47 protein-coding genes (2 of these 47 only partly in view) are annotated in these 57,671 nt (G+C 69.0%); 19 read left to right on the plus strand and 28 right to left on the minus strand.

Going from position 1 to position 57,671, the window contains the following annotated elements; all coding sequences use genetic code 11:
- Positions 1-294 carry the end of an IclR family transcriptional regulator gene (locus tag ABN028_RS01525; RefSeq protein ID WP_349695324.1) on the plus strand. The gene continues 534 nt to the left of window position 1, outside the view, so 294 of the gene's 828 nt are visible here — the last part of the coding sequence; the start codon falls outside the window, past its left edge; it ends in the stop codon at positions 292-294.
- 84 nt (positions 295-378) lie between these two features.
- On the opposite strand, the gene ABN028_RS01530 is transcribed toward ABN028_RS01525, so the two are convergent.
- Positions 379-744 (minus strand): YciI family protein, encoded by a 366-nt coding sequence (locus ABN028_RS01530; RefSeq protein ID WP_349692276.1) that lies wholly within the window; start codon positions 742-744, stop codon positions 379-381.
- 90 nt (positions 745-834) lie between these two features.
- Complete coding sequence (locus ABN028_RS01535; protein ID WP_349328949.1) at positions 835-1,572, minus strand: DUF899 domain-containing protein; 738 nt, start codon at positions 1,570-1,572, stop codon at positions 835-837.
- Positions 1,573-1,975: 403 nt separating this feature from the next.
- Between ABN028_RS01535 and ligD the strand changes: the two genes are divergently transcribed.
- Positions 1,976-2,932, plus strand: a complete 957-nt coding sequence (gene ligD / locus ABN028_RS01540) for a non-homologous end-joining DNA ligase (protein WP_349695325.1) — start codon at positions 1,976-1,978, stop codon at positions 2,930-2,932.
- A 77-nt stretch (positions 2,933-3,009) separates the two neighbouring features.
- Here ligD and ABN028_RS01545 read toward each other — a convergent pair whose 3' ends face one another.
- The 4 genes from ABN028_RS01545 to ABN028_RS01560 all read right to left on the minus strand — a co-directional run bounded on the left by ABN028_RS01545 (position 3,010) and on the right by ABN028_RS01560 (position 11,747).
- Positions 3,010-6,633 (minus strand): alpha-glucuronidase family glycosyl hydrolase, encoded by a 3,624-nt coding sequence (locus ABN028_RS01545; RefSeq protein ID WP_349695326.1) that lies wholly within the window; start codon positions 6,631-6,633, stop codon positions 3,010-3,012.
- A gap of 108 nt (positions 6,634-6,741) precedes the next feature.
- Positions 6,742-8,217, minus strand: coding sequence for a sulfatase-like hydrolase/transferase (locus ABN028_RS01550; protein ID WP_349695327.1), 1,476 nt, complete (start codon positions 8,215-8,217; stop codon positions 6,742-6,744).
- Positions 8,218-8,302: 85 nt separating this feature from the next.
- Complete coding sequence (locus ABN028_RS01555) at positions 8,303-9,748, minus strand: sulfatase-like hydrolase/transferase (protein ID WP_349695328.1); 1,446 nt, start codon at positions 9,746-9,748, stop codon at positions 8,303-8,305.
- A 7-nt stretch (positions 9,749-9,755) separates the two neighbouring features.
- Positions 9,756-11,747: an ABC transporter substrate-binding protein gene (locus ABN028_RS01560; RefSeq protein WP_349328944.1), complete on the minus strand. Its 1,992-nt coding sequence runs from the start codon at positions 11,745-11,747 to the stop codon at positions 9,756-9,758.
- An 88-nt stretch (positions 11,748-11,835) separates the two neighbouring features.
- On the opposite strand from ABN028_RS01560, the gene ABN028_RS01565 reads away from it, so the two are divergent.
- Positions 11,836-12,945, plus strand: a complete 1,110-nt coding sequence (locus tag ABN028_RS01565) for a LacI family DNA-binding transcriptional regulator (protein WP_349695329.1) — start codon at positions 11,836-11,838, stop codon at positions 12,943-12,945.
- Between the two features lie 19 nt (positions 12,946-12,964).
- On the opposite strand, the gene ABN028_RS01570 is transcribed toward ABN028_RS01565, so the two are convergent.
- The 3 genes from ABN028_RS01570 to hutH form a co-directional block, all read right to left on the minus strand.
- Entirely contained in the window at positions 12,965-14,203 is a 1,239-nt protein-coding gene (locus ABN028_RS01570; protein ID WP_349695330.1) for an allantoate amidohydrolase, read from the minus strand.
- On the minus strand, positions 14,200-15,927 hold the full coding sequence (hutU, locus tag ABN028_RS01575) for a urocanate hydratase (protein WP_349695331.1): 1,728 nt from the start codon (positions 15,925-15,927) through the stop codon (positions 14,200-14,202). The genes ABN028_RS01570 and hutU overlap by 4 nt, the downstream gene beginning before the upstream one ends.
- Positions 15,928-16,054: 127 nt before the next feature.
- Positions 16,055-17,617 (minus strand): histidine ammonia-lyase, encoded by a 1,563-nt coding sequence (gene hutH / locus ABN028_RS01580; protein WP_349695332.1) that lies wholly within the window; start codon positions 17,615-17,617, stop codon positions 16,055-16,057.
- A 63-nt stretch (positions 17,618-17,680) separates the two neighbouring features.
- Here hutH and hutI point away from each other — a divergent pair, with 63 nt between their 5' ends.
- The 3 genes from hutI (at position 17,681) to ABN028_RS01595 (ending at position 20,801) form a co-directional block, all read left to right on the plus strand.
- On the plus strand, positions 17,681-18,880 hold the full coding sequence (gene hutI / locus ABN028_RS01585) for an imidazolonepropionase (protein WP_349695333.1): 1,200 nt from the start codon (positions 17,681-17,683) through the stop codon (positions 18,878-18,880).
- A 60-nt stretch (positions 18,881-18,940) separates the two neighbouring features.
- The gene (locus ABN028_RS01590) at positions 18,941-19,984 is read left to right on the plus strand and encodes an ArsR/SmtB family transcription factor (RefSeq protein WP_349328938.1); all 1,044 of its coding nucleotides are present in this window, start codon (positions 18,941-18,943) and stop codon (positions 19,982-19,984) included.
- 142 nt (positions 19,985-20,126) lie between these two features.
- Positions 20,127-20,801 carry a hypothetical protein gene (locus tag ABN028_RS01595; RefSeq protein ID WP_349695334.1) on the plus strand — a complete coding sequence of 225 codons (675 nt, stop codon included), beginning with the start codon at positions 20,127-20,129 and terminating at the stop codon, positions 20,799-20,801.
- A 103-nt stretch (positions 20,802-20,904) separates the two neighbouring features.
- Here the strand turns inward: ABN028_RS01595 and ABN028_RS01600 are convergent, their stop codons facing one another.
- From ABN028_RS01600 to pepN, 3 genes are all read right to left on the minus strand, one after another.
- Positions 20,905-22,155, minus strand: coding sequence for an MFS transporter (locus tag ABN028_RS01600; RefSeq protein WP_349328936.1), 1,251 nt, complete (start codon positions 22,153-22,155; stop codon positions 20,905-20,907).
- A complete protein-coding gene (locus tag ABN028_RS01605; RefSeq protein WP_349695335.1) occupies positions 22,106-22,957 on the minus strand; it encodes an alpha/beta hydrolase-fold protein in 852 nt (283 codons plus the stop codon). Before ABN028_RS01605 ends, ABN028_RS01600 begins: the two co-directional genes overlap by 50 nt.
- 82 nt (positions 22,958-23,039) lie before the next feature.
- Complete coding sequence (gene pepN / locus ABN028_RS01610; RefSeq protein WP_349695336.1) at positions 23,040-25,673, minus strand: aminopeptidase N; 2,634 nt, start codon at positions 25,671-25,673, stop codon at positions 23,040-23,042.
- A 254-nt stretch (positions 25,674-25,927) separates the two neighbouring features.
- On the opposite strand from pepN, the gene ABN028_RS01615 reads away from it, so the two are divergent.
- A complete protein-coding gene (locus ABN028_RS01615; RefSeq protein ID WP_349328933.1) occupies positions 25,928-26,803 on the plus strand; it encodes a sulfotransferase family protein in 876 nt (291 codons plus the stop codon).
- A gap of 119 nt (positions 26,804-26,922) precedes the next feature.
- Here ABN028_RS01615 and ABN028_RS01620 read toward each other — a convergent pair whose 3' ends face one another.
- The gene (locus ABN028_RS01620; RefSeq protein ID WP_349328932.1) at positions 26,923-28,308 is read right to left on the minus strand and encodes a class I SAM-dependent methyltransferase; all 1,386 of its coding nucleotides are present in this window, start codon (positions 28,306-28,308) and stop codon (positions 26,923-26,925) included.
- A 336-nt stretch (positions 28,309-28,644) separates the two neighbouring features.
- Between ABN028_RS01620 and ABN028_RS01625 the strand changes: the two genes are divergently transcribed.
- Positions 28,645-29,103 (plus strand): SRPBCC family protein, encoded by a 459-nt coding sequence (locus tag ABN028_RS01625; RefSeq protein ID WP_349695337.1) that lies wholly within the window; start codon positions 28,645-28,647, stop codon positions 29,101-29,103.
- Between the two features lie 28 nt (positions 29,104-29,131).
- Here ABN028_RS01625 and ABN028_RS01630 read toward each other — a convergent pair whose 3' ends face one another.
- Complete coding sequence (locus tag ABN028_RS01630) at positions 29,132-30,724, minus strand: phytoene desaturase family protein (RefSeq protein ID WP_349695338.1); 1,593 nt, start codon at positions 30,722-30,724, stop codon at positions 29,132-29,134.
- A 134-nt stretch (positions 30,725-30,858) separates the two neighbouring features.
- On the opposite strand from ABN028_RS01630, the gene ABN028_RS01635 reads away from it, so the two are divergent.
- On the plus strand, positions 30,859-32,037 hold the full coding sequence (locus ABN028_RS01635) for a zinc-dependent alcohol dehydrogenase (RefSeq protein ID WP_349695339.1): 1,179 nt from the start codon (positions 30,859-30,861) through the stop codon (positions 32,035-32,037).
- Between the two features lie 39 nt (positions 32,038-32,076).
- Here the strand turns inward: ABN028_RS01635 and ABN028_RS01640 are convergent, their stop codons facing one another.
- The 3 genes from ABN028_RS01640 to ABN028_RS01650 are packed head-to-tail and all read right to left on the minus strand — an operon-like array spanning position 32,077 to position 34,861.
- The gene (locus ABN028_RS01640; protein ID WP_349695340.1) at positions 32,077-32,916 is read right to left on the minus strand and encodes a DeoR/GlpR family DNA-binding transcription regulator; all 840 of its coding nucleotides are present in this window, start codon (positions 32,914-32,916) and stop codon (positions 32,077-32,079) included.
- Positions 32,913-33,824, minus strand: a complete 912-nt coding sequence (locus tag ABN028_RS01645; RefSeq protein ID WP_349695341.1) for a sugar phosphate isomerase/epimerase family protein — start codon at positions 33,822-33,824, stop codon at positions 32,913-32,915. Before ABN028_RS01645 ends, ABN028_RS01640 begins: the two co-directional genes overlap by 4 nt.
- Positions 33,821-34,861 carry a Gfo/Idh/MocA family protein gene (locus ABN028_RS01650; protein WP_349695342.1) on the minus strand — a complete coding sequence of 347 codons (1,041 nt, stop codon included), beginning with the start codon at positions 34,859-34,861 and terminating at the stop codon, positions 33,821-33,823. The genes ABN028_RS01645 and ABN028_RS01650 overlap by 4 nt, the downstream gene beginning before the upstream one ends.
- A gap of 80 nt (positions 34,862-34,941) precedes the next feature.
- Here ABN028_RS01650 and ABN028_RS01655 point away from each other — a divergent pair, with 80 nt between their 5' ends.
- Positions 34,942-35,586: a ribulose-phosphate 3-epimerase gene (locus ABN028_RS01655; RefSeq protein WP_349695343.1), complete on the plus strand. Its 645-nt coding sequence runs from the start codon at positions 34,942-34,944 to the stop codon at positions 35,584-35,586.
- A gap of 71 nt (positions 35,587-35,657) precedes the next feature.
- On the opposite strand, the gene ABN028_RS35235 is transcribed toward ABN028_RS01655, so the two are convergent.
- Positions 35,658-36,092, minus strand: a complete 435-nt coding sequence (locus ABN028_RS35235; RefSeq protein WP_502879156.1) for a zinc finger domain-containing protein — start codon at positions 36,090-36,092, stop codon at positions 35,658-35,660.
- A gap of 159 nt (positions 36,093-36,251) precedes the next feature.
- Here ABN028_RS35235 and ABN028_RS01660 point away from each other — a divergent pair, with 159 nt between their 5' ends.
- Genes ABN028_RS01660 through ABN028_RS01670 form a run of 3 tightly spaced genes read left to right on the plus strand, consistent with a single transcriptional unit; the run spans position 36,252 to position 38,963 of the window.
- Positions 36,252-37,541: a hypothetical protein gene (locus ABN028_RS01660; RefSeq protein WP_349695344.1), complete on the plus strand. Its 1,290-nt coding sequence runs from the start codon at positions 36,252-36,254 to the stop codon at positions 37,539-37,541.
- Entirely contained in the window at positions 37,538-38,206 is a 669-nt protein-coding gene (locus ABN028_RS01665; RefSeq protein ID WP_349695345.1) for a YdcF family protein, read from the plus strand. Before ABN028_RS01660 ends, ABN028_RS01665 begins: the two co-directional genes overlap by 4 nt.
- A 7-nt stretch (positions 38,207-38,213) precedes the next feature.
- A complete protein-coding gene (locus ABN028_RS01670; RefSeq protein WP_349328922.1) occupies positions 38,214-38,963 on the plus strand; it encodes a WbqC family protein in 750 nt (249 codons plus the stop codon).
- Here the strand turns inward: ABN028_RS01670 and ABN028_RS01675 are convergent.
- The 7 genes from ABN028_RS01675 to ABN028_RS01705 form a co-directional block, all read right to left on the minus strand.
- Entirely contained in the window at positions 38,926-39,600 is a 675-nt protein-coding gene (locus tag ABN028_RS01675; RefSeq protein WP_349329022.1) for a response regulator, read from the minus strand. The two genes, ABN028_RS01670 and ABN028_RS01675, sit on opposite strands and share 38 nt — an antisense overlap.
- A 77-nt stretch (positions 39,601-39,677) precedes the next feature.
- Positions 39,678-42,224 carry an ATP-binding protein gene (locus ABN028_RS01680; RefSeq protein WP_349695346.1) on the minus strand — a complete coding sequence of 849 codons (2,547 nt, stop codon included), beginning with the start codon at positions 42,222-42,224 and terminating at the stop codon, positions 39,678-39,680.
- Positions 42,225-42,264: 40 nt separating this feature from the next.
- Entirely contained in the window at positions 42,265-42,870 is a 606-nt protein-coding gene (gene kdpC / locus ABN028_RS01685) for a potassium-transporting ATPase subunit KdpC (RefSeq protein ID WP_502879157.1), read from the minus strand.
- Positions 42,867-45,005, minus strand: coding sequence for a potassium-transporting ATPase subunit KdpB (kdpB, locus tag ABN028_RS01690; RefSeq protein WP_349695347.1), 2,139 nt, complete (start codon positions 45,003-45,005; stop codon positions 42,867-42,869). Before kdpB ends, kdpC begins: the two co-directional genes overlap by 4 nt.
- Positions 45,002-46,663 (minus strand): potassium-transporting ATPase subunit KdpA, encoded by a 1,662-nt coding sequence (gene kdpA / locus ABN028_RS01695; protein WP_349695348.1) that lies wholly within the window; start codon positions 46,661-46,663, stop codon positions 45,002-45,004. Before kdpA ends, kdpB begins: the two co-directional genes overlap by 4 nt.
- Positions 46,664-46,753 (minus strand): K(+)-transporting ATPase subunit F, encoded by a 90-nt coding sequence (kdpF, locus tag ABN028_RS01700; RefSeq protein WP_349328917.1) that lies wholly within the window; start codon positions 46,751-46,753, stop codon positions 46,664-46,666. It lies immediately after the preceding gene.
- Positions 46,750-46,872, minus strand: coding sequence for a hypothetical protein (locus ABN028_RS01705; protein WP_349695349.1), 123 nt, complete (start codon positions 46,870-46,872; stop codon positions 46,750-46,752). Before ABN028_RS01705 ends, kdpF begins: the two co-directional genes overlap by 4 nt.
- Before the next feature lie 166 nt (positions 46,873-47,038).
- On the opposite strand from ABN028_RS01705, the gene ABN028_RS01710 reads away from it, so the two are divergent.
- A complete protein-coding gene (locus ABN028_RS01710; RefSeq protein ID WP_349695350.1) occupies positions 47,039-50,230 on the plus strand; it encodes an ATP-binding protein in 3,192 nt (1,063 codons plus the stop codon).
- A gap of 23 nt (positions 50,231-50,253) precedes the next feature.
- On the opposite strand, the gene ABN028_RS01715 is transcribed toward ABN028_RS01710, so the two are convergent.
- Positions 50,254-51,057 carry an ABC transporter permease gene (locus tag ABN028_RS01715; protein ID WP_349695351.1) on the minus strand — a complete coding sequence of 268 codons (804 nt, stop codon included), beginning with the start codon at positions 51,055-51,057 and terminating at the stop codon, positions 50,254-50,256.
- Positions 51,054-52,097: an ATP-binding cassette domain-containing protein gene (locus tag ABN028_RS01720; protein WP_349695352.1), complete on the minus strand. Its 1,044-nt coding sequence runs from the start codon at positions 52,095-52,097 to the stop codon at positions 51,054-51,056. Before ABN028_RS01720 ends, ABN028_RS01715 begins: the two co-directional genes overlap by 4 nt.
- A 142-nt stretch (positions 52,098-52,239) precedes the next feature.
- On the opposite strand from ABN028_RS01720, the gene ABN028_RS01725 reads away from it, so the two are divergent.
- A complete protein-coding gene (locus tag ABN028_RS01725) occupies positions 52,240-53,028 on the plus strand; it encodes an EI24 domain-containing protein (protein WP_349695353.1) in 789 nt (262 codons plus the stop codon).
- 157 nt (positions 53,029-53,185) lie between these two features.
- Positions 53,186-53,461, plus strand: a complete 276-nt coding sequence (locus tag ABN028_RS01730; RefSeq protein ID WP_349695354.1) for a hypothetical protein — start codon at positions 53,186-53,188, stop codon at positions 53,459-53,461.
- A 9-nt stretch (positions 53,462-53,470) separates the two neighbouring features.
- Here ABN028_RS01730 and ABN028_RS01735 read toward each other — a convergent pair whose 3' ends face one another.
- Positions 53,471-55,543, minus strand: a complete 2,073-nt coding sequence (locus ABN028_RS01735) for a glycosyltransferase (RefSeq protein ID WP_349695355.1) — start codon at positions 55,541-55,543, stop codon at positions 53,471-53,473.
- A 92-nt stretch (positions 55,544-55,635) separates the two neighbouring features.
- Between ABN028_RS01735 and ABN028_RS01740 the strand changes: the two genes are divergently transcribed.
- The 3 genes from ABN028_RS01740 to ABN028_RS01750 all read left to right on the plus strand — a co-directional run.
- A complete protein-coding gene (locus ABN028_RS01740) occupies positions 55,636-56,283 on the plus strand; it encodes a GNAT family N-acetyltransferase (RefSeq protein ID WP_349695356.1) in 648 nt (215 codons plus the stop codon).
- A 44-nt stretch (positions 56,284-56,327) separates the two neighbouring features.
- On the plus strand, positions 56,328-57,239 hold the full coding sequence (locus ABN028_RS01745) for an aminoglycoside phosphotransferase family protein (RefSeq protein ID WP_349695357.1): 912 nt from the start codon (positions 56,328-56,330) through the stop codon (positions 57,237-57,239).
- A 190-nt stretch (positions 57,240-57,429) separates the two neighbouring features.
- Positions 57,430-57,671 carry the 5' portion of an acyl-CoA-binding protein gene (locus ABN028_RS01750; protein WP_349328907.1) on the plus strand. 52 nt of this gene lie beyond the right edge of the window, so only the first 242 of its 294 coding nucleotides appear in the window; its start codon is at positions 57,430-57,432; its stop codon lies off the right edge, out of view.

Raw genomic sequence — 57,671 nt, forward strand, 5'->3', positions numbered from 1 at the left:
GGCGGACTGCCCCGGCGTACTCCGCACACTCTCACCGACCGCGAGGCGCTGCTGGCGCAGCTGAAGGAGATCCGCCGACTCGGGTACGCCGTCGACGACGAGGAGGACGCCGAAGGCATCTTCTGTGTGGGCAGCGGCGTCCGTGATGATTCAGGCGCATGCGTGGCGGGGATCAGCGTGACCGGAATGAAGGCGGGTTTCACCGCCGTACGCATGCGCGAGGTGGGTCGGGCGACCCGCGCGGCCGCCGACCGCGTTTCCGCCCAACTGGGCTTCAGCGGACAGGTGTCGTGAAGCCGGCCACGTAGTCGCCCAGAACGGAGACCATGGCGGCGGTGGGCCGCTCGGAACTGCTCCGCTCCACCGGAGTTGTGCGTTTCACTCGGTCCAGAACTGGCGCACCTCGATCATGGAGGTCCGGGCCGCGGGGTGCTTGGCGGCGACCTCGATCGCCTCGTCCAGGTTGGCGCACTCGATGACGTCGAAGCCGGCCATCCATTCCTTGGTCTCGGCGTACGGCCCGTCGGTGGTCAGCACGGCACCGTCGCGCACGCGCACGGTCGTGGCCTCTGCAGGCGGCCGGACCCGGCTGCCGAACAGCCGGACTCCCCGGCCGTCCATCTCCTCGACCCAGGGGCCGGCGCCGACGTCGACCGACTGGCCGTCCCGGACCTGGACGTCGGGAGCGTTCTCGGCCAGCTCCGCCGGGTCGGTTTCGCTGCAGATCAACAGCAGGTACTTCATCGTTCCTCCTCTTCTGTCGCGATCAAGCGACCCGGGTCGCAGCGCGTCCGCCACGGCCCGGCCGCGGTCAAGCAGAGCCGCTCGGCCCAGTCACGAAAACGTGGGGTCGGCCTTACGCGCGTTCTCGGCGCGACCCGCTGGCTCCTCCCAGTCTTCCTGGCGGCCCAGTGCGGTCAGGTCGAGCAGTGCGTAGGTGTCGTTGGCCACCTCGGTGCCACGCGCATAGGTGGAGTACGTGTGGAAGATGGCGTCGCCATCCCGCAGAAAGCAGCTGAAGCCGGGCATCTCGGTCGAACGTTCCGCGGCCCAGTCCGGGTCGATCGCGGCGAGTTCGGCCTGGCTCCGGTAGTTGTACTCGATCGGCGTCACCGCCGCGTCGAGGGTGACGTGGAAGTCGTAGTTGAAGTCACTGCCGTACGACGAATACCAGGGGAAGGTCCACCCACGCTCCGCCCGGAATGCCGCGATCTTCCCATAGGGAGCACGGGAAACCCGCACGTACGCGGTGTCACGTGTCTTCAGGTGCGCGAGCAGGCCGTCGGTGGACTCGTCCATGGTCGCGGTGCAGCCGGGGCAGGCCTTCTCCCACGACGGGTCGAACATCGCGTGGTAGATGATGAGCTGCCTGTTGTCCTCGAACAGCTCCGCCAGGCTGGCCTTGCCGGTCTCCCCCTCGAAGACGTACTCCTTGTCGATCCGCACCATCGGCAGCCGCCGTCGGTCGGCGTTCAGCGCATCGCGTTCGCGGGTCGACTCCTTCTCCCGCACCAGCAGGTGCCTGCGTGCGGCCAACCACTCCTCGCGGGACACAACCTCGGGAAGACTCATTCTCCTACCTCCGGGTGATCGATCGTTCGAGGCCGGTCCGGCCTCGTCAGGACCATGACGAACGGCCCGGACCACAATCGACAGGCCCCGGCGAGGAATTTCCCGCCGACGGGTCCTCTCCGGTTGGTGCGATGTCCGTTCTGGCGCGGACCTTCTTGACGAAGACCGCCGCGCCGGAGGCCAGGGCTCCGATGGTCGCGATACACAGTGGGCACATGGGGATCACCGACCCTCGGTGTCATCCGGCGGAGGGCCGCTCAGTGTGTCGGCCTTCGGCTGGCTTTGTGCGTCCGTCATGTGGTCTCCTCGTTCCAGGCAGTTAAGGCGCCGCACGTGAGTGGTGACTATTCGAGCCGGCCGAACTCATCGCTGGCGGGCAGAGAAACTGGGAAGGTGATCGGCGATGAGCGGCGGTGAGGAGCGCGACGGGGTTTCGCTGACCAACCTCGACCAGCCGTTGCTCGCTGGCGACAACGCGACGAAGCGGGACTTGGTGGACTATCTGGACACCATCGGCGACCGCCTCGTCCGGGTGCTGACCGACCGGCCGCTGTCCGTGGTGCGCATCCTGCGTGGTCAGGCGCCGTTCATGCAGAAGAACGTCCCGAAGTACACGCCGTCGTGGGTACGCACGGTCATGTTGTGGGCGGAATCGTCCCAACGCGAGGTGGCGTACGCACTGTGCAACGACCGGCGCACGCTGCTGTGGTTCGCCAATCAGCGGGCGGTCGAATACCACCCGACCCTGGCCCTTGCCGAAGGGCTGCACCACCCGACCCATCTCGTCCTCGACCTCGACCCGCCGGACGGTGACGCGTTCGCACCGGTCGTCGGCGCCGCGCGTCTGGTCCGCCAAGCGCTGGCCGACCTCGACCTGGTTGGCGCGGTGAAGACCAGCGGGGCGAAGGGCCTGCACGTCTTCGTACCGCTGGACGAGCAGGCGACCACGGAGGAGGCCGCCGCTGCCACGCGGGCCATCGCGGTCCGGGCCGAACGACTCGACCCGGCACTCGCCACGACGGCGTTCATCCGGGAGGATCGTGGCGGCAAGGTGTTCCTCGACTCGACCCGGGCCGGTGGGGCCACGGTGGTGGCGGCGTACAGTCCGCGCCTTCGGCCGGGCGTCCCGGTCTCGTTCCCGGTGGGTTGGGACGACCTCGACCGGATCACGCCGGGCGACTTCACCCTGCGTACGGCCCCGGGGTTGCTCGGCGACGACGACCCGTGGGCCGCCCACATGCCCGAGCCACAGCGCCTGAGCACCGAACTGGTCGAGGAGGGGCGTGCGATCCCCGTCGCCCGCGTCCAAGCGATGCATGAGGGCAAGCGCCGGGCCCGCGCCCGCCGCGAGGGCCGGTAGCGCGCAGCCTCGTGCGGGTCGTACCAGGATGCCTTACGGGCAAGGCCGCATTGCCGTCGTCACAGACGACGAACGACTCACCGGCTCATCATCACCAGCGAGTTGAGGCGCCAGTGTTCAGCTGGCACACCGGACAGCTCCAGATCCACCTCGCGTCCAGATGGCCCGCCGTCGAGCGTGAACCGTACCCACGCGAATTCCCCCACGCCCAGCGGCGCGCTCTCACCCACCAGCGCACCCCCGGATCGGACGTACGTCGGCTGCGATGGCTGCGTCCCGTCGCCCACGAGCAGGAAGACGTCGCACTCGCCTGTTGGTACCGAAAGCCGGAGCACCCGGGGGTTCACGTCGTTGACGAAATCCCGGCGGAGTGGATCGAGCACGGCACGGTCCCGCGACTGCGGCGCGGCACCGACCCAGCCATAACCTGCGGCACCATCCCACTCGTCGTCCGGTGAGAGCCGTCGATAGCCCGCCAGCAGAGGCGCCGACGCGGGCCCGGCGTCGATGGCAAGAAGAGCGGCGTCGCCAGATGGAACCGCGAGTACGTCGACAAGCCGATCGTCCCCGACCGGCTCGCCATCGGCCGTCACCCCGACCCGCAGGGTCGCAAACACCGGCGTCCCCGCAGCGACGACGGTCACCTCGAGGGCGCTGCCAGCGCCCGCCGGAACGGTGGCCACCGCGTCCTGTGCCGACCAGCCCTCAGGGACTTCCACGCGGGCGGCGAACGCAATGTCGGCGTCGGTCAGGTTCACCACATCCACCGTCACCGCGGAGTCCTGGCCGCCGAACATCGGCGAGGTCGCCTCCACAGCTCCCACGCCGGCGCGCGGCGGCGAAGCGGCGGGATCACGCAGGACGAGCGCATTGAGATGCCAGTGCTGGTCAGGAGCGCCGGAAAACTCCAGGTCGACCTCCCGCCCGTCCGCTCCTCCGTCCAGGCTGAAACGCAGCCAGACGTAGGAGTTGTTCTCCAGGAACACGCTCTCGGCCATGAGCTCGCCGTCGGCCCGAACGAACGTGGGCCAGGAGCCGGCACCCGCATCGCCGACAAGGACGTAGGCATCGAGAACGCCTGCTGGTAAGGCGATACGCAGCGTCCGAGCGGTCGTGTCGTTGACGAAGTCCCGCCGCAGCGTGTCAGGTCCGCCGCGGTCCCGCGACTGGGGTGCCGCCCCCACCCAGCCGTACCCGACCGCCGCGTCCCACCCGGAGGAAGGCGACAGCCGCCGATAGCCGGGAAGGAGCGGGCTGGAGACGGATCCCGCGTCGAGGGCGAGTACGCAGTGCGGCCCGGCTGGAGCGGTGATCACCGGCGTCGACGGCCCGAGAACCGGAAGGCCGCCCGCATCGACAACTGCCTGCACCATGCCGATCTGGGGCGCGATCGGCGGCGTGATTGGAACCGCGAGTACGCCGAACTCACGCGACGCCAGCGCCGCGGTGTCGGTGCCGCTGCTCCACCCGGGCGCCGCCGCGACACCCACCGTCACCTCGCGCTGCTTCGCCGAGGCGTTGCCGACCCGGAGCTTCAGGACGTTCGGCCAGCCGCCGAGCAGCACCGTCGTCTCGGCGGGCCGCACCTGCACCCATTCCCGTTTCTCGTCGAGGACCTTGCCCTGTTCGAAGTAGAGGCCGACGACCGAATCCCGCCACAAGACGGCCTGCTCGACCTGGCCGTCGAACCGCTCCAGCGTCTCCGCATAGCGCCGGGCGTCGACCCGGCTCCCCACTGCGTTCCACAGCTGACGCAGCCGCCTCGCCTGGTCCAGCCCGTCGAAGTGGCTGTCGTAGATGTGCTGGATGACGGTCTTGCCGGAGTGCAGGCGATGGCCGTACGGCACGTGATGCATGAACAGGAGCAGCTCGTCGGGACACGTGGCCAGCGACTCGTACATCCGTGCCACCGGAGGATGGTAGAGGCCGGTGTAGCCGATGCCGGTGGCCACCGTACGGTCGAACCCGGTTCCCTCGGCATCGGCCTGGTGCCACGGGACGTTGCCCCACGGGTCGGGAGTGAAGTGGTCGCCGCCGATCAGGAAGCCGACACCCAACGGCGAGGTGTACGCCTCGTAGATCTCCCATGACCGCAGCAACATCTGGGTGAGGACCTGAACGAGATCGCGATCCAGGCCGAAGGTCATGCGTACCCACTCCTCGGCGATCTCGGCAGGCGCGAGTCCGGGATTCCACGCGAGGCGGCCGAACCCGTGCGTGTTGGCCGCGGCGAGGTGGTGGCCGGTCCAGTTGGTGTCGGAGCCGACGTTCATCACGCCCGCGACACCGCTGTGTGCATAGCCGTACGCCGACCCGTCGATGATGTCCGCGACAAGCGGACCGTCGCCAGTCGCGTGGGTGTCGAAGTCGTAGACCTCCTTCCACATCGGCACCAGGTAACACAGATGGGTGGACTGACCGGTGTACTCCTGGGTGATCTGCAACTCGAGCATCGAGTTCGTGCGCGGCAGCGCGCCGAACAACGGATGCACCGGCTCGCGGACCTGGAAGTCGATCGGCCCGTTCTTGATCTGCAGAACGACGTTCTCGGCGAACTCTCCATCGAGCGGCGTAAATGTCTCGTACGACTTGTGGGCCCACGTCTGCGGGTTGAAGTCGTGGACGAACGCCCGCCACATGACGATTCCGCCGTACGGCCGCACCGCGTCGGCCAGCAGGTTGGCGCCGTCGGCGTGCGTACGTCCGTAGGTGAGCGGGCCGGGTTGTCCCTCGGAGTCGGCCTTGACGAGGAAGCCGCCCAGGTCGGGGATCAGGTCGTAGACTTCGCGGGACTTGTCCCGCCACCATGCCTGCACGTCCGCGTCGAACGGGTCCGCCGTCGAAAGCCCGCCCAGCACGATCGGGCTGGCGAAGTTCGCCGAGAGGTAGAGCGTGACGCCCCATGCCTGCAGGACCGCCGCCAGCCCGGTCAGCTTCTCCAGCATCTCGGTGGAGAGAAACTCCGGGTTGGCGTTGACGTTGTTGACCACCGTGCCGTTCATGCCGACCGACGCGAGCGCGCGGGCGTAGTCGACGTAGTGCGGCAGGACGGTCGGCAGCTCGTCCCAGTGGAAGATCGAAGGTCCGGCGTATCCGCGTTCGACGCTGCGGTCGAGGTTGTCCCAGTGGTTGGCCAGGCGGAGTTGGTTGACCGGCCGCTCGCCGATGTCGAGGGCGTCGAGGCGCTGGTGGGTCTGAACGAGCCGCAGCAGGTGGAACGCGCCGTAGAGCACGCCACGGTCGCCGTTGCTCGCCACGAGAATCGCGTCGAGTCCGTTCACCTGGCGTCGTCGGAGTACGTAGCCTTCCGGGCCCAACCCGGCCAGCTCAGCGGCGTCGACGTGCTGCGCGATGAGAGCGGAGGACTCCGGCGTACCCACGATCACCGCGCCGTCGCGAACGGGTTCGTCCTCCTCCGGCACCTCCCGCCCGGTCAAGCCCGACACACCGCGCCGCAGTTCATCAACCGCAGAACGCAGAACGGCCCCACCACCGGCACTGACGACGTGCGTCAGCGTTCGCCGGTACGCGTTCAGCAGCGTGGAAGAACTGACCAGCCGATAGCGCAGCCACAGCTCGTGGCTGTCCTCCTCGCCGGCCGCGAGGGCGGCGAACGCCTGGGTCGGGTCCGCCAGCAGGTTGGCGCCCAACAAAGCAGCGCTGCCAGCCAGAACGCTGCGACGGGTGAACTCGGGACCCATGTGACGCCCTCCGGCTCGACGCTGCGGGTTCTCCCACGACTGAGAAATCGGTTTCTGAGGCTAGGAAGACCGCGCGCCGACGTCAAGGCGCCTCGATGTAAGTGGCCGTCATGGCCAACGGGTGGCGTAGTTGTGGGTGGTGCGGAGGGGTTCGTACGCGGCGCGCGGCAGGTCGTCGACCACCCGGGTCGACCACCACAGCAGCCGCTCGGTGAGGTCGGCGCGGACGTCGCGAACGGCCGGATCGGCCCACCGGTTGTGCAGTTCGGCCGGGTCCTCGGCCAGGTCGTACAGCTCCCCACGGCCCGTCACGTCGTAGAGCAGCTTCCAACGCCCCTGCCGCAGCATCCGGGTCGTGCCGCTCTGCGTGACGCTGTTGAGCTCGTCGTACATCGTTCCCTCGTACGCGAAATGCAACGGTGGCCGCGCGTCCGCGTCGTACGGCAGGCCACCGAATCCGCGTTCGGCATAGACGCTCGCGAACTCCTCGGCCGGATAGTCGCCACCGGTCAGCATCGGCCACAGGCTCCGCCCCTGCACGCCAAAGGGGATGTCCCGCCCGATCGCCTCGCACAGCGTGGGAAACAGGTCGGCAAGGGATACCTGATCGGTGGCGTTGTCGCGCGTGACGATGCCCGGACCGGCCACGACGAACGGGATCCGCATCAGCACATCCGGCATGCCGGCGCCCTTGCGCTGCAGGCCGTAGTCACCCACGTAGTCGCCGTGGTCGGCGACGAACACGACCAGGGTGTTGTGGGCGAGCCCTTCGTCGTCGAGGAAGTCCACCAGGCGGCGGATCTGGTCGTCGATGAGCCGCAACATGCCGCAGTAGGTCGCGCGATAACGGCGCCAGAGTCGGTCGTAGCCGGGCCGCTTCTCCTCCAGGAGTTCCCGCAGCCAGCGGTACGTACCGCCCTTCGCCTCGGCCGCCTCGGGGCCGCACGCACGATCCGGCACGTCGGCCTCGTCGAACAGCGAGAAGTACGGTTCGGGCGCCTGATAGGGGTTGTGGGGTTCGGGAAACGACACCCAACTGAAGAACGGACGATCCGGGTCGCGCTTCTTCAGGCCCGCGATGGCATCGGAGACGATGCGGTACGGATACTGGCACTCGAGCGGAAACGGCGTGGGTTCCAGGCTCGGCCCGTGGTCGATCGACCGCAGCCATGTCGAGAAGTCCCGCTGCGCGTCGGTCTCGTCCGGCCCACGTTCGTGCCAGTACGGGCCCGCGAAGGAGTCGAAGTCCTCCTTCGCGCGGTACATATGCGTCTTGCCGGCGAAGTGCAGCGAGTAGTCCGCATCGTCGAGCACGTCGAGCAGATCGGCGCCACGGACCACCTCGCGCACCGCGGAGTTCTGGCGTACCCGGTGGGCGGACGGAAAGCGCCCGGTGAGCAGGCTGGTCCGCGCCGGTACGCACGCCGGAGCGGTGGTGTAGGCGTTGCGGAGGCGTGTGCCGGAGGCGGCGAGGGCATCGAGGAAGGGCATGGTGTCGAGAGCGAAACCCGCACCTCGCGTGAAGTCTGCGCGGTGCTGGTCGGTCATCACCAGCAGGACGTTCGGCGTTGCGGCCGTCCTCATGTGCGACTCCTCGTCGTCCGAACGCTCGTCATCGGCGCTGCCGGTCCCCGGCCTCCCGGTCTCGGGCGTCTCGATCTCCGGACCCTCACCAGTACGCCTCGCGCGGTTGGCTTCGATCCTCGGTCGCCACGAGCACGTCGAGCAGTTTCTCCTGCAGGGCAAGGCGTACGGGCGCGCGTTCCGGGTCGTCCCACAGGTTGGTGAGTTCGTGCGGATCGGCGACGAGATCGTAGAGTTCACCCGTGCGGGCACGGGCGGTGGCGGGCTCGCCATGGTGGACGACGAGCTTCCAGCGGTCGTGCCGCAGCATCGTCGTGTGGACGGCCGGATCGTACGGATGACCGCTGTCGCGGTACTCACTCAGCGCCCAGTCGCGTTGCCACGCGTCCTCCTCGCCGCGCGCCAGATCCAGCAGGCTCGCGCCCTGCCCTCGTGGAAGGGGCGGGAGTCCGGCCGCGTCGAGCACCGTCGCGCCGAGGTCGATCCACTGCACCAGCTCGCTCCTACGTACGCCTGCTGGGAGCACGCCGGTCCAGCGCATCAGCAGCGGGACCCGGACCGCACAGTCGTACATCATCGGCCCTTTGAGCATCAGCTGGTGGTCGCCGAGCATCTCGCCATGGTCACTGGTGAAGATGACGAGCGTGTTCTCCGCGAGTCCCTCTTCGTCAAGCGTGGCGAGGATCCGGCCCACCTCGGCGTCGACGAGGCTCACCATCGCGTAGTAGGCGGCCTTGGTCTCCTGGAGTTCGTCCTCGGTGTACTCGACATAGCCCTTCGCGTGGCCGCCGTAGGACTTCGCCGACGCCTCGGTGAAGATCGGCGGCTTGCCGGCGAGTTCGTCGGGTGTGGTGACCGGGCGCGACAACGCCTGCGGGTCGTAGCGGTCGGTGTACTCCTTCGGCGCGCCGAAGCCGTGGTGCGGATCGAAGAAGTTCGCGACGAAGCAGAACGGCCTGTCCCGCAGGCGATCCGAGCGCAGGAAGGAGATCGTCTCGTCGCCGATCCAGTGGCTGTAGTGCGCCTCGGTGGGCATCGTGTCGAACGTGACCGGCGACCCGGGATCGACGGCCGCGTCATACAGATCGGGACGGAACGCCCGCAGCCAGCGGTGGTAGGCGTTCTCCGACGAACCGGGGTAGGGATCGTGCGCCCAGCGGAACACCCGGAAGCCGTCGTCCCGCCGCGGCTCCGTCCGCCCGCCCGCACACGCCGCGAGGTGGAACTTCCCGACGAGCCCGCAGTCGTAGCCGGCGTCGGCGAGGTCGTTGGTGAACATCCGTTCGTGCTCCGGGGGCGCCACACCGTTGGCCCACAGGCCGTGCGCGTGCACATAGCGTCCCGTCATCAGGCTGGCGCGCGACGGCCCGCACACCGGGTTCTGTACGTAGCAGTTCTCGAACAGCACCCCCGCAGCGGCCAGCCGGTCGAGGTTCGGCGTGTCGATCTGGTCGTTCCCGTACGCCCGAAGCGCGTCGAAGCGTTGCTGGTCGGTGCACAGGAGAAGGATGTTCGGTGGCTGCGGCGTCATAGCGCCCTCACTGCTCGGCGAAGTAGTAGGTCTGCGGATTCTCCGGCATCAGGTTGGCGTGCAGCCAGCCGGTGACCGCCACCTTCGCGGTGTTTCGCAGGTCGTTCGCGACGATGCCGTACTCGCGTTTCCGCAGCGCGATCCCCATGCAGTAGAACTGCTCGACGGCGATGTCCATGATCTGCGTCATCAGGTCATGCTGACGCTGCTGGTCGCCGGTGCTCAGCATCTCCCGGTACATCGCGATCTGCCGCCTGGTCTCGGGAGGCGGCTCCTCCGCGCGCTTGTCGTCGGGGTCGAAGTACCAGTAGTACCACGACATCGCGTAGCGGGTGTTGAAGTTGTACGGCATGTAGTAGAAGGGATCCATCGTGGCGCCAAGTCCGCCGCCGCCGATCCAGACACAGGCGTCATGGGCGTTGGCTTCCATGCGTTCGAAGAAGAGGGACTGGTCCTCGCTCTTGACTCTCATGTCGATGCCGACCTTGCGCCAGTGTGCGCGCACGAGTTCAAGGGCGTCGATCAGGTCGGGGAAGCTGGTCGTGACCTCGACCTGGAAGAACAGTTTCTCGCCGTCCGGGCGGAGCCGGATGCCGCCCGTGTCCTTGTCGGGCAGCACCTTGTCGAGGAAGTCGTTCGCGACATCGAGGTCGTACTCGGTGTACTGCTTGGCGAGTTTCTCGTTGTAGTACGGCGACTCCGGTCGCGGCGCCGCCTGCCACGGCTCACCCTGGCGCTGGAACACCGCGTTGATGATCTCCTGGCGGTTGATCGCGTGAGAGAGCCCGATCCGGAAGTCCCTGTTGGCGAAGATCTCCCGCAACGCCGGATCCTTGTGGGTGAGGTTCACCATGAGGATCATCTGGTTCATCTGTTGCGGAATCGTCTCGAAGAAGTCGTAGCCCGCCTTGTCCCGGCTGCGGGCGAACACCGGCTTGTTGCGGATCTGGTTGATGCCGACGTCGACGAGATGGAAGTCACCGTTGGTCGCCTTGAGGACGGCGGTCTCCGGGTCCTGCACCAGGTCGAACGCGACGCTGTCGAGATAGGGCAGCTGGCGTCCGTCCTGGTCGACCTTCCAGTAGTACGGATTCCGCTCCGCGACCGGACGCCCCGAGTCGCTGATCGCGGAGGTGAGCCGCCAGGCGTCGATGACTGGCCGCTCGGGATTCTCCGCCCGGTTGGCCTTGGACAGGAAGAGGTCGATCCAGGTGTCGCTGTCAGATCCCTTCACCACGTCGTCGATGTCGGCCACATGGTCGGGGTGGAACTGCTTCATGTAGTGGGCCGGGAAGTCGGTGATGACCGTCCCACGCTGGGTCGCGAGGTTGACCATGAACAGCCCGTTGGGCTGGGGGAAGCGGAACACCACGGTGTGGTCGTCGACCTTCTCGACGGTGAACGGTTCGCCGTCGATGACCAGCCAGTCGATCGGGATGGGCGTCAGCTCGCGGTTCGACGCGACAGCTTCGTACCAGAAGAGGATGTCGTCGGCGCCGAACGGCCTGCCGTCGGACCATCGCATGCCCCTGCGGAGCGTGAAGGTGTACTCCGCACCGTCGGCGCTGGCCTCGACCTTCTCCGCCACGTTGGGGATCACCTGGTCCGCGGTGAGGTCGGTGTCGACGCCGGGCTTCCAGCGCACGAGGTTCTCATAGCCGAGCGTCGTGTTGACATCGACGGTCTCAGCCAGGCCGAGCAGGTTGAGCTGTCCGCCGTACCTGCCCGTCTCCTCGAGCGGTGTGATGACCATCGGGGTGGCCGGCAGGCGCTCCTTGACCGCGGGAAGGCGGCCCTGCTTGACCTGCGCGGCGAGCTCAGGTGCTTCCTTGCCCTTGCCCCGGGCGGTGCCCCGGGGCGACCTGCCGCCCGGATCGGTGCTCAACAGGTCGCACCCGGGCAACGAAGACGCCGCCAGACCCATCCCGGCGGTTGCCAGGAGACGTCGCCTGGTTACCCCCGGGCGGTGACCGGGCTGGACATCTGGTGGATTCGTCATGGCGACCTCCTCGATGTCGCACCAGTTTTACACCGGTGTAAACACCGGTGTAAAGACGTCGTCTGCCAAGATTGGACACGACCGGCCGATGGACGTGGACCCGACCGGGCAGATGGGCGTGGACCCGACCGGTGGACGGAACAGAGAGGCGGTGGGACGGATGGACGTGAACCGGGCGGCGGGCAGGCCTCGGCTCGCCGACGTCGCCGCGCGAGCCGGGGTGTCGAAGAAGACGGTCTCCAACGTCATCAACGAGTTCCCGTTCGTGGCCGAACACACCCGGTCGCGGGTCCTCGAGGCGATCAGTGAGCTCGGCTACCGTCCCAACCTGTCTGCCCGCAACCTCGCCCAGGGCCGGACGGGCATCATCGCGCTGGTGATCTCGCAGCTCGACATGCCGTACTTCAGCGAGCTCGCCCGGCACGTCGTCGACGTGGCACAGCGCCGGTCGTGGGTGGTGCTGATCGAGCAGACCATGAGCGACCGGACGGACGAGCAGCGGATCCTCGACGGCGACCTGTCCCGGCGTATCGACGGACTGCTCTTCAGCCCGAGCCGGACCAGCGCGGCTGCGCTACGCCGGCGGACCGATGCGACTCCGATGGTGCTGCTGGGTGAGGTCATCTACGACGGGATGTTCGACCACGTGTCGATCGACAACGTGGCGGCGGCGCGAACGGCGACCACGCACCTGCTCGATCTCGGTCGCCGGCGCGTGGCCGCGATCGGTGCCAAGGGCAGCGGGGCACGCGGCGCATCCAGGCAGCGGCTGGAGGGTTACCAGCAGGCGTTGACCGAGGCAGGGTTGCCGGTCGAGCCGGACCTCATCCGACAGACGACGCGTTACGTCGGCGAGGCGGGAGCGGCCGCCATGGAGGAGTTGCTCGACCTCGGTGATCCGCCCGACGCGGTCTTCTGTTTCACCGACCTCCTGGCGCTGGGCGCGTTGCGGACCATCCACCGGCGCGGGCTCCGCGTACCCCACGACATCGCAATCGTGGGACACGACGACATTCCGTACGGACGGATCTCCACCCCCTCGCTGACCACGATCTCGCCGGACAAGCGCGCCATCGCGGAGATCGCCGTCGATCTGCTGGAACAGCGGGTGAGCAACCGCACGCCGCCGCCACCTCGCGAGGTCCACGTGGAGTTCGCACTGAAGGTGCGGGAGAGCACGGCCGGGCCTGCTGGTTGAGGGTGACCGCCGCGACGCATCAGGTGAGGAGCTCCTCGAGGGCGTCGGCCAACGCGTGGACGCCGGCGAGGCAGTCGGCCGGGTCGGCGTACTCCGTGGGAGAGTGCGACACACCCGTCGGATTGCGTACGAAGAGCATCGCGGCGGGAACGCCCGCTGTGGCGAGGATGCCGGCGTCGTGGCCGGCCTGGGTCGGCAGCATGGGCAGGTCGCCGAGCCGTCGGACGAGCCGCGCACGCAGTCTCTCGTCGAAGGCCACAGCCGGCGTGACGGACTCGGCAACCACGGCGAGCGTGGTGCCGTCCCGCGCTGCCCGGTCGTGAGCCTGTCGCATGATGTCGTCGACGAGTGACTGGAGAGCGGTCTCGTCGGCGGCGCGGGCGTCGAGCCAGGCGGTGACTGTCCCGGCGATGGCGTTGACGCCGTTCGGCGCGACCTCGACCCTGCCGAAGGTCGCCCTCGCGCCGGAACCTTCACCGGTCCCAGTTTCGGCGAGCCGGGCGCGCTTGTTGGCGGCGAGGGCGGTCATGGCGTAGGTCAGCATCGGGTCGCGCCGGTCCGCCATCCGGGTCGTACCAGCATGGTTGGCCTCGCCGGTGAAGGTGAACCGCCATCGACCGTGTGGCCAGATCCCGGTGGCGAGGCCGACTGGGGCGTCGAGGTCGGCCAGGGCGCGACCCTGTTCGATGTGCAGCTCGACGAACGCCACCGGATCGCACAGCAGGTCGAGTGACGGTCCGAACCGGGGTTCGAGGCCCATGGCCGCGACCGCCTCGGGGAGCTGGGTGCCGTCGGCGTCGCGCAGCAGGTTCGCCTGGTCGGCTGCGAGTGCTCCGGTCATGAGCCGGGAACCCAGGCAGGACAGGCCGAAACGCGCACCCTCCTCCTCGATGAAGACGGCGATGCCGAGCGGCCGCGAAGGCCGGACACCGCGCTCGCACAGCACATCCACCGCGGCGAGCGCGGAAACCACACCGAGGGGTCCGTCGTACGCACCGCCATCGGGTACGGAGTCGAGGTGGCTGCCGGTGATCACGCCGCCTTCCAGCCGCAGCGGGCCTGGGCGCCACCAGGCGACGGCGTTGCCGTTGCCGTCGGCCTCGAGTGTCAAGCCACGCCTCCCGGCCTCGTCGGTGAACCAGGATTCGCAGGCGCGGAGGGCGGGAGTCCAGGCGTACCGGCGATATCCGCCCGTGCGGGGGTCGCGGCCGAGCGCGGCCAGGTCTTTCCACATCGCCTCGAACGACGTCGACCTCACAGCGCGTCATCCTCGGTCCGCCCGTGGTCGCGGGTCGGGATCGGCAGTCCTCGCGCCTCGGCGACCCGTTCGGCTTCGGGGTATCCGGCGTCGACGTGGCGGAGCACCCCGGTCGCCGGATCGTTGGTGAGGACCCGCTCGATCTTCTTTCCCGCGAGCGCGGTTCCGTCGGCGACGCACACCTGGCCGGCGTGGATCGACCGCCCGATGCCGACCCCGCCGCCGTGGTGGATCGACACCCAGGACGCACCGGACGCGACGTTCGTCATCGCGTTGAGCAGCGGCCAGTCCGCGATCGCGTCGGAGCCGTCGAGCATGCCTTCAGTTTCGCGGTACGGCGAGGCGACGGAACCGCAGTCCAGATGGTCGCGGCCGATGACGATCGGCGCCTTGAGCTCGCCCGAGGCCACCATCTCGTTGAACCGCACGCCCGCCTGGTCGCGCTGGCCGTACCCCAGCCAGCAGATCCGCGCCGGCAGGCCCTGGAACTTCACTCGTAGCCTCGCGTGTGTCAGCCAGCGGTCCAGTGCGGCGTCGTGCGGGAACATCTCGAGCACCGCGGCATCGGTCCTGGCGATGTCGGCCGGGTCGCCGGAGAGCGCCACCCAGCGGAACGGGCCCTTGCCCTCGCAGAAGAGCGGCCGGATGTAGGCAGGAACGAAGCCCGGGAACTCGAACGCCCGCGTACTCCCGCCCTTGCGGGCTTCGTCCCGGATCGAGTTGCCGTACTCGAACACCTCCGCGCCCCCGTCGAGGAAGCCGACCATCGCATCGACATGGCGGGCCATGGACTCTCGGGCGCGCTCGACCAGGCCGGCGGGATCCTTCTGGCGTACGTCTGCCCAGTCCTCGAAGGCGACACCCAGCGGGAGGTACGCCAGCGGGTCATGCGCGGATGTCTGGTCGGTCACGACGTCGACCGGCGCACCCATCTCGAGCATCGCCGGCACCATCTCGGCGGCGTTGCCGAGGACTCCGATGGAGAGCGGCTTGCGGATCCGGGTCGCCTCCTCGGCCAGCTCCAGCGCATGGTCGAGCGAGTCGGCCTGGACGTCGAGGTAGCGGTGGTCCAGGCGGCGCTGGATTCGCGACGGGTCGCACTCGACGCAGATGACGGCTCCACCGTTCAAGGTGACGGCAAGCGGCTGCGCTCCGCCCATGCCGCCAAGCCCGGCGGTGAGGGTCAGCGTGCCCGCGAGGGGCCCGGCCAGCGCGTCGACGCCGTGTCCGACCCCCTTCTCGGCCAGCCTGGCACCCACCGCCGAGAACGTTTCGTACGTGCCCTGCAGGATGCCCTGGGTGCCGATGTAGATCCACGAACCAGCGGTCATCTGGCCGTACATCGTGAGGCCCGCGGCCTCCAGCCGGCGAAACTCCTCCCAGTTCGCCCAGTCGGGCACCAGGTTCGAGTTCGCGAGCAGGACCCGCGGGGCCCATTCGTGCGTACGGAGGATGCCGACCGGCTTGCCCGACTGCACCAGCAGGGTCTCGTCGTCGGTGAGCCACTCCAGGGCGCGGACCATGGCGTCGAAGCTGGCCCAGTCGCGGGCCGCCTTGCCGGTGCCGCCGTAGACGACCAGTTCGTCGGGATGCTCGGCGACCTCGGGGTCGAGGTTGTTCTGCAGCATCCGCAGGGCGGCTTCCTGCGGCCAGCCGCGGGCGTGCAGGGTCGCGCCGCGTGGCGCGGTCACCGTCCTCGGCACGCTCGTCGACGTCTCGTGCATGCGTCCCACCGCCCTCGTATGTCCGTCTCAGGGTTATCGCCCCACCGGTCTTCCGTTCTTTCGGTCTACCCGCTCACGGGGTCGGACACCTTTGGGCCGAGCTTCTGTTTTGGCGCAGGGGCCGCCCTCATCCAGGGGCGACCGAGTCCGCGGCGGCGAGAACGGCTCCGGAACGGACGAAATCCACCGCGACCTCGATCTCGACCGACAGCTGGCGGTCAGGACCGGGGCCGGGCACCCGCTCGCGCAGTGCTCGGCGTACGGCATCGGTCGCGGCCGCGGGGCGCAGTGGCGCCCGGAGATCGAGTCCACGGGCCGCGGTGAGCAGCTCGATCGCCACCACCCGGGTCAACCCGTCGAGCGCCCGCCGCAGCTTCCGTGCCGCCGACCAGCCCATCGACACGTGGTCCTCCTGCATCGCCGAGCTCGGGATCGAGTCGACGCTCGCCGGTACCGCCAACCGCTTCAGCTCGCTCACGATCCCCGCCGCCGAGTACTGCGCCAGCATGTGCCCCGAGTCGACCCCCGGATCGTCCGCGAGGAACGCCGGCAGCCCATGGTTGCGGGCGACGTCGAGGAACCGGTCGGTCCGTCGTTCGGACATGCTCGCCACGTCGGCCACCGCGATGGCGAGGAAGTCGAGGACGTACGCAAGCGGCGCGCCATGGAAGTTGCCGTTGGACTGCACGCGCCCGCCTCGACCATCCCCGTCGGTCAGGACGACGGGGTTGTCGATGGCCGCGGCGAGTTCGTAGCCCGCCACCGCCCGGGCGTGAGCGAGCGTGTCGCGGGCGGCGCCGTTGACCTGGGGCGCGCAGCGCAGCGAGTACGCGTCCTGCACTCGGGTGTCGGCGGGTCCGGCATGGCTCGCCACGATCGCCGACCCGGCGAGGAGGTCCCGCATGTGGCGCGCGGCCGCCGCCTGGCCGGGGTGCGGACGGAGTTCCTGCAGGTCGGCGGCGAGCACCCGGTCGGTCCCGAGAAGCGCCTCCACACTCATGGCCGCCGCGACATCGACGCTTGCGAGGAGCCGCTCCAGGTCGTGGCAGGCCAGCAGCAGCATGCCGAGCATGCCGTCGGTGCCGTTGATGAGGGCGAGACCCTCCTTCTCGGCCAGGACGACCGGCTCGATGCCGGCAGCGGCGAGTGCCTCGGCGGCCGGTTGCTGGGTACCGTCGTTCGTCCGCACGTCTCCCTCGCCGGTGAGCGCGAGCGCGACGTGGGCGAGCGGGGCGAGGTCGCCGGAGCACCCGAGGCTGCCGTACTCCGGGACCACCGGCGTGATCCCCGCGTTCAGCACGGCCGCCAGGGTGTTGGCGGTCGCCGGGCGGACGCCGGTGTGGCCCGTGGCCAGCGTCCGCAGGCGGAGCAGCATCATCGCCCGCACGACCTCGCGTTCGACCTCCGCGCCGGTGCCCGCCGCGTGCGAACGGATCAGGCTGCGCTGCAGGTGCGCCCGCCGGTCAGGCGGGATGTGGCGGGTCGCGAGCGCACCGAAACCCGTCGAGATGCCGTACGCAGGGCGGTCGGAGGTGGCCAGGTCGTCGACCACGGCCCGCCCGGCCGCGATCGCCGTCCACGCCTCGCGGGTCAACTCCACGCGGGCGTCGGAACGGGCGACCGCCACCACCTCGGCCTCGGTGAGCGGCGATGGGCTGACGGGAACGACGGTCACCGGGGCGGCGGTCATGGTGCTCAGTATTCCCGTGGTCGCGGACCTGTCGCGTCGCACTCGCTCGTTAACCTGGCTCGTATGGTGTCCGAGCCGGCGGCGACGTCGACCCTGCTGGACGGGATCGGGCTGCTCGTCACCATGGATCCGGCCATGGGCGACGGGACGGCACTCGGAGCGCTGCCCGATGCGGCGCTCGTCATGGCAGGTGGGCGGGTGGTCTGGGTCGGCCCATCGGCCTCCGCGCCGGTGAGCGACGTACGGATCGACCTCGACGGCCGGTGCGTCATTCCCGGCTTCGTCGACAGCCACGCCCACCTGATGTTCGCCGGCGACCGGGTGGGGGAGTTCGCGGCGCGGATGGCCGGTCGCCCTTATACGGCAGGCGGAATCCAGTCGACGGTCGCGGCGACGCGAGCCGCGAGCGACGATGACCTTGCCAGCAACGCGTCCCGGTTGATCATGGAGATGCGTACGCAGGGCACGACGACGGTCGAGGTGAAGTCCGGCTACGGGCTGACCGTCGAGGACGAGGCCCGTGCCCTGCGGTTGGCGCGCCGCTTGACGGCGGAGACGACGTTCCTGGGCGCGCATGTGGTGCCGCCGGAGTTCGCCGGCCGGCCGGATGCGTACGTCGATCTCGTCACCGGCGCCATGCTGGAGGCGTGCGCGCCACACGCCCGGTGGATCGACGTGTTCTGCGAGCGAGGCGCATTCGATGTCGACCAGGCCCGCGAGGTTCTGCGGGCGGGCATGGCGCGCGGTCTGATGCCGAGGCTGCACGCCAACCAGTTGGGTCCCGGCGGCGGAGTCGCGTTGGGCTGCGAGGTCGGTGCCGCCTCGGTCGACCACTGCACCCACCTGTCCGACGCGGACGTCGCGGCTCTCGCCGACTCGGGCACCGTGGCGACTCTCCTTCCAGGCGTGGAGTTCTCCACCCGTACGCCGTATCCGGACGCGCGCCGACTCCTCGACGCGGGTGTGGTCCTCGCCCTGGCGACCGACTGCAATCCGGGTTCGTCGTACACCTCGAGCATGGCGTTCTGTCTCGCCCTCGCCGTACGCGAGATGCGGATGACCCCGGCCGAGGCGTTGTGGGCGGCGACCGCGGGTGGGGCGAGGGCACTGCGGCGTACGGATGTCGGTGCGCTCACGCCCGGCCGGCCGGCGGATCTGGTGGTGCTCGAGGCGCCGACCTACGACTACCTCGCCTACCGTCCAGGCGTCCCACTGGTGTCGTCGGTGTGGGTGAGAGGTGAGCGGGTGGCGCCACCCAGGTGAGCCGGCCGCTGTCCCACCGTTCGGGCCGGCGGGCGACGATATGTCCACAAAGTGCCTGCCGTGAGTCACCATGTGGATGTGCTGAAGATCCACTTCACGGCTGCCGACGTCGCTCGCACCCGGGTCGCGTCAGCGCCGGATCCCCTGTGGGAACTGGTCCTCAGCCTGCACGTGCTGCAGAGCCGCAGATCCCCGGCTCGGCACCAGAGGTGGCGGGCCCAGGTCGCCCGGCAGGTGGGTGAGCGCGGGATCGCCGCCGAGGTGAGAAGGTTGCTGTTCCCGCTCGCCCCTGTGGCGACGTACTTCCCGGACTTTCTCACCCCCGGTGAGGCCGCGGAAGGTGTGGACGCCGGAATCGATGCGGTGGTGAGCACGCCGTCAGCCACGATGGCGGAGCAGTTCGCCATCATGGCGTCCCGGACCGCCGTGCCTGGCTGGGCGAAGAAACTCGCTGCCGGAGACCGCGCCATGCGCCACTCGCTGGGGCGTGCGCTGCGGTCCTACTACGACGTCGCGCTCGCGCCGTCGATGGAACCGCTCTCGGTCTGCATCGACGCCGACCGTGCGGTGCGCACGCAGAGCCTGGCCGACGGCGGCGTCAACGGGTTGCTGGCCAGCCTCTGGCCCCTTGCCCGCTGGCAGGAACCCACGCTTCTGGCGGCCTATCCCCGCGAGCTCACCGTACGGCTCGACGGCCGCGGCCTGGTCCTGATCCCGTCGTACTTCTGCGACCGCTTCCCGGTTGCGCTGGTCGACTCGGACATGCAGCCGGTCCTCGTCTACCCGGCCGCGGCGTACGGGACGGCCCTGGCGCCCGCGGTCGTGCCCACGCAGGCCGGGGCACTCACTCGGCCGGCGGGGTGGAGCCAAGAGGCACTGGAGAACCTGCTCGGCGCGACCCGCGCGGCGGTGCTGCTCGCCATCGGGGACGGACGCCCCACGAAGCGCCTTGCCTCGCACGTGGGCGTGTCACCGGCAACTATCAGCCACCACACTGCCGTACTCCGCGAAGCCGGCCTCATCGCCAGCCGCCGGGTCGTCAACACCGTCGTTCACACCCTCACCCCGTTGGGCGCACACCTGCTCGGACGTCGCGGTCCCTGAGAGCGCTGATTTCAGGGCCGTCCTCGCCGCGCGGGCGCCGGGATGGCTTGAACTGCCTCACCCACCTGTCGAGCATTGCTGCCTGTCACGGGTGATCCGGCCCCGGCAGCCGACGCCGGGGGTTCCCACGGGGGTGAAGTGCGTGTCCAGTCCGACGCCTGGTGCCAGCCGCGTGCCGAAGGTCAGGTCAACTGGCGCGCCGTCGGCCGAGGGCTGCCTCGGTTTGGTCGTGTTCGTCGTACTGGCCGCGGCCGCCTTCTACTGGTTCGAGATCCGCGACCCGTGGGCCAACCAGGGAGTGGCAGTGTCGAAACCCGCCACCGGTACGGCGGAACCGTCTCCGGCTGTTCCGGAGCCCGAGAACGGCGGCATGGCCGAGATTGCGTACGACCTGCAGCGGAAGGTGATCGAGGGAGCCGGCGTCACCCGGCAGACAAGCGTCGAGTGCGAGCTCGCCGAGGTACCGGACAGCGCACAGGACTTTGGCTGCACCGTCACCTATGACGGGATCGACGTTCCGTACACGGTCTCCATCACCGACGTCACCACGGGCCTCGGCATGGCAGTTTTCCAGTGGGACGCGAAGAGCGAGAAAGCGATCCTGACCCGGGAGGGGGCATTCGCCGGTTTCTGGCGCGACGCGAGTCCGACCGGCGCCACCGACCTGCGCTGCGACGACGGCATCCCGGAGAAGAAGCTGGTGCCGATGGGACGTACCGGCTTCTACTGCTACTCGACGACGGACCGGGGCGACCACCACCGGGTGGAAGTGGCGCAGGGCGAGCACGGACTCTTCTTCGAGTACGCCGACGACTGAGGAGTGCGAGGTTGAACGGCCGCCACACCTGCCGTTCAAGGTCGTCCAACGTGCTCCATCGGCCAAACGACCTGAGAAAGGCGAAGGCGAGCGCAGGCTCAGGTCATTCCGGGTAGGTCGGGAGGTCGCGGATACGGCGCAACGGCGAAGCGGTGACGAACGCCGCCACCGCGACAAGTGCGACCATGACCACCCATAAGCCGTGTCGTACGCCGAGCCAGCCGCCGAGGGCACCGCCAGCAAGACCGCCGAGCACGTGACCCGCGTTCTGGAGCACACGTGCGACCGATGCCACCCGGCCGAGGAGGTCGCTGGGAGTGATGGTCAACAGGAAGCTGAAAGCGATGATGTTGGTAGCGGCGATTCCGGCCGCGAGGACACCGGCGCCAATGACGTAGCTCGCGAGGCCGAGCCCGGGTCGGGTCAGCGGGATGAGCAGACCGAACGGAAACGTGATCCCGATCGCCAGCCAGATCGCGCGCCCGGTGCCGAGGAGCGTGGAGAGGCGGGGAGTGAGCAGAGCGCCGACGAACCCCCCGACTCCGCTTAGCGCCAGCAAGGTACCGATGGAGATCGGCGACAACCCGACGGAACGAACGAGAAAGATCACCAGCAGGGCCTGCTGGGCCGTGACCACCACCGCAGCGAGTGTGAAGAACACCACGAAGACGCCGGCGATCGGACGTGCCACAAGGAAGCGGAATCCTTGACCAAGCTGGGCGAGCGCCGCGCGGTCCGGTGGGAGAGGTTCGGGCTCAGTGACCCGGATCCGGGCGAGCCCGAGCGCGGAAAGGACGAAGCTGGCGGCATCGGCGATGAGCGCCAACGGCGCGGTCATCGCCTGGACGAGGAGGCCGCCCAGCCCAGGACCGCCGATACCGACAACGGTGCGCGTCGCCTCGAGCGTGCTGTTGCCTTCTACCAGTCGGTCGCGGCCGATCAAAGCCGGAAGGTAGGCGGCCCAGCCCAGTCCGAACAGCATCGACAGCGCACCGGTCGTCGCCGCGACGGCATACAACAACCACAACTGGAGCAGCCCAGCCCACGCGGCCAGCGGTACCAGCGACACGAGGAGCGCCTGTCCCAGATCGGCGACCACCATCGTCGGTCGCCGGCGCACACGGTCAACCCACACGCCTGCCGGTAGGCAGAGGAGAAGTTGCGGCAGCCAGGTCATCGCTGCCAACACCCCGACCTCGAACGGCGAGGCGGCCAGGGTGTCGATCGCGACCAGTGGGAGCGCCACTCTTGTCACAGCCGTGCCGGTCAGGCTCACGGCATGGGCGCACCAGGCGAGCCGAAAGTCATGGTGGCGAAGAAGGGAGCCGTGACGTCGGCCCTCGCCCTGTGACATGGAGGCAAGGGTTGACGACCGGCGGACACACTGTCCATCGGATCCGCTGACAGCAGAGGACCGCTGGGCGTAAGGCGGTTATCCGTCGAAGGCAGCGGACTAGGCGCGGAGGGCCGCCTCCAGGCGTGGGAGGGAGATGTCGTAGCGGTAGGACACGTCCATGTGGGCCGTCGTCGAAGTACTCCACTTCGGCCGGGATTCCCAGCTCGGCAAGCTTTCCCGCCATTACCCGCGTACCGATCTGGAAGTTCAGCTCGTCCCACAACCCGACGTCGAGGTAGAGGTGGCGAAGCCCGCGCCACGCCCGCTGGTACTCGGGCCGGTCGATGAGCCGGACCGGATCCCACGCCAGCCAGCGCTTCCAGACGTCCTGGCGTAGCGCACCGGTCTCCAGGTCGATCGGCAGGTCGAAACCACGGTGGGCTTCGGGGTTCGGCGCGAAGGCCGCGCCATAGCAGAGCATGCCGAGTACGGAGAAGAACGGATCATGTGTCTTCGGGTTGATCGCCGGAATCTTCTCGATGTAGCCGTCGAGGCCGCCGAAACGTTGCAGGTTCGCGTGCAGCTTGGCGAGATCGGGGAGATAGCCGAGCTCGAAGTAGATGTCGCCGCTGTGCGAGGCCGCCGCGCCGAAGAGTTCGGGATGGCGCATCGACTGGACCATCGCGCCGTAGCCGCCACTGCTCTTGCCGGTGATACCGCGATGTGCGGCGTCGGCGAGCGTTCGGTAGTGGCTGTCGACGTAGGAGATGATCTCGTCACAGAGGTAGGTCTCGTAGTCGCCAAGAGCCGAGGAGTTCACATACTGCGAGCCGCCGAAGGGAGATTCGAGGCGAGCACGCGGCTGTCAAGGACGGGTTGCTCCACCCGACCGGCGAGGGACATCAGCTGGCCTCCGGTGCGTTGTCGGCGCGGACCCGGACGGCGCGGCGCAGATCGTCGAGCCGGTCACCGAGGAATCGCCGCAGCGTGGGCGTGAGGTCGTCACGGGCCAGGCACTCCTCGGCGAGGCGTACGGTCGCAGGCGTCGCGGCGTGGGCCGGAAACAGCGTGTGGCCGAGCGCGGCGGCCACCGCCTGGCCGAGGCGCCCGGCTTTCGGGATTTCGGCGAAGTACCGCTCGACAAAGCCCGCCGTCCACGACGGCTGGCTCGGTTGCCAGAAGCCGGACGCCGTGGCGTCGAGGAGCTGCTTGGACAGCTCGCCGTCGGCGAACAGTTGCCGCCACGCGCGCTCCTTCGCCGCACCGTCCGGAAGAGCAGCGCGGCAGGTGGTCGCCCGCTGCTGGCCGACACCGCTGGGATCTCGTTCCAGCTCCGCCGCGATCTCGGGCTCACCGGCCGCACCGGCGATGCAGAGCTGCCGCAGCAGCAGCCAGCGCAGTTCGGGATCCAGGGCGGGACCACCGGGGATCCGTTCGTTCGCGAGCCAGCCTTGGAGTTCGTCCAGACCGCCGCCGGTCTCCTCCGACTCGATGAGCCCGCGGAGGGCGGCCAGTCCTACGCCGGCGTCGTACTCGTCGTTCCCTGTCGTACGCCGGAGAGTCGCACGCCGGAGAGTCGCACGCCGGAGAGTCGTACGTCGGAGAATGGCGCGGCAGGCGCCGGCCAGCGTGCCCAGCGCGGCGGCGCGGCCGTCCGGTGCCAGGTAACGGTCAGCGACCTCGTGCCGGGCGAAGGCCAGCACGGCCTCGACGATGGCGACGACGGGCTCGGCAGGGAGGTGGGCTTCGACGAGGTTGATGTACTCGGCGGGCGGGAGTTCTGCGTCGCGCACCATGTCTCGGGCGATGGACCACAGCAGGGCCCGGGTCAGCGCATCGTCGACGGTGGACAGCGCTTCCGTGACCGTCGCCCAGGATCGAGCGTTCAGGCGTACCTTCGTGTAGCTGCGATCGCCGTCGTTGAGGACCAGCAGGTCGGGACGCCGCGCACCCACGAGCGGCGTCAGGGCGGACCGGAGCGCATCCTGGCCACGCTGCTCCGGCACCGGGTCGGCGGCAAGGTCCGACTCGAACCGTTCGCGCCGCACCAGCCGGCGCACACCGGCGTGGTCCTCTCCCAGGTCGTACACGCCGACCACGATCCGGTGCGGGCGTAAGCCCTCCTTGCCGCCACCACTTCCGGTGTGGATGAGGTCGGCGGAGGTCACCGTGCCGTTCCGGTCGGTCAGCTCCGCGCGGATCGTGTCGACGCCGCTCGTCCGCAACCACCGCTCTGTCCACCCGTGCACGTCACGCCCACTGGACCGGGCGAGCGCGTCAACCAGGTCGGCGAGCCCGGCGTTGCCGAAGCGGTGACGTGCGAAGTGTGCGTTGACGCCGGCGAGGAAGGCCTCCTCGCCGACCCAGGCGACCAGCTGCCGTAAGGCGGAGGCGCCCTTGGCGTAGGAGATGCCGTCGAAGTTCACCAGTGCGTCGGCCACGTTGTCGATGCGCTGTGCCGCGACGGGATGGGTGGAGGCACGCTGGTCGGCGTCGGATCCCCAGGGCTTGCGGGAAACGGCGAAACTGGTCCAGGCATGGGGCATGAGACCGGTGTCGGTGACCACCTGGTAGCCCATGTACTCGGCGAACGACTCGTTGAGCCACAGGTCGTCCCACCACCGCATCGTGACCAGGTTGCCGAACCACATGTGCGCCAGCTCGTGCGCGATCACGATGGCGCGGGTCTGGCGTTCGGTGTCGGTGACGGCGCCGCGGAACACGTGGTTCTCGCTGAACGTCACACACGCAGGGTTCTCGACGGCACCCCAGTTGAGCTCGGGCACGAACGCCTGGTCGTACTTGCCGAAGGCGTACCGCTCTGCGAACGTTTCGTGGTACCGGTCGAAGCTGCGCCTCGTGATGTCGAAGATCTCCTCGGAATCCGCTGTGAGAGAAGGTGCGAGCGACTTCCGGCAGTGCAGGCCGAGCGGGATACCGTCGTGTTCCGTACGCACCGAATGCAGCGCACCGCCGACCACGACGGCCAGATAGGTGCTGATCGGCGGGGTCGTCGCGAAACTCCAACGCCCGTTGGTGCTGGACTCAGCCACGCCGTTGCTCAGCACGGTCCAGTGCGTTGGTGCGGTGACGGCGATGTCGAAGGACGCCTTGAGGTCGGGCTGGTCGAAGCAACCGAAGACCCCCGGCGCCTCGTCGGGTGCGCACTGCGTGTAGACGTAGACCTCGCCGTCGGCGGGATCGGTGAAGCGGTGCATGCCTTCGCCGGTGCGGGTGTAGCGCATGTCCGCCTCGACGCGAAGCTCGTTGTTGCCCGCGAGGTCGGTGAGGGGCAGCCTGCCGTCGCGCAGCGAGCCGGGATCCAGTCCGCGACCGTTGAGCACCGCCTTGTGCAACGTGACCGGCCGGAGTTCGGCGAAGGTCGCGGCACCAGGTTCGGTACACCCGAACCGGATCACCGTCGAGGAGCCGAACACCTCCTCGCCACGGGTGAAGTCGAGATCGACGGAGTACGCATGCACGTTCACGAGCCGGGCACGCCGCTGGGCCTCGGCGAGGGTCAACGACGTGGGCATGGTCGCCATCGTGTCAAACCCTTCCGCGTACGCGCGAGGGGCACGCTGCCGCAGAGAAGAGGTGAGCCGTCAGCCGCCGAGACCACATCGGACCGGCGAGGGCCCGCTCCGGGTAGTCATGCGGTGACCACCAGTCGATGTGGACGTTCCGCATCTGGCCGTCTCGCTTACGTGGTTCGGCTTTTTCAGTGATCACCGTTACCATCCCTTGACCGTCAGGTTGGTGAACAGACGCGGAAGCCGAGGCAAACCACATGACGTCGCCGCAGTTACGGGGCGAGCTCAAGGCGCGGCTTGCGCGCCATCCACGGCTGTACAACACGGCCAAGCGGGCCCGCAGGTTGGTCCGAGCGTCCTCCCGGTGGAGGCAGCGGTCACCCAAGCCGATCGCAAAGGCACCGGCGGAGAGCCGGCTCGTTCCCTCGCCGGTGTTCGTGATCTCGTCGGTCCGGTCCGGCTCGACGCTGCTGCGGGTGATTCTCAACACCCACCCGGACATCTGCGCCCCGCACGAACTCCACCTTCGCTGCCTGCGGGTGGAGTTCGAGAAGCGCTACGCCGAGATCGCCTTCAAGGAACTCGGCATCGACAAGGACGAGCTGGAGCACCTGCTATGGGATCGCGTTCTGCACCACGAGTTGTCCCGCAGTGGCAAGCGGATCTTCGTGGACAAGACTCCCGGCAACGCCAACGTGTACGAACGGTTGGCCACCTGCTGGCCGAACGCCCGTTTCATCTTCCTGCTACGCCATCCGGCCTCGATCGTCGCGTCACTGATGGAGACCAGGCCAGACCGCGAGCTGGAGCCGACGATCAACGAGGCGCTGACCTACCTCAAGGGCGTGGAGGCCGCGAAGCAGGCCCTACCCGGGCTCGTCGTCCGGTACGAGGACCTGACCGACGACCCCGCGCGCGTGACGAAGGAGATCTGCCGGTTCCTGGGTATCCGGTGGGATGCCCGCATGCTGGACTACGGCCAGAGCAAGCATGGCAAGTTCCGGCCGTTCATCGGCGACTGGAGCAGCAAGATTCGCAGCGGCCGGATCCAGGAAGGTCGTCCGCTCCCCGACCCCGAGGAAGTTCCCGAAGAAGTCAGACCGTACGCCCGCTCATGGGGTTACATGACCTGACGCGGGAGCCTGTCCTGCCGTGACGGTGGAGCCTAGCTACCGTCATGGTGAGGCCATGTACCGTGACGGTTGGGCATAGCTACCGTCACGGTAGGTTCTATCTGCCGTGACGGCAGGGCTCACCCCAACCGGCGCTTGACTCGGCGCAGGCCGGTCTTGGCCTGGCGCAGTGGGGCGGTCAGGCGCCACGACCGGCTCCGCTGCATCTTGCGCAGGGCATTCTTGAGTTGGATGACCTCATCGGCGCGCGTTGCGGACTCCGAGTCCGGGCGTGAGTCCTGTCCCGCCTTCCCTCGTGCCGAAGGCCTCTTCTGCGAGAAGACAGAGATCCACCGGTTCGGTTTCGGCGAAGGAATGAGTTCGTGCTTGCCGAAGATGGCCAGGGTGTCGAGCAGGTACCTCTCAAGACTGGCCGGGTTGAAGACGAAGGTCTGGTCCTGCTTCACGGTGCTCACGCCGATCAGCGGAAGCTCCTCCGGCAGGTCACCCTCGTGGTCGAACGTCGACCTGAACCTGCGGTCGTTGATGCCCGGATATTCCAGCACCAGGTGGGACGACGCGAGGTCGGCCACGCGCTGGACGAACGCGAACGGATCCGGTTGGTGGTGAATGACGTTGAGGGCAAGGACGACGTGGAAGGAGTTCGGTGGCTCGGAAAGGCCGTCCAGGGTGACGTTGCGCAGGTCGATCTTGCTGTCCAATGCCTTCGCGATCGCCTTCGCCTGCTCGAACCTGCGCCCCCACGGCTCGATCGCCGTGACCTTCGCCCCCATCCGGTGAGCGCTCAACGCGGCGGCACCCTCGGCGCATCCGATGTCCAGCACGCGCTTGCCGTCCACCGGCATCCGCAGTGCCCGCGCCATGGTTGCCGAGCGTGCTGACCTGGCGGAGCCTTCGCGATAGTCAGCCTGGTAAGAGGTTTCGCTCACCTCGAGGACGGGCTCGGGATGCCCGCGCCTGCACATCTCCTCCGCGTCATCGAGAGCCAGCCGGGGAAAGTCCCAGCGCGACAACTCCCGGAAGTCCTCATGCAGGTCACCGTTGGAGCACAGGTAGCGGCAGGGTTTGCCCAAGCGGTCCAGGTCGAGGGCGAGGTGCTCGAAGACCTGCGCCAGATGGCGCGACATGAGTACGCCGCCCCAGAACTCCTTGTTGAACTGCCGGTGCGCGTGCTGTTCGTGGTTGGGCTCGATGTTCGTCCGCCCCGCGCCGCGCTTCACCAGCACCGACAGCGGGGCACCCACGACGATGATCTCGTCCGCGGCGTCGAGGAACTCGGGCAGCAGCGGACTCACACTTGTCCCGATCGCCTTCGGTGCCTTACGCCGGTAGCCCCGAAGGAGGTTGTAGTGCACGACGTCATCGACACCGGTCGGTATTGCGGACTGGTCGCCGATCTCGAAGGCGAAGTGGACCTTGCCGGGATCACTTCCCGGGAAGAACTCGCTCCAGCGATCGATGAGCGTGGACTTTCCTGCACATGTGGGACCCACCAGCAGACGCATGGCCGGACACGATACAGCACGGTTCCGGCACGTCACAGGGTCTACATGAACCGGTCAGATTGGCGTTACCCCGCAGCCAATCAGCTGCTGTATGCCCGTGTTGATCCGGGTTGGCGAGGCCCTTCGAACCGCCGTCGGAACAACCCCCGCCGTGGGGTGGGTCCGGCCGCGTGGGCCATGGCATGGCGGGTCTGCGGCGACAGCGTTTGTGGACAGGCTCAGCGGGCAAGGGCGCTCGTACCCGCATGAGCGCTCGTACCCGCATGAGGAGGTCGCCTGTGCAGTGCTGCCCGACTCCGGCCGAGATCGCCGGCTCCGACCACCGCGAGGGTGGACATGATTGAGGTCAACCGGACAGTGGCGTTGTCGCCAGAACGGGTGTTCGCGGTGCTGGCGGACGGTTGGTCGTACGCAAGTTGGGTGGTGGGTGCGTCCCACATCCGGAAGGTGGACCCGGACTGGCCGGCCGTCGGCAGCCAGATCCACCACAACGTCGGACCGTGGCCCCTGGTGATCCAGGACGCGACCGAGGTCCTCGCCATGGAGGCCAACTCCCTGCTCGAGGTGCATGCCCGGATATGGCCAGTCGGTGCAGCGCGGGTCCGCGTGCGTCTCGACCCGCGAAACGGCGGAGGCTGCGAGATCACGTTGGGTGAGGAGATCGCGGACGGGCCGTTCAGGTCGCTCCCGAAGGCCGCCCAGGCCACGTTGTTCCGGCCCCGGAACAACGAGAGCCTGAACCGGCTCGTCGACCTCGCCGAAGGGCGTAGCCCGCAGCCCTCCCGTCCGTCGTAGGTCCGTCCGGTCGCCTGCCGTACGTACGTCAGTCGTAGATGAGGCGGTGACCGGCGCGGATCGTCGCCGCGTACACACCACCGGCGATACCGGACCGGACCAGCGCGGCGCGGGCGGCGTTCGCACCTGCCGCGCCATGGACGGCTCCGCCCGGGTGCGCGGACGCGCTCGCGAGGTAGAGCCGGTCGATCGGTGTGTCGGTCCGGGCGAGACCCGGCACGGGCCTGAACACCAGCTGCTGGTGCAGCGCCGACGTCCCCGCGTTGATCGCGCCGCCGACGAGGCTCGGGTTGTGCGCCACGAGCTGTTCCGGCCCGGCGACGTACCGCTCGAGGATCCGCCCGGAGAAGCCGGGCGCGTGCCGGTCGATGACCCCTTCGATGCGTTCGGCGAACTGGACCAGCCGGCCCGCGTCCCACCGCCCGCCACGAGGGACATGGGTGTACGCCCACACCGTCTCGGTTCCGGCTGGCGATCGGGTCGGGTCGGCCGTGGTCATCTGCCCGAGCAGGATGAACGGCTGCTCGGGTATCCGCCGGCGGGACAGGTCCGAACCGAAACCGACGAGGCCGTCCAGGTCGGCTCCGAGGTGCACTGTCCCGGCGCCCGCCGCCGCACGGGCCGTCCACGGGATCGGACCGGAGAGTGCCCAGTCGATCTTGATCGTGGCGTAGTCCCACTCGAACCGGTCCAGGTCGTCGACCAGTCGGGCGGGCAGGTGGCCGGCGCCCACGAGGGAGCGGTAGAGCGTCGGTGCGGGTACGTCGGCGAGCACCGCCCGCCGGGCCCGGACCAGCCCGCCGCCGGCGTCACGGACCCCGAGCGCCCGGCCACCAGCGACGAGCACGTCGTGGACGGCCCGGCCGCGATCCACCCTGCCACCCCGTTCGGTGAACCGGCGGACGAGTGCCTCGGTGATCCGACTGGCGCCGCCCTCGGGAACCGGAAACCCGACGTCCTGCCCGAGCATCGCCAGCAACCAGCCGAACACCGCACTGCCGGCGTGGTCGGGTCCGAGGTCGGTGTGGAGCGCGCACCCGGCCATCAACAGCTGTGCGCCTTCGCCCTCGAAGCACTCCTGCACGTGCCGCCGCGCCGGCATGATGCCGAGCCGGGCCAGCCGCAGGGCATCGGCGGCGCCGAGCGTACGCAGCAGCCGGGCGGCCGGGCGTACCGGCGGGAAGGGTCGTAGCAGCGTCTGCACCAGGTCGTCGCGGATCCGCATCCAGTGGGCGAACTCCCGCTCCCAGGCGGCGCCGTCCGTGGCCGCGAACTCCGCGACGGACGCGGCCGTGGCGGCGACGTCCCGCGACATCACCGCGCAGCGACCGTCGGGCAGGATGTGGGCGAGGACGGCCGGAGCGTGCCGCCAGGTCAGGCCGTACCTCCCCAGCTCCAGCGACGTGATGTGCGGCGACGCCACGCTCAGCGGATAGAACGCGCTGCACACGTCGTTGACGAACCCGGGCGCGGTGAGCTCGGCGCTACGGACGCCCCCGCCGGCTTCGTCGGTCGCCTCCAGCACGACGACATCCCAGCCGGCATCGACCAGCACGTTGGCGGCGACGAGCCCGTTCGGGCCGGCGCCGACCACCACCGCGTCGACGACTTCGACAGGCATCAGGGCGCCCTTCCGGCACGGGATCGACCAATCCGTACGCCGTCAGTGCTGCCCCGGCTGGGCGCGCGGAAACGGTCGCCCCGCCAACCGCTCGACGTGCGTAACCATCCGTTGTGTCGGGCAAGTGTTCAGCCATGAAGGCACTGACCTGGCACGGCAGGCGTGATGTCCGCGTCGACGAGGTTCCCGATCCCGCGATCCAGGAACCGAACGACGCGATCATCCGCATCACCTCGAGCGGGATCTGCGGGTCCGATCTGCACCTCTACGAGGTGATGGGGCCGTTTCTGAGTGTGGGTGACGTCCTCGGCCACGAGCCGATGGGCATCGTCATGGAAGTCGGCTCCGGCGTGGAGAACATCGCGCCCGGGGATCGGGTGGTGGTGCCGTTCCAGATCTCCTGCGGTGCCTGCTTCATGTGCCGGCAGGGGCTCTTCACGCAGTGCGAGACCACGCAGGTCCGCGAGCAGGGCATGGGGGCCGCGCTGTTCGGATACACGAAACTCTACGGCCAGGTTCCTGGCGGGCAGGCGGAGTTCCTGCGGGTGCCGCAGGCACAGTTCGGCCCGATCAAGGTGCCGGAGGGGCCGGCCGACGACCGGTTCGTCTATCTGTCGGACGTCCTTCCCACGGCATGGCAGGCGGTCGAGTACGCCGGTGTCCCGGACGGTGGCAGTGTCACCGTCCTCGGACTCGGACCGATCGGCGACATGGCCAGCCGGGTCGCCCTCCACCGCGGATATCGCGTGATCGGCGTCGACCTCGTACCCGAACGGCTCGCGCGGGTACGCGGGCGTGGCGCCGAGGTGCTGGACCTGCGCGAGCACACCCGCGACCTGCCCGACGTGATCCGGGACATGACCGAAGAACGCGGTACCGACGCCGTGATCGACGCGGTCGGCATGGAGGCGCACGGCACACCGGCGGCGAAGGTGGCCCACCAACTCGTCGGCCTGCTCCCGGATGCGGTGGCGGAGAAGGTGATGGCGAAGGCGGGGGTCGACCGGCTGCATGCGTTCTATCTGGCGATCGACATCGTCCGGCGCGGCGGCACCATCTCCGTCAGCGGGGTCTACGGCGGGATGGCCGACCCGCTGCCGATGCTGACCCTCTTCGACAAGCAGATCCAGCTTCGGATGGGGCAGGCGAACGTCCGGCGATGGGTCGACGACCTCCTGCCGCTCCTGACCGACGAGGACCCGCTCGGCGTGGACGAGTTCGCCACCCATCACGTACCGCTTTCCGAGGCCCCGGGTGCGTACGAGATGTTCCAGAAGAAGAACGGAACCGTGAAGGTCCTGATCCGTCCCTGACCGCACGTGCCACGTTCGCAGCTGATCCCTGAGCGGAGGTCAGGCGCGCCGGCTCACCGCCGCGGCGATCACCAGGTCGACGCCGGCATCCGCGCACCATTGACGCAGGTGCCGGTCGTCGGTGTCGGTGACGAGGGTGTCGATCCGGTCGAGGTCGCAGACCTTCCGGAAATCGTGGGCGCCGACCTTCTGCTGGTCCATGGCGACCACGACCTTGCGCGCCCGCTCCATGGCGGCGTTCTTCAGCTGGGCGTCGGCGACGTCCGCCACGGTGAAACCCGAGGTCGACAGTCCGGTGACACCGAGAAAGGCGGTGTTGACGGTGAACTGCTGGATGGACTCGAGCGCCAGCGGACCGACGAAGCATCCGCCCAACGTGCGGAACTGCCCACCGACGACGGTGTGTCGCACGGTGGGTACGTCGGCCAGCACCTGTGCGACACCGAGCGCGTTGGTGAGGACGTTGACGTGGGAGGGATGTCCGCCGGCACGGGAGGGATGACCACTGGCGACGGCCAGCCGGAGTTCTTCGGCAAGGGCGAGGATCGTGCTGCCGCTGTCGAGAAACACTGCGTCACCGTCGTCGATCATGGTCAGGCAGGCGCGCGCGATCGCCTGTTTGGCGGCGACGTTCCGCTCGACCCGGGTGGCCAGAGCAGGTTCGTACGCCGGTCGCAGGGCGAGCGCGCCGCCATGCGTACGCCGAAGCAGACCCTGCCGGTCGAGGTCGGTGATGTCCTTGCGTACGGTCGGTTCGGCCACCGCGAGCAGGTCGGCGAGCTCGGCCACGCGCACCCGACCGCGCGCGTCGAGAATCTCCAGGATCCGTGCCCTGCGTTCCTCGGTGAAGGCTCGTCCCTCGTGCTTCGCCGCCGTCACGGGACCCTCCGCGAATGCCGGTGCAGGCGGTCGAGGAGGAAACCTCGGACGCGCGGCACGTCGTCCTCGGTGGCGTCCTGGATGATCAGCGGGACGACTCGAGGGAGCGCGGCGTGCAGGCTGAGAACCAGGTCGTAGTCGAGCAGCCCGGTGCCGGCGGCTGCGTGACCCGAGGCGGGCAGCACATCCTTCGCGTGCAGACACCCGACCGATGAGCCGAGGAGGTCGAACGCCTCCGAGAGAATCCGGTCCTGCCCCGCTGCGGTCACGGGAGTGAGCAGGTTGGCGGGGTCGAGGACGATGCTGATCAGGTCGGCGTCCGGACCCAGCTCGTCGAGCAGCCGGCGCGCGCGGACGGCATCGCTGACCACGTTGCCGGGTTCGGGTTCGATGCCGAGCCGCACACCCGCCGCCGCGGCGGCCGCCAGCAACCGGTCGAGGGTGGTGCGGAGGTCATGCCAGGCCGACTCGTCGTTGTTGCCGGGATGCCGCCGCCAGATGTCGTCGGGGTCGCGAGTGCCGGAGCACAACGTCACCACGTCGGCGCCGAGCTGGCCCGCGTGCCGGATGAACGCGGCTGCCGCCCCGGTCTCGCGACTGCGGCGGACTCCGTCGGGATGCACGCAGTTGTAGGTCGCGGAGACGCCCCAGGTGCGCACCTGTCGTCGCGCGAAACTCGCCCGGACTCCGGCGTAGTCGATCCGTTCGACGTCATCGGCTGCGGGGATGGTCGCCAGCCCGAACGCGTTGAGGTTGAGCTGGACGAGCCCGAACCCCGCGTCGGCGACCGCGTGGGCGACCGCGTCGGCGCTCGACCGGCGGAACGTCCGCGCGAAGATGCCGACTTCGGTTTCCACCCGTGGACCGGGTGCGGCGTTGACGGGTGCCCGCTTCGGCGTCCCGCTCACGGCTCGACCTCCTTGCCGTCGGCTGCCGCGCTGGTCGCCACTGCCTCGATCAGCCGGAGCGCCGCCACACCGTCGACTCCCGACGGGTCGGTCGGGGCGTCCGTCGCGATCGCACGGGCGAACGCCTCGACCTGCCGCTGGTACGGGTCACTTGCACCGAACTCCGGTGTGCGTGTCTCGCGCGTGCGGTCCAGATGGACGCGGACGCGGCTGGCATGGCGGAAGAACGGGAAGTCCGAACGGATGCTCAGGTGGCCGTGTTCGCCGTAGATCTCGATGCCCTCGGCGTACTCCCCGCGGACGTCGGCGGAGATCTCGAACGTGACGAGGCCTCCGCCTGCGAGCCGGGACGTCCCATGCCAGCTGTAGTCGCGGCCATGGTGGGCCAGCTGGGCACGAACGTTCGTGAGCTCGCCCACGAGGAGCCGGAGCGTGTCGAAGACGTGCGCGCCATGGGTGAGGAGCAGGTAGCGGTCCCGATCCGCCTTGAAGCCGGCCTCCCGGGCGCGGACGTCCTCGTCGACCACCAGCGCCGGGAACAACGCCGCTTCGGTGGGCCGGCGGAGGGTTGCGGGAATGCGGTACCAGCTGGTGGCGGTGAGGATGGTGCCGAGCTCGGCCATCGCGGCTTTGGCGTACGCCATGCCGGGATCGTGGCGTCGCATGGAGCCGACCTGGAGCTTGCGGCCCGCGGACTCGGCGCGGGCCTGCAACTCGGCGGCATGGGTTGCGGTGTCGGCGGCGGGCTTCTCGACGAGGACGTGCCTGCCCGCCTCCAGCGCCCGGACGCCCAGCGGAAGGTGCAGCCGGTCGGGTGCGGCGATGAGCACCGCGTCGAGCCGATGCCCCAGCAGTTCGCCGGTGTCGGTGCAGCCGGTCACGCCGTAGCGGGCGGCGACGCCGTGCGCGAGCGTCTCGCTCGGGTCGCTGACCGCGACCAGTTGCACTCCGTCGGCCTTGGCGACCGCGGGGAGGTGGGCGACCTGGGCGATTCGCCCGCACCCGATGACGCCCAGTCGGACGCTGTCGATCTTCATGTAGATTCGTTTCCGCTCGTTTTGGCTCGTAAATCGAGTCTAAACGAACCTAAACCTGTGGCCAACCGGAGGGATCACCCATGCGGGCGTACGTCTCACTGTGGTCGGCGGACCTGCTCGCCCTCGGCGACGCGGTCGAGGCGCTGGCCGACGTCGTGGACGGCTTCCACATCGACGTCTTCGACGGGCACCGCACGCGCGAGTTGCTCTTCGGGCCCGATCTCGTCGCCGCCCTCCGCCGGCGTACCACCGCGCTGCTCGACGTCCACCTGATGGTGACCGACCCCGCGTACTGGGCGGACCGGTTCGCCGACGCCGGAGCAGACATGATCACCGTGCACATGGGTCCTGGGATCGACATCGACGCGACACTCGAACGGATCCGGGACCTCGGGTGCCAGCCCTCCCTCGGCCTGGAGACCCACCAGGGGATCGACCAGGCGGTCGCCCACTTCCCGGCCGTCTCCCGGGTCCTCGTGCTCGGGACCGCGATCGGCGTCAGGGGCGTCGGACTCGATCCGGCGACCGCCGGCCGGGTCGCCTCGCTCGCCGAGGCGCGCGGGAGCACGGGTGACCGGCCGCTCCTCGTCGTGGACGGCGGCATCCGTCGTCATACGGTGCCGGCCCTCGCCGCGGCAGGCGCCGACGGCGTCGTGCCCGGGTCACTCGTCTTCGATGCCCAGGACCCCCGCAAGGCCGTGACCGAGATCAAGGCGCTGACGTAGCGCTCTCGCCGATCTAGTCGAGCAACCTCGCGAACCGATTTGCTCGACTGCTTACGAAGCTTCGTTTGGTCCTACGGTTTGGATCGCGTGTCACTGTGTTGTGCTCGACCAGGCCTCCGCCGCGAGACGTGCTGATGGTCGAGGCTTTCGATGGGACGGCCGCTACCGGTGCTGGTGCACCAGTCTCCGGGCTTGGCGTGACACCGTGGGCAGGGTCTCAGCAGAACTCGTGCGAGAGTCGTCAAGTCTGACTGCGTATAGCCACGGTCCTTGAGGACGCTGCTATCCCACACCCAGGCCACGAGTCCTGACTTGAGGTTTGGTGATTCGCGACTCATCGTCCTACCACCACCGTCCAGATGACACCGAGCATTGCGAAGATGACGAATTCTGCGGTCTTCCACACTGCTTTCACTGCCCTCATCTCCGTTGGATCGCTCGTCCATTGCGGCGCATCTCCTCAGTTGCTTGGTTGGCTTGACCTGCCTGCCACTTATCCGGATCATTCACAGTCGTACGGCGACGCAAAGGCGGGCGGTTAACCCGCCAGGAACGCCGTGTCTCTCGGCGCATGACCGCCGCCGCAAGCACGGTCGGCCTACCCTGGGACGCAGATGTGCCGTAACGACTGATGGCTACCATCACACTCAGGATTCGCGGAGCAGGTGCTGACGAAAGACGGAAATAGTGCGGATCCCCCGGACGCCATTGAGGTGTCGCGGGCGCTGGGAACTGAGCTGCGCCGGCTTCGTCAGGCCGGACTGGCCGACCTCACCCTGCGGCCCCACCGCTACCCCGAACTGAACGCGACGTTCGGGACCGGGCGCGTCAGTCCCATGGACTCAGTGACGCTGCTTGCCCACAATCGGCGAGCGTTCGATGACGTACTCGCTGCACTCCCGACACCGGCGATGCGGGTCGCCGCTCGGCTGCTGTTCCACGTCGACAGTGGCAGCACACCACCGCCGCTGAACGACCGCCGCCGGTTGGCCGACCGTGCGTATACCGGACGTGGCTACGCGCGGGAACCTGACACCGTGCAACGACACCTCGAACGAGCGGTACTCGATCCGCTGCTGGTCGAAGCCCTGATTCGTTACTGTCCGGCGGACCCGGGCGAGACCGACCACCCGCCGGTGCTCGCGCCGCCAGACTATGAGTCGTGGTCCGACGACCTCGACCGGGCGGTGGTGTACCTGAACGGCGACGCCTTTCGTACCACGCAGCTCCTGCTTGAGCGGTGGCTCAATCGATATCCGCTGACCGACCTCGACGAGCGCGGCCGCCATCTGCGCGGCCGATCGCTGATGCTCCTTGGCAACATGCGCCGCTACCAGGGACGTCTCTTCGGGCCGTTGTCGGCGCGACACGCCTATGACCGGGCGTCGGACCTGTTCACCCAACTCGACAATCAGCGCCGCGTCGCTCAGGTGGACCTGGCACGGGCCATCACGGTCGAGATGTCTGGTGACCTGCATGCGTCGGCTCGGATGTATCAGAGCCTCGCCGAGGATCAAAGACTTCGCGACTACGAACGTGCACAGGCGCGCCTGTGGATCGGTACCGCTCTCACCAAGGCTGGCGACATCGCTTCAGCCGTCGCTGAGATCGATCACGCGAGCCGCATGTTCGAAGAGCAGGGGGAGGCAGACGACTGGGGTGTCGCACACCAGAAAAGGGCCCTTGCCCACCTGGCTGCCGCCGACCTCGCGGGCGCTACCCGATCCATCGACGTCGCCCTGTCCTACCGGCGTGCCGACTCGCCGTTGGAGCAGGTGCGGCTAGATACCGCGCACGGGCATGTCCTTGTCTCGGATCCGGGCACCTGCACCGAGGGACTCGCGGTCCTGTCGCGTGCGCGCAACCAAGCCACCCGTTACGGACTGGCGCACCAGCTCCAGTGGATTGAGCGGATCCAACGGATTCCCGAACGGCCGGGCAGGAGGCTGCAGTGAGTAAGAGACGTCGACCGATGACCGATGAGGACGGCAAGGATGCCGCCCTCATCTGGGACTTCCACCAGATGCACCACCAGCTTCGGCCATGCTCGGTGGGTATCTGCTTGGGTGGCCCAGACCCCGGAATCGCGTCGTTCGCAGCCGAGTTGTTCCGCCGCCGCCTGTACCCACTGCTGCTGTTCACAGGCGCAAACAGTCCCGACACCCGCGCATGGTTCCCCCGCGGCGAGGCGCTGCACAATTGCGAGCGGGCGATCGAGCTGGGCGTGCCCGCTGATGCTGTGCTAGTCGAACCCGCGGCCACGAACACCGGGGAGAACATCACTTTGTCCCGGCAGCTCCTCGCCGACGCCGGGATCGAAACAGCCAACGTCATGCTGATCTCCATGGCATACATGGAACGACGTGCCTTCGCCACCTGCCGGAAGATGTGGCCGGACGTCGACGTCATTTGCGCCTCGGAGCCGCTGGAGTTCGACGCGTACGCCGAGCGCATCGGGGATCCTCCGCTGGCGCTCGACATGATCGTCGGCGACTTGCAGCGGGTCATCGAATACCCGAAGAAGGGCTTCGCCATCCCGCAGCACGTCCCCGACCACGTGCTGAATGCGTACGACCGGCTGGTGGCCGCCGGGTACACGACCCGGCTGGCCGCGGTTTGACGGGGTCATGGCCGGCAAGCCACCGCACGCCTGTGCGGTCCACCAACCGAACCTGTTTCCCAGGCTCTCCACGCTCGCGAAGCTGTACGCGTCCGACCGGTGGGTGGTCCTCGACAACGTCCAGTTCGTCCGCCGGGACTACCAGCATCGATGTCGCGTAGGCACGCCGGGTGCCCCGGAAACTCATCAGTGGCTGTCGCTGCCGGTGCACCTGCCGGACGGGAGGTCCACACCCATCGACCGCGTCACGCTTGCTGATCCGAGGACAGCTCGACGACGCCTCGAAGGCATGCTCACCCAGCACTACGGTCGCGCCCGACACTGGTCGAGAGTCCGCGATGTCGTTCACCAGCTCACCGACCTCGTCGGCTCGACCGACCGGCTGGCCGACATCGCTCTCGCGTCCACAACAGCAGTGCTCAACCTTCTCGACTGGCCCGGCACCGCCGTATCCAGCAGCACCTTCGACGTCAGCCAAGAACGGTCTGCCAGACTCGCTGACCTCACCCACGCAGTGGGGCAGGCGACCTACCTGTGTGGAACAGGTGGGGCTCGGTACTTGGACGAGTGGCCCTTCCACCAGCGAGGAATCCACGTCGCCTACTGGCAGCTGCCGGCGGCGGAACCTCACTCGATATGGGTCGACGCTCGCCGACTGACGAGCGTCGCCGCCATCGCCACCCATGGGATCGGCCGAGTCAAAGCCGCGCTGGAAACCGCTACGGCTCGAAGCGGTAGCCCATCCCCGGCTCGGTGATGAGGTACTTCGGGTGGGCGGGATCGGGTTCGAGCTTGCGACGCAGCTGCGCCATGTAGACCCGGAGATAGTTGGTCTCGGTGGTGTATCCGGGACCCCACACCTCCTGCAGGAGCTGGCGCTGGCCGATCAGCCGGTTGGGTGCCCGAACGAGTGCCTCCAGCAGGTGCCACTCGGTGGGGGTGAGGCGTACGTCGGATCCTTCCCGGCTGACCCGCTTGGCGGCGAGGTCGACGGTGAAGGCGGCCGTCGTGATGACCGGCTCGGCGTCCTCGCCGGGCAGGCTCCGGCGTACCGCCGCCCGTAGCCGGGCCAGGAGCTCGTCCATGCCGAACGGCTTGGTGACGTAGTCGTCGGCGCCGGCGTCGAGCGCGTTCACCTTCTCGGTGGAGGAGTGTCGGGCGGACAGCACGAGGATCGGCACCCGCGCCCAGCCGCGCAACCCGCCGATCACCTCAACACCGTCCATGTCCGGCAGTCCGAGGTCGAGGACGACGACGTCCGGATGCTGGCGCGCGGCGACGTCGAGGGCGGTCCGGCCGTCAGGGGCCAGGTCGACCTCGTAGTCACGGGCGCGGAGGTTGATGGCGAGAGCGCGGGCGAGGTGCGGATCGTCCTCGACGACGAGCACGCGGATGGCGTGGTCGCTCACGCGGGCTCTTGCTTCGCTGCGAACTCGCGTGCCGTGCTCGTCGGTTCGCTCGCTCCGCTCGCTCACGTGATCACTTCCGTTGCCTCGGCTGGTTCGTCGATGAGGGTGTCGGGGCTGCGCCCAGGGGCGGGGAGGGTCAGGACCAGGGTGAGGCCGCCTCCTGGCGTGTCCTCGGCGTCGAGTGAGCCGCCGACGGCTTCGGCGAAGCCGCGCGCCACGGCCAGGCCGAGCCCGACACCGGTGCCGGAGGGTGCGTCGCCCAGCCGCTGGAACGGCTCGAAGATACGGTCCTTCTCCGCGTCAGATACGCCTGGGCCGCGGTCGACGACCCGGATCTCCACCCGGTCGCGGAGGACGCTGGCGGTGAGCAGGACGGGCGTACCCGCCGGGTTGTGTCGTACGGCGTTCTCGACGACGTTGGCGATCGCGCGCTCGATGAGACCGGTGTCGACCCGGACCGTGGGGAGGTCCTCGGGGAGCGTCACCTTGACGGAGTCTGGCGGTACGCCGATGAGGGCGGCCGGGACCACTTCGTCGACCCTGACCTCGCGCAGCAGCGGGCGCACCGCCTCAGCCTGCACCCGGCTCATGTCGAGCAGGTTGGAGACCAGCCGGTTGAGCCGGTCGGCGGAGTCTTCGATGCCGGCGAGGAGTTCGGCCCGGTCGTCCTCGGACAGTTCGACGTCGGTCTGCCGGAGGCTGCTCACCGCCGCCTTCACGCCGGTCAGCGGTGTGCGCAGGTCGTGGGAGACCGCGGCGAGGAGGGCGGTACGGATCCGGTTGGCCTCCGCGAGCTTTCGGGCGCGGCCGGCCTCCTCGGCCAACCGGCTACGTTCGAGAACGACGGCCAGGTGGTCCGCGAAGGCCCCGAGCACCCGCCGGTCGGCGGCCGGGAGCGCCCGCCCACGCACGGTGAGGACGAGGGAGTCGGTGAGGGCGGCGTCGGCGTCGGACTCGGCCGGGCTGCTCGCCGGGTCGGCACCGACGCTTCCCAGGCAGGTCCAGCCGTCGCCGTCGCCTGACGAGCGTTCCAGCAGTGCCGCCGAGGTCATGCCGAAGGATTCCCGAGCCTGCTCGAGCAGTGCTTCGAGGGCGCCTTCACCACGCAGGACGTTGCCCGCCAGCGTGGACAGGGTGGCCGCCTCCGCGTTGGCGCGTGCCGCCTCGGACGTTCGCCGCGCGGCGAGGCCCACGACCGAGGCCACCGCGCCGGCAACCAGCGGGAAGATCAGAACGGCGAGCAGGTGCTCCGGCCTGCTGATGATGAGCGTGTGGTACGGCTCGGTGAAGTAGAAGTTCAACAGCAGCGCGCCGACCACCGCCGCGACCAGCGAAGGAAGAACACCGCCGATCAGTGCGACCCCCACGGCGAGGGTGAGGAACAGCAGCATCTCGGTGGCAAGGTCGTGCGCGTCCCTGGTGGCCGCGAGTCCGGCGGTGAGCAAAGGAGGACCGAAGACCGCGAGCAGCCAGCTACCTACCAGTCGGCGCCGGCTGAGCTCCCTTCGCGGGGGCACCAGTCGGCCTTTACCCACGTGTTCGTGGGTCACCAGGTGGACGTCGATGTCACCCGAGCGGGGGGTGACCAGCGACGCGACATCGGGTTGGAGCAGGTGCTGGAAGCGGTTGCGACGGCTGCTGCCCAGCACCAGCTGGGTGGCGTTGACTCCGGTCGCGAAGTCGAGCAGAGCGCTGGCAACATCGTCACCGACGACCTGATGGTAGGTGCCGCCCAGGCTTTCGACGAGGGTACGCAGCCGGCCGAGAGCACTGGGTGAGGCGTCGGCGAGCCCATCGCTGCGTGCGACGTGGACGGCGAGGAGTTCGCCCCCGGCGCCGCGGGCAGCGATCCGGGCGGCCCGGCGGATGACGGTCTCGCCCTCGGGTCCGCCGGTGACGGCGACCACGACCCGCTCCCGGGCCGGCCATGGTTGCTCGATGTGATGGTCGGCGCGGTACTTCACAAGGCCCTCGTCTACCCGGTCGGCGAGCCACAGGAGGGCGAGCTCGCGCAGGGCGGTGAGATTGCCGGTACGGAAGTAGTTGCCGAGGGCGGCGTCGATCTTCTCCGGCGGGTAGACGTTGCCGTGGGCAAGTCGGCGGCGCAGCGCCTCAGGCGACATGTCCTCCAGCTCGATCTGGTCGGCCCTGCGGACAACCTCGTCGGGGATGGTCTCCTGCTGCCGGATGCCGGTGATCGACTCAACAACGTCGTTGAGCGACTCCAGGTGCTGGATGTTGACCGTGGTGATGACGTCGATGCCGGCGTCGAGGATCTCCTCGACGTCCTGCCAGCGTTTGGCGTTGCGGGATCCCGGGATGTTGGTGTGCGCGATCTCGTCGACGAGCACCTGTTCGGGGTGGCGCCGGATGATCGCGTCCACGTCCATCTCGGTGAAGATCCTGCCGCGGTAGGTGAGGTGGCGACGGGGCACCAGTTCGAGGCCTTTGGTCATCTGTTCGGTGAGGACGCGGCCGTGGCACTCGACGTAGCCGATCACCACGTCGGTGCCTCGGTCGGCCCGCCGGTGTGCCTCACCGAGCATGGAGTAGGTCTTGCCGACACCCGGTGCCGCACCGAGGTAGACCCGGAGCCTTCCACGCGCCATACCTGTCATTGTCCGCCCCTGCCGGTGCCGGAGGTCCGGCTCAGTCCCCGCCCGTACCGGCGCGCTGCGCGAGGGCGAGGTTCAACTCGACGACGTTGACGCCGGGTTCGCCGAGAATGCCGAGGCTGCGTCCGTCGGTGTGGCGGGCTACCAGAGAACGGACGCTGGCGGTGCTGAGGTCCCGTTCGCGGGCAACCCGCTTCACCTGGATTTCGGCGTACGCGGGCGAAATGTGTGGATCGAGCCCGCTCGCACTAGCGGTGACGGCGTCGGGTGGCACCGCAGATGGCGGGACGCCGTTCTCCTTCGCCACCTGGGCTCTGCGGAGCTTGACGAGCGTGACGAGTTCGGGGTTGTTCGGGCCGAGGTTGCTGCCCGAGCTGGCCAGTCCGTCGTATCCGTCCTCGCCGGCCGCGGATGGCCGCGGGTGAAACCACTCCCGGCCGTCGAAGCTCTGCCCGATCAGCCTGGAGCCGACGATCTGGCCGTCCCGTTCCATCAGTGAACCGGCGGCCTGGTCCCGGAACGCGACCTGACCGACCGCCCACACCGCGAGCGGATAGAGCAGGCCGACGATCACGGTCATGGCGAGCAGCGTGCGGAACGCCGCACCGAGTTGTCGCAGGGTCGCTACCACGAAGGTCACCCCCTTCCCGAAATGAGAGTGCCCGGAATGAGTGAGACGACGAGATCGATGAGTTTGATGCCGGCAAAGGGAACGAGGATGCCGCCGAGGCCGTAGACCGCGAGGTTGCGCCGCAGCATGGACGATGCCGACGTCGGCCGGTAGCGCACGCCGCGCAGCGCGAGTGGGATCAACGCGATGATGATCAATGCGTTGAAGATCACCGCGGACAGGATCGCCGACTCTGGTGTCTCGAGCCGCATGATGTTGAGCGCGTCCAGGCCCGGATAGACGACGGCGAACATGGCAGGGATGATCGCGAAGTACTTCGCGATGTCGTTGGCGATCGAGAAGGTCGTCAACGCACCCCGCGTGATCAGCAGCTGCTTGCCGATCTCCACGATCTCGATGAGCTTCGTCGGGTTGGAGTCGAGGTCGATCATGTTGCCGGCTTCCTTGGCCGCCGAGGTGCCCGTGTTCATGGCGACGCCGACGTCGGCAGCCGCGAGCGCCGGAGCGTCGTTCGTACCGTCTCCGGTCATCGCCACCAGCTTGCCGCCCTGCTGCTCACGGTGGATGAGGGCCAGTTTGTCCTCGGGCCCCGCTTCGGCGAGGAAGTCGTCGACGCCGGACTCGTCGGCGATCGCCTTTGCGGTGAGGGGGTTGTCGCCGGTGATCATGACGGTACGGATGCCGAGCGCCCGCAGGTCGTCGAAGCGCTCCCGCAAGCCCTCCTTGACGATGTCCTTGAGGTGGATGATGCCGAGGACCCGGGACGTGCCGTCCCCATCTCCGCTAAGGCGTTCGGCGACGACGAGCGGCGTACCACCCACGCTGGCGATCTCGTCGACGACGGTCCCTGTCTCCTGAGGCACCTGCCCGCGGTCGGCCTGCACCCACCGCAGCACGGCGCTCGCCGCCCCCTTGCGGATCTGGTGCCCGTCCGGTTGGTCGACGCCACTCATCCGAGACTCGGCCGTGAACGGGATGACGGTCGCACCTGCCAGCTCCCGGCCGCGCAGACCGAACTTCTCCTTGGCCAGGACGACGATCGAACGCCCCTCCGGTGTCTCGTCGGCGAGGCTAGCCAGCTGCGCTCCGACCGCCACCTGCTCTGGACTGGTCCCACCCACGGGAAGGAAGTCGACGGCCTGCCGGGCACCGAGGGTGATCGTGCCCGTCTTGTCCAGCAGCAACGTCGACACGTCACCGGCCGCCTCGACGGCCCTCCCCGACATCGCGAGCACGTTACGTTGCACCAGCCGGTCCATGCCGGCAATGCCGATGGCCGACAGCAGCGCGCCGATCGTGGTCGGGATCAGACAGACCAGCAGCGCCACCAGGACGAGGATCGACTGCTGTTGGCCGGAGTAGGTGGCCATCGGCTGCAGCGCGACGACGGCGAGCAGGAAGATGACCGTGAGGCTGGCCAGCAGGATGGTCAGCGCGATCTCGTTCGGCGTCTTCTGCCGGTCCGCACCCTCGACGAGCGCGATCATCCGGTCGAGGAACGTCTCGCCTGGTTCGCTGGTGATGCGGACGACGATCCGGTCGGACAGGACTTTCGTACCCCCTGTCACGGCGGAACGGTCGCCGCCGGACTCCCGGATGACCGGAGCCGACTCGCCGGTGATCGCCGACTCGTCGACGCTGGCGATGCCGTCGACGACCTCGCCGTCGCCGGGAATGACGTCGCCGGCTTCGCACACCACGAAGTCCCCGACGTGCAGCGACGTCGCCGGTACCCGCTTCTCGGCTCCGTCGCCGTCGGCACTGAGCTTGCGGGCAAGGGTCTCTGTCTTGGCCCGCCGCAAGGTGTCGGCCTGGGCCTTGCCACGCCCTTCCGCCACCGCCTCGGCGAGGTTGGCGAACAGTACGGTGAGCCAGAGCCAGCCGACGATCAGCCAGCCGAACAAGGTCGGATCGAGGATCGTCAGCACGGTGGTGAAGGCTGCCCCGACCTCGACGACGAACATCACCGGCGACCTCACCATGAGCCGCGGATCGAGTTTGCCGAACGCATCCGGCAACGACCGCAGCAGTTGCGCGGGGGCGAACGCCCCGCCGGCGACGCGGTGCGGCTGGACCGCCGGCGCGAGCCGCTCCGGACGCAGGTGCCCACTCCCGGCGACGTGGGTGGACGGGGGTGCGTTCATGACAGGCCTTCCGCGAGCGGACCGAGGGCGAGGGCGGGGAAGAAGGTCAACCCGGCGACGAGCAGCGTGACGCCGGTGAGCAGGCCGACGAACAGCGGCGACTGTGTCCGCAGGGTTCCCGCCGTCTCCGGTACCGCCTTTTGACTGGCGAGGGAGCCAGCGAGTGCCAGGACCAGCACGATCGGGACGAACCGGCCGAACAGCATGCACAGGCCGAGAGCTGTGTTGTAGAACGGCGTTCCTGCCGAGAGTCCGGCGAATGCCGACCCGTTGTTGTTGCTGGCGGAGGCGAAGGCGTACAACACCTCGGACAGGCCGTGCGCTCCGGGATTGAGGATCGACGAGCGACCCGCGTCGAGCGCCAGGGCCACGCCGGTGCCAGCGAGCACCAGGAGTGGCATGGTGAGGATGGCGAGGGCGACGAGCTTCATTTCCCGGGCGCCGATCTTCTTGCCGAGGAATTCCGGCGTACGACCGACCATCAGCCCCGCGATGAAGACCGCGAGTACGGCGAGCACGAGCATTCCGTAGAGGCCGGCGCCGACACCGCCGGGTGCGACCTCGCCGAGCAGCATCGCAAGGATCGTGACGCCTCCCCCCAACGCGGTGTACGAATCGTGCATCGAGTCGACCGAGCCCGTCGACGTGAGCGTGGTCGAGATCGCGAACACCGGTGACGACGACACCCCGAAGCGGGCCTCCTTGCCCTCCATCGCACCGCCCGCGAGCTGGAACGCTGCACCCTGGTGAGCGAACTCGGCTGCGTAGATCGCCACCACCGAGGCGATCCAGATCAGACCCATCGCCGCCAGGACGGCGTACCCCTGCCTCACATTGCCCACCATTCGGCCGTAGGTCGCCGGCATCGAGAACGGGATCACCAACAGGAGAAAGACGGTGAACATGTTGGTGAACCCGTTGGGGTTCTCGAACGGGTGCGAGGAATTGGCGTTGAACGGCCCACCGCCATTGGTGCCGAGGTCCTTGATCGCCTCCTGTGAGGCGATGCCTCCGCCCGGCAGGTGCTGGGTGCCGCCGGCGAGGGTCTGAACCGTCGTCGGCTCGGAGAAGTTCTGGATGACGCCGTTCGCGAGGAAGATGATCGCCGCGACGAACGCGAGTGGGAGCAGGATCCGGAGCGTGCCTCGCACCAGGTCGACCCAGAAGTTGCCCAGGTCGCCGGTGCTCCGTCGGATGAGTCCGCGGACAAGTGCGATCGCCACCGCCATGCCAACGGCGGACGACACGAAGTTCTGCACGGTGAGCCCCGCCAGCTGCGTGAGGTGGCTCATCGTCGACTCGCCCGAGTACCACTGCCAGTTGGTGTTGGTGACGAACGACACCGCCGTGTTGAACGCGCCGTCGGGTGGCACCGGCGCCATGCCCATCGACAACGGCAGCCACGCCTGCAGTCGTTGCATCGCGTACAGGAACAACACCGAGACGAAGGAGAACGCCAGCACGCTCGCGGCGTAGATGCTCCAGCGCTGTTCGGCGTCCGGGTTGACCCGGAGCAGGCGGTACAGTCCGCGCTCGAGGCCAAGGTGCCGGTCGCTGGTGTAGACGCGCGCCATGTAGTCACCCAGCGGGCGGTGCACCACGGCGAGCGAGACGATCAGGACCGCGACCAGCACGACCGCGGTGAGACCCGGGCTCATCTAGAACCTTTCCGGACGGATGAGTGCGATGACGAGGTAGATGACCAGGCCGGCGGCGATGATCAGACCGGCGACGTTCTCGGCACTCACAACCGGGTCACCCCGCGCAGAACCGCGGCGACCGCACCGAACGCGACGATCGTCACCACGATGAAGACCAGATCAGCCATGAGCTTCCTTCCCGACGAATGGGGCCAGTACCCAGTCAAGGACGGCGAGGGGCAGCTGAGGCCGGCGTTAGCGATCCCTTAGCGCGATCGCCGCCGCCTTTGACGCCCTCATGACACTCGGCCGTGAGCTCAGAGCGCGCGCGGGACGATCGTGGGGCTTGCCGGTACGAACGAGCGTGACCGCAATGACCCTTACCCTGGTCCGGTGAGTGTCGAGCTGGTCCTGTTGTCGCGGGTGGCCTTCCGCGATCAGGAGGTCAGTGGCCCAAGACTGTGTGGCCTTCTCGCACTCCTCGCGGGCGATCTTCGGACGGGTTGCGGTACCACCCGGCTCGTGGAGGGACTCTGGCCCCACGAACGGCCCGCGAACCCGGCCAAAGCGGTCCAGATCCTGGTTTCCCGCGCCCGGGCACTGCTGGGTCCGGAGGTTGTCGCCCGTACGCCGACGGGATACCGCCTCGCGCTGGGCGAGGACCAGATCGACGCCACCGTGGTGCTGCTCTGTGCCTCGGCGGGCGCTCAGCAGGCGCGGGCCGGCCACCACGAGGCGGCACTCGCGCATGCCGAGGAAGGCCTGGCGCAGTGGAAATCCCCGCCGTCCGGGAACCACGGTGTCGACGCCCCCGGCCTCGATGACCCGGTGGCCGCCCTCCGCGTGGAGCGGGCCGTGACCTATCGGACGCTCGTACGCATCCACGCCCTCGCCCTGGCGCGCCTGGGCCGACGCGCCGAGGCGCTCGAGCCCCTCGCCGACCTGGCCCGGGACCGGCCGCGGGACGAGGAGATCCTGCTGGAGCTGATCCGCTGCGAGGCGGCGGTCGCGGGCACCTCCGCCGCGCTGGACCGGTACGAGGCGTACCGGCGGGCCCTCCGCGACGACCTCGGCACCGATCCGGGGCCCGCGCTGCGGGCCGAGCACCAGCAGCTCCTCCGGGGCGAGGCACCCCTGGTCCGGCACGGCGTCCCGCACGAACCCAACCCGCTGCTGGGCCGCGCCGCCGACGTCGCCGAGGTGGCCAAGCTGGTACGCACGTCCCGGGTGACGTCGATCGTCGGTCCTGGGGGACTGGGGAAGACCCGGCTCGCCTACGTCGTGGGCCGCGAGGCGGAGCAGCGGGTCGTGCACGCCGTCGCGCTCGCCGGGCTCACCGCCGCCGCCGACGTGGCCGGCGAAGTGGCATCGGCGCTCGGGGTCGGGGAGTCGCGGCGTACGACGATCAGCCACCTGTCCCGGGCGCAGGACGTGGTCACCGGGATCGTCGAGGCCCTTGGGCCCGATCCCGCGCTCCTGGTGCTGGACAACTGCGAACACGTCATCGGCGGCGTCGCCCGGCTGGTCGAGGCGTTGGTGTCGAGGACCCGGGACCTGCGCGTGCTCACGACCAGCCGCGCCCCGCTCGGCCTGTCGTCGGAGTCGGTGTACCTGCTGCCGGAGCTGGACCTCTCGGCGACCGTCGAACTCTTCGAGCACCGCGCGAGGGCGGCGCGTCCCGGCGTCGACCTGCCGGCCGAGGCGGTGGAGGAGCTGTGTCGCCGTCTCGACGGGCTGCCCCTCGCGGCGGAGTTGGCCGCGGCACGCGTACGCGTCATGACGGTCGCCGAGATCGCCGTCGGCCTGAAGGACCGGTTCTCCCTGCTGCGGGGCGGCAGCCGGGACGCCCCGGCGCGGCATCACACCCTGCGGGCCGTCGTCGACTGGAGCTGGGACCTCCTCGGCCCCTCAGGGCGGGCAGCGATGCGCGCGTTGTCGGTCTTCCCGAACGGGTTCACCGCGGACGCCGCCCGCCACGTCCTGGCTGGGTCCGAGGGCGACGGCGACGTCCTGCAGGTGGTGGAGCACCTGGTCGACCAGTCGCTGCTCAAGGTGACGGACACCTCCGCGGGAACCCGCTTCTCGATGCTGGAGACCATGCGTGAGTTCAGTGCGGCGGAGCGGGAGTCGGCCGGCGAAACGGACCGCGCGGTCGACGGGTTCCTCGCGTGGGCGCGCCGTTTCGGCATCAGCCAGCACGACTCGGTCTTCGGGGCGGACGTGTTCACCGCCCTCGAGCGGGTCCGGGTCGAGCAGGACAACCTCGTGCAGGCACTGCGGCACGCCGTCGCCCTGCGGGATCGCGCGACGATCGCGGCGACCGCGGCCGTTCTGGGCGGACTGTGGACGATCGAGGCCAACTACAAGCGGTTGAGGACGCTTTCCGAAGAGACCGCGTGGGACCTGTCGCACTACCGCCCGGAGCCTGACCTCGTCGAGGTCACGCGGACCGCCCTGACCCTGTGCTGTGCCTACACCTTCCTGGTCGAAGGGCCACGCCCGGTGCGCTCGTTGGTCGCCGCGCGTCGGCTGCCGCCGGCGCCACCGGACAGCCTGGTCAGGGCCGTCGCGGTCGTACTGAACAGCATCGAGGATCCGTCGGACCTGCACGCCCTGTGTGACAGTGCCGAGCCTTACGTCGCCGGTGTCGCCAACGCCGTCGCCACGTACGTCTGGGAGAACATGGACGACCCGGACAAGGCCCTGACCACGGCCAGACGCATGGTCGAGGCGTTCGACCGGGAGAACAGCCCGTGGCTGTGGGGGCTTGCCCATGCCCGGGTCAGCGAGCTGTGTCTCCAGGCCGAGCAGGCCGCCGAGGTCCAGCTCCACCTCAGGACGGCCATGCCCGTCGCCGAACGCATCGGGCTGTGGCCGGACGTCGTGGGGATGCGGTGGTGGATGGCGCTCGCCGCCCTGCAGCTCGGTGACCTCGACGAGGCGGAGCACTGGCTGGAGACGACGCCGCAGTGGGTCGACGCGCCTCTGGAGACGCTCACGTACGGCCACGCGGTGCGCGCCGAGATCCTGCTCGCGCGAGGCGAGGTCGAGGCTGGCCTGCGGATGTGGCGGCGAACGGTCGAGCGGCTGGTCCTCGGTCAGGACCCGATGGTCTGGGTCGTGACGGGCGGCATGGACCCGTGGACCCTGGAGGCCAAGTCCGTCACCGTCGTCGCCCATGGTCAGCACGGTCGGCTGGACCTGGTGAAGGACCTCGCCGAGGAACTCTCGCAGGTGCCGCCGGGGGCGCTCGTCCATCCGTCGTCCAACCCGTCGCCGTTCCTGGTCGAGCTGCCGATCATCGGTGCTCTGCTGGTGGCCCTGGCCATGGTGGACTTCGACCGTGGCCGGCGTACCGGCAACGACCTCGCGACGATATCCGGCGTTCGGCTGATCGCGTTGGCGGAGCGCTTCCGGTTCCTGCGCGGCTTCGCCCCCACGATGTCGTCGGCACGGATCCGCGCGCTCGCCGAGCAGGCCGACGGGTCGGCGTACGCCGACGCGGTGTCGTCGTACGCCGACCTGGATCGCGAAGGTTTGCGGGCCGCGGCTGTGGAGGTGCTTCGGGCCCGCGACCACCTCTGAGCGGCGCGCATCCGGCAGGTGGATCAGTGGGCCGGGTCGCGGTTGTACAGCTTCAGCGCCCAGAGGTATCCGAGTAGCGAGATGCCCACGCACCAGGCGACGGTCTGGACGGCGCTGCTGCCGATCGGGGTTCCCAGCAGCAGGGAGCGGATCGTCTCGATGAACGGCGTGAACGGCTGGTACTCGGCGAACCAGCGCAGTCCACTCGGCATCGAGTCGGTCGGGACGAACCCGCTGCCGAGGAAGGGCAACAGGATCAGCGGCATCGGCAGGTTGCTCGCGGCCTCGACGGTCTTCGTGACCATGCCCAGAGCCGTCGACAGCCAGGTGAGAGCCAGCGCGATCAACGTGAGGACGCCGAGAAGGGCGAGCCACTCGGCCGGTCCGGTGGTGGGGCGGAACCCGACGAGCAGGGCGACACCGATGACCGCGACGAGGCCGAGCAACGTCTGGAGCACGCTGCCGATGACATGGCCGGTCATCACCGACGCCCTGGCGATGGCCATGGTGCGGAACCGGGCGATGATGCCCTCCGTCATGTCCATGGCGATCGAGATCGCCGTCCCCTGGGCGGAACCGGCGATGCCCATCATGAGGATGCCGGGAACGACGTACTCGACGTATTCCGCGCGGCCGCCCGACCCTCCCCCGGCAACACTGCCGAGCCCGGCACCCAACGTCCCGCCGAAGACGTAGACGAACAGCAGCAGGAAGATGATCGGCATCCCGGCAACCAGCAGGGTCACCGAGGGATACCGCACCATGTGCAGCAGGTTGCGGCGCAGCATCGTGGTCGAGTCGCTGACCGAATGAGAGAGGGAGCTCATCGCACGGATTCCTTTGCTGGATCGGATGCTGTGCCGGTTGCCGCGTCGGTTCCTGGGTCGGTTCCTGTGTCGGCTGATGTGTCGGCTGATGTGTCGGCTGATGGGTCGGTACGGCCGGTGAGGGCGAGGAACACGTCGTCCAGATCCGGGGTGTGGACCGACAGTTCGTCGACCTCGACCGATGCGGCGTCGAGCCGGTCGAGCAGGGCCCGCAGAGACCGGACACCGCCGTCGCTCGGGACCTGCAGGGTGAGCGCGTCGTCATCGCGTACGACCTCGCCGATGGCGCCCGCGGCCGCCTCCAGCGCGGTCGCGTGGGCGAACCGCAGGCGGATGTGTCCGCCGGGTACGAGTTTCTTGAGCTCGGCTGCCGTGCCCTCGGCGACCAGCCTGCCGTGATCGAGGAGGGCGATCCGGTCGGCGAGCTCGTCCGCCTCCTCGAGGTACTGCGTGGTCAGGAAGATCGTGACGCCGCCGGCCACCAGCTCGCGGATGACCTGCCACATCGCCCGCCGGCTGCGCGGATCGAGGCCGGCGGTCGGCTCGTCCAGGAAGATGATCCGCGGGCTGCCGACCAGAGTCATCGCCAGGTCGAGCCGGCGCCGCATGCCGCCGGAGTAGGTCGAGGCCGGTTTCCTGGCCGCGTCGACGAGATCGAACCGCTCGAGGAGTTCGGAAGCGCGCCGGCCACCTTCGCGTCTGGCCAGGTGGTGCAGGTCGGCCATCAGGAGGAGGTTCTCCCGGCCGGTGAGAAGTCCATCGACGGCGGAGAACTGGCCGGTCACCCCGATCGCGGCGCGGACGCCGTCGGGATCCGTCGACAGGTCGTGGCCGGCGATCCGGGCCTTGCCACCGTCGGCGGTGATCAAGGTGGACAGGATCTGGACGGTGGTGGTCTTGCCCGCGCCGTTGGGGCCGAGCAGCGAGAAGATCGTTCCCTCGGCGACGCTCAGGTCGATGCCGTCCAGCACCACGTGGTCGCCGTAGGACTTGCGCAGCCCCGATGCCGCGATCGCCGGCTCGAGAGGGGTCGTTGTCATGGGATGAGCGTGCGGCCGGGGCGGATCACCGCGGTTTCACGCCGGTTTCACCGGCCAGGACGACCCTGAGCATGTGGCGATACGGGCGTGGCCGGCCCGCGGCTGGAAGGCCGCACCAGATGGTCATCTAGGGTGGCGGGTCGTGAGGACACCCGCGGTCGTACCGGTCACCGGTTTCGTCGGGCAGTTCTTCACCGGGGTTGGCCTGCTGTTCCGCGGAGTTCGGATGTACGCCAGAAACCCCGGCCTGGTCCTGCTCGGCATCATCCCGGCGCTCATCACGGGCGCGCTGTTCATGACGGGGTTCCTCGCCCTGGCGTTCGTCGTCCCCGACCTCGCGACCACCCTCACTCCGTTCGCGGAGGACTGGGCGGGCTGGGCACGCGGCGCGATCCGGGTGTCTGCCGCCCTCGCGGTGCTGGGACTCGCCGGACTCCTGGGCGTCCTCACCTTCACCGCGGTCACACTTGCCATCGGCGACCCGTTCTACGAACGGATCTCCGAACGGGTGGAGGAGTGGTACGGCGGCACCCCGAACGCGGTCGAGGTGTCCTGGGCGCGGTCGCTGCGGCGGAGCGTCGCCGACTCGGCCCGGTTGGTCGCGGTCTCCCTGCTCATCGGCCTGCCGCTGTTCGTGGGCGGGTTCCTGCCAGTGGTCGGGCAGACCGTCGTACCGGCGATCGGTGCGGTGGTGGGTGGGTGGGTGTTGGCGCTGGAGCTGGTCGGGTCGGCGTTCTACCGGCGTGGACTGGGCCTGCGCGACCGGCGCCGGGCGCTGCGGGCCGTCCGCCCGGTCGCCCTGGGGTTCGGCGTCGCGGTGTTCGTCTCGTTCCTCATCCCCTTCGGCGCCGTCCTGTTCACCCCCGCCGCGATCGCCGGCGCCACGCTGCTCGCTCGCCGGTCGCTCGGCGAACCCATCGAGCGCCCCTGAAGCTCGCCGCGTTGTCGGCCTTGAACCGCGGGGCGGTTCAACGGCGTGGATGGGGGTAATCGGGCCCGGGACAGGGGTGATCAGGACCCTGGTGGGATCGCGATCGGGAACGACTCGCCGCGATGCGTGCACGCGGTTGGGAGCGATGATGAGCCAGATGGACGAACCGTCCGAAGTCGACGACATGCCCCTCGACGAAGAGGTCCTGACGTCCGACATCGAGGAGGAGCTGGCTGGCGAGGCCGAGGTTCCGTCGGAGTACGACGCCGTGACGACGGACGGGCTGCGGCCCGGGGGCGAGATGGAGAGCGATCCGCCGGACGCACCTGGCCACGCGAGCCGCCACGGTGTCCTCACCGAGGAGGGCCGCAACGAGGCGCTCGACGAACGACTCGCCCAGGAGGAGCCCGATCTCCCGCGCGATGCCCTGTGACGGCAGGGATCACTGCAGTTTCCGTGAGGCGGCGGCGCCGAGCCGGCGGGCGAGGTCCCGCGTCTTCTCCGACGCCGGCATGACCGCGATGGCGCGCCGGGCCTGGCGTTGCAGCCACGGGCTCCCCACCACCCGGGCCGCCGCGCGGTGCGGGATCGTGCGGTAGCTGGTGCTGAGCACGTCGACGATCCGGCCCTGTTCCACCACGACCGTGCCGATCCGTACCGGCGGCTGGCGCCCGGAGGAGTCGACCCGCACGCTGAGGGGATGCCGACCCGATGGCAGTGTCGTCACGTTGTCGAAGACGAGGGACGCCAGGTGGGGTGGTTGCAGCCGGGCCGGCAGTGCACGACTCGAGCCCTCCCGGCCGAGGACGACCTCGACATCGCGGGTCCCCGTGAACTTCGCTGTATGCATCGGCAGCGCCACGTGCAGGTCGCCGTCGCGTACGTCGAGCGGCCCGACGCCTCGGGCGGCGAGGGCGGGAGCCAGGCTCGGTTGTCGTTCGTCCACATCGACAATCAGCGCTCCGTTGGGCACCGCCCGCTGGGGCACCACGATGCGCGCCGGATCACCGACCACGCCTGGGATGAGCACATCGCTCCACCGCTGCCCAGCCTCGATGATCACCCGCGCTGGCCGACCGAGGCCGAGCACCTGGAGCGAGACCACCACGTCGTACCGACCCGGCTCGCACGGTGCGCCACCTGCCAGCGTGTGCGGATCGATGGACGCCGTACCCGCCACAACCACCCGGAACCGTGCCTCCGGGCCGGAGCCCACCGGGACCAGGGACGGCCGCAGGGTCGCCGGCGCGAACCACCAGGTGCCGGTGTCGCGGTGGCGTACGCGGATCTCGGCCTTGGCATGCTCACAGGGATCGCCGACGTCCCACGCGTCGATCGTGGGAAGGCCGGCCGCGAGCGTCGGGTCGAGCGCGTACCCCCCGTCGTTCCCGAGGACCACGACCGGGCTGCCGTCGGCGTGTACGAGGCTGGTACGGAGGTCCAGGCACAGGCGGGCGCCCTCCCACCGCACGTCGTCCACCGTGCAGGCCGCGCGGACCTGCCCACATCGCCGCGCCAGCTCCATCAGACCGTCGAGGCGTTCCCGCTCCAGCAACATCGCCCGCAGCCGCATCATCGGCGAGAGCCCCGCCACGACGTCGCCGGTCGCGAAGCCCGCGCCGCCGGAGGAGAACCGCTCCACGGCGAGCTCGCGTACGACCCGGTAGCCCAGGTTGCGGTAGCCGTCGGAGTAGCGCAGCAGTCGGGGTTCGCCGAGGCGCCGCATCATCTCGACGCGGAAGAACCGCCGCATCAGCCGGTTGCGGAGTTCGCCCGGCTCGGTGCCGGCCTCGATCGCGTCGAGGACCTCCCGGAGATTGTTGTAGTAGCCCCGCATCGTGGACGCGGTGCCGCTGCTGTTCTTGCCGTCGTCGCGGCGGTTCCAGTAGTAACACACGTAGTCGCCGACGATGGAGACCGTTCTCGCCTCGAGGTACGCCTGGACCATGAAGAGCTGATCTTCCAGGCGACGCTTCCCTTCGGGAAACCGGATGTCGTGGTCGAGCAGGAACGCCCGCCTGAACATCTTGTGCGGGCTCACGCTCTCGATCAGTGCGGTGTCCGCGATCGTGCAACGTTCCACGTTCTCCCGGAACATGCTGCTCGGCCCGCCCATCGTGCCGCCCACCTTGCCCAGCACGATGTCGGAGCCGTTACGGGAGCCCATGGCGTACATGCGCTCCAGGGCCTCCGGCCCGAGCTGGTCGTCCTGGTCGACGAACTGCACGTACGCACCGCGTGCCATGGCGACGCCGACGTTGCGCGGCTTGCCGGGCCATCCGGAGTTGGCCTGGTGGTGGACGCGGACGTGTGGATACTCGGCCGCGAGCTTGTCCACTGCCGCTGGTGAGTCGTCGGTGGAGCCGTCGTCGACGAAGATGATCTCGTACTCGTCGCTGGACAGGCTCTGGGCGAGCAGCGACGTGGCGCACTCCTCGAGATAGCGGCCGGCGTTGTAGACCGGAACGACCACACTGACTTTGATCATCGGGTCTTGGCCCGTCGGCTGGCTCATTCGTACCCCCCGTTCAGCCCGGTTGCGGTCTCCTACCCGGTCTGACACATATCGACTCCTCCGATCGGGGTGCGGCGTCTATCGTTCCTGCCATGTCCCGGCTCGACGTGGTTCCCGTCACCGCCGATCGATGGGTGGACCTCGAGACACTGTTCACGGATCCGCGATTCGGTCGGGGCGACTCCCCGCATCAGGATGCCCGTCCCGAAAGCTCGTGCTGGTGCATGTGGCCCCGGCTGCCTCGCGGTGACTTCCGGCCCTGGGATCCCTCGAACCGGGCGTCGATGCGTGAGCTCGTCGCTTCCGAGGCCATGCCGGGCCTGGTCTGCCTGGTCGGCGGTGAGCCTCAGGGTTGGTGCGCGCTGGGGCCGTGCGGCGACTTCACGCCGTACAGCTTTCCGCCCTATGTGGATCTCGTCGAACCCACGGCGTGGGCCATCCCGTGCGTCGAGGTCGTCCCGGAGGCCAGGGGATCGGGAGTCGCCGACGCGTTGGTCGAGCAGGCGAAGGCGTACGCCGCACAACGCGGCGCGACGGTCCTCTACGGCCCACCGCAGTGGTGGAAGGCGCGCGGTCAGGCCGAGTACGGCGGGGTGACGCGGTTGTTCGTCCGCCGAGGCTTCGCACAGGTAGCTCCGGGCGAGCGGGTCCCGGTCTTCCGGTGCCGGTTGGACGACCTTGCGCCAGCCGGATCGGCCGGCGCGCGCCCCGTTGGGCGCCACCTGGGAGGCAGGGCGTAAACGCGTTTGCCACAGGCGGGGACCGGTCGGCCATACTTCCGAACGTGGTCGAGAGCACGCACACCGACGGCCGGGCCGGAATCGATGCCACCCTGGTGAAGCGACTGATCGCGTCCCAGTTCCCGCAGTGGGGCGATCTTCCCGTGACGCCGGTCGAGATCGACGGGTGGGACAACCGCACCTACCGGCTCGGTGACGAGCTGACCGTGCGGCTCCCCACCGCCGAGGCCTACGCTCCCGCCGTCGACAAGGAAGATCGCTGGCTGCCGATCCTCGCGCCGGCGTTGCCGGTGCCCATCCCGGTGCCGGTGGCGAAGGGAGCTCCGGGCGAGGGATACCCGTTCAGCTGGTCGATCCGGCGATGGATGGACGGCGAGACCGCGAGCCCCGACCGGATCGAGGACATGGCGACCTTCGCGACCTCCGTCGCCGAGTTCATCCTTGCGCTGCAACGCATCGACGCGACGGGCGGGCCGCCGGCGGGCGCGCACAGCTTCTACCGTGGTGCGCCGCCGGCCCACTACGACGAGGAGACCCGCCGCTCGCTCACCGCGCTGAAGGGCCGCATCGACACCGACAAGGCGGCGGCCGTGTGGGATGCCGCACTCGAAACCACCTGGGACGGCCCGCCGGTGTGGTTCCACGGCGACATCGCGAGCGGCAACCTCCTGGTCAGGGACGGAAAGCTCACCGCCGTCCTCGACTTCGGCACCTCCGGCGTCGGCGATCCCGCCTGCGACCTGGTCATCGCGTGGACGATGTTCTCGGGACAGAGCAGGGAGGCGTTCCGGCGCTCGGTGGGTCAGGATCACGCGACGTGGGCGCGGGCGCGGGGGTGGGCGTTGTGGAAGGCGCTCATCACCCTCGTCAACGACATCGACACCGACGAACGGGCGGCCGCGGGCAACCGGCGCGTGATCGACGCGATCCTGGCCGACCACGATCGCACCGGTTGACTCAGGCGTACTGGCCGCGGAACTTCTGCTCGAGGCCCTCGAGGGTGTGGTGGCGGCGGTCTGTGCGTACGTCCGGTCGATGCACCACCAGTGACGACTCGCCGACGGCAGGACCGCGGTCGTTGCGCTCGCCCGCGCGAACGGATAGACCGAACGGAGCCGCGAGAACCGCGCTGACGGAAGGTGGACCATGAGTGACCTCGACAGCGACCGCGACGCCGATCTCCAGGCCGACCTCGACGCGGACTTCGATGCCGCGGTGGCGGCTGTCCGGGCCCAGGACACCGACCCGGGGAACGACGTGAAGCTGCGGCTCTACGCGTTGTACAAGCAGGCGACCGTCGGCGAGGTCACGGGGAAGCGGCCGGGGTTCACCAACCCCGTGGGCCGCGCGAAGTTCGACGCGTGGGACGCCGTGCGCGGTATGTCGGC

Source organism: Actinopolymorpha sp. B17G11 (assembly GCF_040196095.1).
In the GTDB taxonomy this organism is placed as follows: Bacteria; Actinomycetota; Actinomycetes; order Propionibacteriales; family Actinopolymorphaceae; genus Thermasporomyces.

Coding starts and splice junctions, on each gene's coding strand:
- pepN (WP_349695336.1), bottom strand. CDS start 25,673: ATGCCCACGTCGTTGACCCTCGCCGAGGCCCAGCGGCGTGCCCGGCTC.
- ABN028_RS01630 (WP_349695338.1), bottom strand. CDS start 30,724: ATGCCTGTCGAAGTCGTCGACGCGGTGGTGGTCGGCGCCGGCCCGAAC.
- ABN028_RS01560 (WP_349328944.1), bottom strand. CDS start 11,747: ATGACGAATCCACCAGATGTCCAGCCCGGTCACCGCCCGGGGGTAACC.
- ABN028_RS01535 (WP_349328949.1), bottom strand. CDS start 1,572: ATGAGTCTTCCCGAGGTTGTGTCCCGCGAGGAGTGGTTGGCCGCACGC.
- ABN028_RS01720 (WP_349695352.1), bottom strand. CDS start 52,097: ATGACAACGACCCCTCTCGAGCCGGCGATCGCGGCATCGGGGCTGCGC.
- ABN028_RS01650 (WP_349695342.1), bottom strand. CDS start 34,861: ATGAAGATCGACAGCGTCCGACTGGGCGTCATCGGGTGCGGGCGAATC.
- ABN028_RS01555 (WP_349695328.1), bottom strand. CDS start 9,748: ATGACGCCGCAGCCACCGAACATCCTTCTCCTGTGCACCGACCAGCAA.
- ABN028_RS01735 (WP_349695355.1), bottom strand. CDS start 55,543: ATGAGCCAGCCGACGGGCCAAGACCCGATGATCAAAGTCAGTGTGGTC.
- ABN028_RS01740 (WP_349695356.1), top strand. CDS start 55,636: ATGTCCCGGCTCGACGTGGTTCCCGTCACCGCCGATCGATGGGTGGAC.
- hutU (WP_349695331.1), bottom strand. CDS start 15,927: ATGCACGAGACGTCGACGAGCGTGCCGAGGACGGTGACCGCGCCACGC.
- ABN028_RS01620 (WP_349328932.1), bottom strand. CDS start 28,308: ATGCGTCTGCTGGTGGGTCCCACATGTGCAGGAAAGTCCACGCTCATC.
- hutH (WP_349695332.1), bottom strand. CDS start 17,617: ATGACCGCCGCCCCGGTGACCGTCGTTCCCGTCAGCCCATCGCCGCTC.
- ABN028_RS01530 (WP_349692276.1), bottom strand. CDS start 744: ATGAAGTACCTGCTGTTGATCTGCAGCGAAACCGACCCGGCGGAGCTG.
- ligD (WP_349695325.1), top strand. CDS start 1,976: ATGAGCGGCGGTGAGGAGCGCGACGGGGTTTCGCTGACCAACCTCGAC.
- ABN028_RS01550 (WP_349695327.1), bottom strand. CDS start 8,217: ATGAGGACGGCCGCAACGCCGAACGTCCTGCTGGTGATGACCGACCAG.
- ABN028_RS01655 (WP_349695343.1), top strand. CDS start 34,942: ATGCGGGCGTACGTCTCACTGTGGTCGGCGGACCTGCTCGCCCTCGGC.
- ABN028_RS01730 (WP_349695354.1), top strand. CDS start 53,186: ATGGACGAACCGTCCGAAGTCGACGACATGCCCCTCGACGAAGAGGTC.
- ABN028_RS01670 (WP_349328922.1), top strand. CDS start 38,214: ATGGCCGGCAAGCCACCGCACGCCTGTGCGGTCCACCAACCGAACCTG.
- kdpA (WP_349695348.1), bottom strand. CDS start 46,663: ATGAGCCCGGGTCTCACCGCGGTCGTGCTGGTCGCGGTCCTGATCGTC.
- ABN028_RS01680 (WP_349695346.1), bottom strand. CDS start 42,224: ATGGCGCGTGGAAGGCTCCGGGTCTACCTCGGTGCGGCACCGGGTGTC.
- ABN028_RS01635 (WP_349695339.1), top strand. CDS start 30,859: ATGAAGGCACTGACCTGGCACGGCAGGCGTGATGTCCGCGTCGACGAG.
- ABN028_RS01715 (WP_349695351.1), bottom strand. CDS start 51,057: ATGAGCTCCCTCTCTCATTCGGTCAGCGACTCGACCACGATGCTGCGC.
- ABN028_RS01625 (WP_349695337.1), top strand. CDS start 28,645: ATGATTGAGGTCAACCGGACAGTGGCGTTGTCGCCAGAACGGGTGTTC.
- ABN028_RS01545 (WP_349695326.1), bottom strand. CDS start 6,633: ATGGGTCCCGAGTTCACCCGTCGCAGCGTTCTGGCTGGCAGCGCTGCT.
- ABN028_RS01565 (WP_349695329.1), top strand. CDS start 11,836: ATGGACGTGGACCCGACCGGGCAGATGGGCGTGGACCCGACCGGTGGA.
- hutI (WP_349695333.1), top strand. CDS start 17,681: ATGGTGTCCGAGCCGGCGGCGACGTCGACCCTGCTGGACGGGATCGGG.
- ABN028_RS01615 (WP_349328933.1), top strand. CDS start 25,928: ATGACGTCGCCGCAGTTACGGGGCGAGCTCAAGGCGCGGCTTGCGCGC.
- ABN028_RS35235 (WP_502879156.1), bottom strand. CDS start 36,092: ATGATCCGGATAAGTGGCAGGCAGGTCAAGCCAACCAAGCAACTGAGG.
- kdpB (WP_349695347.1), bottom strand. CDS start 45,005: ATGAACGCACCCCCGTCCACCCACGTCGCCGGGAGTGGGCACCTGCGT.
- ABN028_RS01600 (WP_349328936.1), bottom strand. CDS start 22,155: ATGTCACAGGGCGAGGGCCGACGTCACGGCTCCCTTCTTCGCCACCAT.